Consider the following 57271-nt stretch of genomic DNA (forward strand, 5'->3'; position numbering starts at 1 on the left):
CGGCGGGAATTTTGGGGCGGTTGCGTTCAACCGCGTCCTGAAAGCTCTCGTAATAGATCTTGCTGTTTGCATTGTCCTTAGGCACTGGGCTTCCTCCTGTCAGCGCGCCGCTGTACTCTGACATCAGAGCCGGGCGGTCTAATGTTTGAACGGCATTTTTGCCGTCAGCGGCCTGCAGCGGACCATCAGCCAGCTACAAAATCATCCGGATCAACACCGGCGACCTTCCTGCTGGAAGCCGACTGTTTTCGATTTCAAAGCACGCGCCGTATTGCACGCTGTTACTGTCTTGCAGGTTGACCTTTTTGAAATGTCCGCACCGCGTTTCGTGATTCCACGCAGAAGAGTGAACTGCGAATTATTGATATTGTCCACAACTATTTTACGCATTCATTAATATTGACGAAATGTATCCACATTTCAATTGCTGTATTCTTACTGTGCTACGATTTTCGCAACTTTGCTTGCAAGGAGTCAAGATTGGAGAATCTACTGCAAACTCATGACCATCGACGCTCGCGCCACCTGCGGGTGAACGACGGTCAGCAGGCACTATCAGGTTGTTCACCTTTTGTCTCGAAGCGTGACCTGAGCAAAAAATCATGCGGTCACTTCAAGTGTAAACGCTTCCCCAGTTCTGAAATCACCGGCGCGGAAATGGCAATAGGATCCGGTGGCGAGGCGGTGGCGCTTTGGGCGGAACAGAGAAGCTACTTGGCCACCAACGGAAAGGATTAGTTGCGCTTGGCTGTATTCTTATTCCGGAGGGTCTGCCTTTAGTTGTCGCTATTCTCTTTTCCCGGCGTTTTTCTGGTTGGGCTGGGGACACATATCAAATCAAGAGTGTCAGCGAGTATTTTACCGGGCTATTGCACTATCTCCGCAAACCGGCTGCGTGTTTTGTTTGCAAAAGCCACTAACGACAGCATCACTGGGACCTCGACCAGCACTCCGACAACGGTTGCCAAAGCAGCGCCGGAGTTCAAGCCGAACAGGCTGATTGCAACAGCGACGGCCAGCTCGAAAAAGTTGGATGTCCCGATCATGGCGCAGGGGGCGGCGATCCGATGTGGAACTTTCAGAACAAATGCAGCGCCATAGGCCAGCGCAAAGATGCCATAGCTCTGAACCAATATGGGTACTGCGATCAGCACAATAACCAACGGCTTGGCCAGAATTGTCTGTCCCTGCAGACCGAACAAGATGACAACCGTGGTGATCAGGCCAATCACGGACCAGGGTTTGACCCGAGCCGAGAACGCCTCGATCGCCGCTTGCGATCCCAGCCTCTTGCGCGTGATCAGGCCAGCAATCAAAGGCAGGACAACGTACAGAACGGTTGCAAGAACAAGCGTCTGCCACGGGACTGAGATGTTTGTGACGCCCAGCAAAAGCGCCACGATTGGTGCAAAAGCTACGACCATGATCAGATCGTTGACCGAGACCTGAACCAGAGTGTATGTCGCATCCCCTTTTGTCAGTTGCGACCAGACGAACACCATTGCGGTACAAGGTGCAGCCCCAAGCAATATCAAGCCAGCAGTGTATTGCGCCGCATCTTCGGGCTGAATCCAGGGCGCAAAAACATAATCAAAGAACAGTACCGCCAGAAACGCCATGGTGAATGGCTTTATCAGCCAATTGACGACAAGGGTTATGATCAAGCCGCGGGGTTGGCGGGCAACTCCCGCGACCGCGCCAAAATCGACACCAACCATCATTGGGTAAACCATCGCCCAGATCAGCAGTGCGACCACCAGATTGACACTGGCGACTTCGGCCGACGCGATCAATTGAACCAGCCCCGGTGCCGCCTGGCCTATCAACACGCCCCCAATCATTGCTAGCGCGATCCATACCGTCAGGTAGCGTTCGAAGATGCTCATGAGATTGCCTCGTTAGTCTGCTCGGCAAGCTTGCCGGATGTCAGCGCGGCCAAAGCGACCATGATTGCCGCAGTTCCCAGAACCAAGGGCAGCCCTCCGATCTGGTAGGTCAGGCCCGACAGGACGGTGCCGACCAATCGGCCCGTTGCATTGGCCATGTAATAGAACCCTACATCCATCGTGACCCTTTCAGACTTGGTGAATGCCAGGATCAGGTAGGAATGCAGTGAAGAGTTGACCGCGAAAATCGCCCCAAAGACCAAAAGGCCAAAGACCAAAGTGATGGTCAGCCATGTCTGCGGCCCCGAGGACAGCAGGACAGCAATGGTCAGAGCGGCGGGTACGCAAAACAAGGCAGCGGCCCAGTTGCGCGCGGCGCGGATCAGATCGCCCTCGGTGCGCTCGAACGCGCGCAGGATTTTGGGTGCGCTGGCTTGAACCGCGCCGTACAGGATTATCCAGACGGCCATGAATGTGCCGATCATGAAGAAGGCGGCGCGGTTTCCTTCTTCTGTGCCGTCCGAAAGGACGGCGTAGAAATAGATCGGGATGCCAACCACGAACCAAACGTCTCGTGCCCCGAACAGAAAAACGCGCGCAGCCGATAGCCAGTTCACATTGGCCAATTTCGAAAAGACCTCAGAGAATTTCGCTCCCTTGCGCCCTTTGGGCAGGCCGGGTGGCATGAAGGTCACGACAGCCGCCAGGATCGCCGCCAGTACGATCGCCATGAAAAGAACGGCCCAATGGAAACCCAGCGTAACCAGCAATGCGGCCCCCAGCAGGAATCCCAGACCCTTCACCGCATTCTTTGATCCGGTCAGGATGGCGACCCACCGAAACAAACCACCACCATCGGTGGGCGCCAACAGTTTGACCGCCGATTTCGAGGACATCTTGGCCAAGTCCTTAGCGACCCCGCTTGCCCCCTGAACAAACATGACAAAGGCGACCGAGACCCCGATGGTCCAGTTCGGATCAAGCTGGGTCAGCGCCAGCAAAGCCACGACCTGAAGGCCCAACCCCGCATAGAGAGTCGACGTCAACCCGAACCGTGCTGCAATCCAACCGGCTGCAAGGTTGGTCACCATGCCAGCGATTTCGTACAGGACAAACAGATAGGCCAACTGCACCGGCGAGAAGCCCAGTGTATGAAAGTGCAACAGCACCAACATTCTGAGCGCCCCATCGGTTAACATAAATGCCCAATAGGCTGCCGTTACCGCGATATAGGCTGACAGACCTTCAGGTTTTTGGGTCACAGAGAAGCCCCAACCATCAGGGCAACATCGACCAGTCGATGTGCATAACCCATTTCATTGTCGTACCAGGCATAGATCTTCACCTGTGTGCCGTTCACAACCATGGTTGAAGGCGCATCAATGATCGAAGAGCGTTCGTCATTCGTGTAGTCGGTGGACACCAATGGACGTGTCTCATAGCCCAGAATGCCGTCCAGCTCTCCTTCGGCGGCAGCTTTGAAGAAACCGTTGACTTCTTCGACGGTGGTCTCACGCTCGACCTCGAAAACGCAATCCGTCAACGATGCGTTCAGCAATGGAACCCGCACAGCATGGCCGTTTAGCCGCCCTTTGAGTTCCGGGTAAATCAGAGTGATAGCTGTAGCCGAGCCGGTCGTGGTCGGGATCAACGAATTCAAAGCCGAGCGAGCGCGGCGCAAATCCTTGGCCGGTTTGTCCACGATCGTTTGCGTGTTCGTCACATCATGGATCGTGGTCATCGACCCGTGGCGGATACCGAGGTTTTCGTGAATGACCTTGACGACAGGAGCGAGGCAATTGGTCGTGCAGGATGCCGCCGTAACAATGCGATGTGCGGCGGGATCATAAGTATCTTCGTTAACGCCGCAGACGATGTTGGCCGTGGGGCCATCCTTGACCGGCGCGGACACTACGACCTTTTTCACGCCGGCTTCAAAATACGGAGCCAATTTGGCCTCGGTCTTGAAAGCCCCGGTGCACTCGATAACCACATCTACGCCGTCCAGTGGCAGTTCGGCCAAATCATCGGTTCCGATAAACGGAATACGCACGCCGTCAATCGTGACACTATCCTCATCATGTTCAAAGGATGCATCCCAACGACCGTGCACGGTATCAAACTCCAACAGGTGCGCCTGCATGGCGGCATCACCCACGGCGTCGTTGATCCAGGCAATTTTTGCGCCCTTCTCCAGCAACGGTTTCAGGGCAAGCTTTCCCATCCGGCCCAAGCCGTTCACAGCGTATGTTGTCATGTTGTACTTTCAGCAGGAGTTTTGCCGATCTCATCAACGGCGGATTGCAGTGCGATCCGGTCAAGGCTTTCGACCGGTAGTGAAGAAAAGGCTTCGATACGGCGCTTGAGCGCGCCGTAAGCGTTTTGGAAGGCGAGGCTTTTCTCGGCATCGTTGCCCTCGGCCTTGACCGGATCAACCATGCCCCAGTGGCCGCTGATCGGTTGGCCCTCCCAGGCCGGGCATTCTTCATTCGCCGCCTGGTTGCAGACGGTAAATACGAAATCCAGTTCCGGCGCATCCGGCCCCGTGAACTCAGCTACGTTCTTGGAGCGCAGGACCGACGTGTCGTGCCCTTTGTCTTTCAACACCTGAAGGGCAAACGGATTCAGCTCGGAAAACGGTCTTGTCCCGGCCGAAAATACATTAAACCGATCCCCGGCGATTTCGCGCAGCAAGGATTCGGCAAAGATCGAGCGGGCGGAATTGCCCACGCAGATGAACAGCACGTTGAACTTCCGGTCAGTCATGGCGTCATTTCCTTGGTTAAAAGGCATGCAGAGATCAGGTCGTCCGAGGCAGCAATCCACGATCAGAAAGTCGAGCATCTGCTGCACGTTCTTCATTTCAATCGAGTAGAGCAGAGAAGTTCCCGACCTTTGCTGTCTGATCAACCCGGCACTCTGCAACGCATTCAGGTAGTTCGACATTGTGCTGGGTTTGAATCCCAACGCGGAAACCAGCTCCCCCGCTGGCACGTGGTCAGGATATCGCCGCATGAGCATCCGAAACACGGCAAGACGGTGAGAGTGGCCCAGGATGCTCAGTTGGTTCGAGACTTCTATTTCCATATTTCGGGAATTACTAAATTATGATTTTAGGCACAACTCGTTTCTGAGATGTAAGATGAATTCGCCTCGATGGGATGTGCCGCAAACTCTGGGCTTGGATTGGCGGGAGCGCCCTTGTTTGTACCTCCCGCCTACACAGTTTGAGGTGTTCGCAATTTCTGGAAAACCGCCGCAATTCAGTTCCGTCCTGTATCGCCCGAAGTGCACGAAACACCGGCTGCAAAGAAACTCAGTGACTTCTACCATGTGCCCTCTAAACTCCTGTCTCATGTATTTTAGTGGTTTGCGTGGGAGTTTGAGCGCAAGTGGGTGGAAAGAAGGCTTCAGAAAAGACGGAAATTTCAACGTCATCAACCGCGCAAAATTCGTGGCTCAGCGCTGCTGATCAGCAGGCGCGGTTCGACGCCACCGCGCGGGTCATGCAAGCCATCTCGGAAGCCAAGGATGATGTTCAGCCGGTCTGCGACCTGATTGTAACGCTTGCAAAAGACCTTTGTGATGCCGTTTTTGCCGGGTTGGTCCTCGGGCAAGAAGGGGACAATCTTCAGCAACTGGTTGCAAGCGTTAATCTGCACCCGGAAATTCAACAACTCTGGACCGACGGCAAGTACACGATGGAACCGGGCAATTCCATCGTGACGGACACCATTCTCAGTGGCGAGACCAAGCGCGTTGTCGACATGGGGGATACCCATTTCCACAAATCAGGCGATGAGCGCTTTAAGCTCATTGTCGACAAGCATGGGTGCCGCAGCAACTTGTTTGTTCCGTTAAAGGTGGATAGTGGCGCAATCGGGTGCCTGATGCTGGCACGGGACGAAGTGCGCCCCTACACCGACGATCAGGTCAAGCTCGTCGAGACTTTCGCCGCTCAGGCGGTGATTGCCATTGAAAATGTGCGCCGATTCCGCGAGCTGCAGATCCGTCTGGCACGTGAGGGTGCCACGCGCGAAGTCTTGGAGACGATCAGTCGGTCTCGGGAAGATGAAGCGCCGGTGTTCCAGGCAATCCTGGAAAACACTGCCAGACTTTGCGAAACGGATGTCGCCACATTGAGCCTTTTGAACGAGGCGGGAACGCATCTCGAATATGCAGCCCATTTCGGCGATCAATTGGCTACCTACAAGGTCGGCGTAGATCGCTGGTCACTGGACTCAAACCTTCAGATCGCCGAGTCCGTGCGAGAAGCGCGTGTCATCCACAATGCAGATTTGCGGCTGACGGACCACTACATCAACGGGGATCCCTGGCGCCGCCAGCTGGTTGACGAAGAAGGCGTTCGATCCTTTCTGACGGTTCCACTGATGTCAGCGGATGGCGATCCGGTCGGGGTCATTGGCATCTACCGGCGTGAAGTGCGCGCCTTTACGGCTGATGAGATTTCTCTGGTTGAAGGTTTTGCTGCGCAGGCTGTGATTGCCTTGGATAATACGCGCCAGTTGACAGAGCTGCACACGCAGCTGGAACGTCAGACGGCAACACAGGAAATTCTGACCGTAATCAGCAAAAACCGTGATGATGATGCGCGCGTTTTCAATTCGGTTCTTCAGCAGGCCACCAGGGTATGTGACGCAGATCAGGCGGCTCTTGTTTTGGTTAATGCCGCAGGAACCCATGTGCGACTGGCAGCAAATTGGGGACATCAGAACATCGAATACGGTATCGGAAAGGAATGGCCGCTTGAAGGATCGGGAACCGTGAGCGCCGCGATCCGAACATGCAAGGTCGTTCATATGGACGATTTGGTCGAGACTGATTTCTACCGCTCGGGTGACGAAGTCGCGGTCAAGATGGTCGAGGTCGAGGGCATTCGGTCGCGCGTTGCAGTCCCCTTGATGCAAGGAAATCGGGCGGTGGGTGCCATCGCGGTCAGTCGCCGCGAGGTGCGCCCGTTTGCAGAGCAGGACGTGCAGCTTATTGAAGAATTCGCCAAACACGCAGTCATTGCCGTCGAGAACACGCGCCAGTTTCGTGAAGTTCAGGAACGGCTCGAGCGCGAGAAAGCGTCGCGAGAGATCCTCGAAGTCATCAGCCGTAGCCGTGACGATGACAAGCCTGTCTTCCAAAGCATTCTCGAAAATGCCAGCCGCTTGTGCAAAGCACCGCTCGCCTTCTTGTGTGTCGCTGATCACGATCGAGGGCTTGCAACGATCCCAGCCAACATTGGTGCGAGAACTGATTTTAATGAAGCGCTCAAAGGTTTCTCGGAGCCGTTGACGCGCACTGAATTGATCGCGATCAAGCCAATGATCGATGGGCAGGTTATCCGCCAGGACGATATTGCCGATGATCCACTTTATTACAGGGACCGTGACCCAAGACGCGTTCAGATGGTCGAGATCGAAGGGGCCCGTTCGGTTCTTGCGGTTCCGTTGATGAAGAATGGCTTAGGCCTGGGGGTGATTGTGCTCTATCGCCGCGAAGTTGCATCCTTTTCAGATGACGACGTGGCTCTGGTCCATACCTTCGCGGCTCAAGCCGTGATCGCAATGGAAAACGTCCGTCAGTTCCGCGAAGTGCAGGACCGCACAGCGGAAGTAACGCAAGCTTTGGAATACCAAACTTCTACATCTGAAGTGCTGCGGGTTATTTCGGCGTCACCAGATGAGTTATCGCCCGTCCTCGACGCTATCCTCAAAGAAGCGTCGCGTATCTGCGAATTGCAGGATGCTTATGTTGCAATGCTGAACCCCGACGATCAGCTCTTTCATGTTCATTCGATACTTACACAGGACACGGCCTTTGCGGAGTATGTCAAAGCTCATCCTATTTCTCCCGATGAAAGCGGTGTAACCGGGCGTGCCATTCTGTCGAAACGCACAATCTATATCGAAGATGTTGAAACGGATTCTTCTTATACTTGGATTGAAGAAAGCGGTGTCGGTGAGTATCGATCCGTGCTCGGGGTGCCCCTGGTCAAGAACGGAGATGTTGTTGGTGTAATTTCGATCGGGTCAACGGAGGTTTCGGGATTTTCCACCAAACAGATTCAGTTACTGGAAACTTTCGCAGACCAAGCCATCATTGCCATTACCAATGCCAACCTCTTCCGAGAAGTGGAAGAACGCACCGCAGAAGTCGTGCAATCGCTTGAATACCAGACTGCTACTTCAGAAGTTCTGGATGTCATCTCGCGCTCGCCCAACGATCTTCCGCCTGTGCTGGACGCCATCTTAGAGGTCTCCTCGCGCATCTGTTCCCCGGAATACGCATTCTTTGCCATGCGCGATGCTGACGACGGGCTCTACCGCGTGGTCATGTCCCACAATGTCAGCGATGCGTTCCTGAACTTCTTGTCAGACAATCCGATTGCTCCTGAGGAAGGCTCGTGCATCGGACGTGCGGCCTTGCACGGAAAAACTGTCCATATCGAGGATACGCGCAACGACCCGACATACACGTGGAAAGAAGCGGCCGAGATGGGAGATTACCTGACGACTCTGGGGGTTCCGCTTGTGAAAGATGGCCTGACGCTGGGGGTCATCGTTATGGCGCACCGGCAGGCCTCGGCTTTTAGTGACAAACAGATCAGCCTTCTTGAAACCTTCGCGTCTCAGGCTCTGATCGCAATCAACAACACGCAACTATTCGAAGAATTACAAACGCGTACTGCAGAAGTCGAAGAGGCGTTGAAGTACCAGACAGCTACGTCCGAGGTACTCGAAGTTATTTCCCGATCTCCTGACGCGCTGGAGCCTGTATTGGAGGCGTTGCTGGCCGTTTCATCCCGTATCTGCCGTCTACAGGATGCATTTGTGGCTCTTAAGAAGCCCGAAGACGGGAAATACCATTTCTTTGCCGGGCACAACGTGCCCGACAGTTTTGCAGAGTTTTTGAAGGCGCATCCTTTTGAACCTGGGGAATCAACGGCAACTGCAAGGGCTCTTCTTCACGGACGGGCCGACTACGTCGAGGATACGCAGGCAGATCCAAATTATGATCCGGTTCTAAGGTCTCACAATGAGGGTTACAGATCTGTTCTTTCCGTACCATTGATACGTGACGGTGATACAATCGGCGCAATCAGCATGGGTAGCCGAAATGCCGCGGCTTTTGACCAGAAGCAGATCAAGCAATTGGAGACCTTCGCGTCCCAAGCGATAATCGCAATTCAGAATTCGCAACTTTTTAATGACACGCAGACCGCGCTTGCACGCCAAACGGCGAGTGCGGACGTGCTGCGCGTGATTTCAGAGTCCCCGACCGACACCAAACCGATTTTTGAAAAGATTGTTGAACTCGCAACGATGCTCATCGATTGCGACCTATCAATCGCCATCCAAGCTAACAAAACTGAAATTTGGCAGGTCGCCGTTGCAACGCCTGATGGTATCCAAGAAATCACGTGGACAGAGCGGATACCAATTGATCCGGAAGACAATTTGCCGTCTTGGGCAATCCAAAGCGGCAAGACTTTGCATATACCTGAGTGGAACTACGACGAGCTACCTCGGCGCGATCAAAAAATTATGCGCGAGAAAAAGTTCAAATCCTCCCTGATGGTGCCACTGATGCGCGGGAAGGATTGTTTCGGTGCCCTGACATTCATTCGAAAGACGACTAAGGCTTTCAGTGATGATGACGTCGCTATTGCCGAGTCCTTCGCTGATCAGGCTATCATCGCCCTCGAAAACGTCCGGTTGTTCAATGAAACCGAAGCATCCTTGGCGCGGCAAACGGCCAGCGCAGACATTCTGCGCGTCATCAGCCAATCCCCTGACGACATCAAACCTGTCTTCGAGGCAATTGCAGAAGCGGGTGTTCGGTTGGTCTCATGCGATACGGTTGCAACGATGACCGCGCAGGATAACAGCTTTGAGGTGCTCGCCCGGGTCGATGCACAAGGTGCGGCGACCCTTGAGGGGAACCAGAGTTTCCCGATCGACCCCGATCCGATGTCCAGCTTTCCTGCGCAGGTACTGCATGAGAAGAAGATGCTCCACCTCCCGGATTGGGACAAACTCGACCTCTCACCGTTTGAGCAGATCACGTATGATCGGCATGGTATCCGTGCCGCACTGTTGCTGCCTCTGATGAAGGGGGCGGTGTGTCTGGGTGTATTGGTTTTTGCACGAAAAACAGCCGGTGCCTTCACCAAGGATGAAATCGACCTTGCTTATTCGTTTGCCGATCAGGCGGTGATTGCAATTGAAAATGTGCGATTGTTCCGCGAGGCGGAAGAGGCGCGCAAAGCTGCGGAAGAGGCAAACGAAGCCAAAAGCGCCTTTCTGGCCACGATGTCCCACGAAATTCGCACCCCGATGAATGCCGTAATCGGGATGAGCGGGCTGTTGATGGATACAGAGTTGGATGCGGAACAAAGCGACTATGCGAACACGATCCGCGATAGCGGCGATGCACTTTTGGGCATCATCAACGAGATTCTCGATTTCTCAAAAATTGAGGCGGGGCAGATGGATATCGAAATCCATCCGTTCGATTTGCGTGAATGTCTGGAAAGCGCGCTGGATTTGATCAGCGGCAAAGCAGCCGAGAAACAGCTCGATTTGGCGTATGAATTCGATGACTCCCTACCGCCCGCGATCAGTACGGACCTTACCCGTTTAAGGCAAATTCTGCTGAATCTCCTATCAAACGCTGTGAAATTCACCGAAAGCGGCGAAGTGGTTCTTTCGGTTGAACACACAGCCGGGGTGCAGGGGTCACTTGAACTTACATTCAAGGTCCGTGACACCGGAATTGGGCTGACCAAAAAAGGCATGAGCCGTCTGTTTCAATCTTTCAGTCAGGCAGATAGTTCAACCACACGCAAATATGGTGGCACCGGCCTTGGTCTTGCGATCTCTAAACGCCTCGCAGAGCTTATGGGTGGAACCATGTGGGCAGAAAGCGATGGCGAGGGATGCGGTTCCACCTTCATTTTCAAGATTCAGGCCAAACCTGCAAAATCGGTCAAATCATCATCTCGCGATCTGCTTGGCGTTCAGCCGGAACTTGAAGGTAAGCGCATACTGATGGTGGACGACAATGCCACCAATCGCAAAATTCTGTCGCTTCAAACCGAAAAATGGGGCACCCAAACCACAACTTGCGAAACTCCGTCTGAGGCGCTGCGCATGCTTGAGAATGCGGACCAGTTCGATCTGGCAATCTTCGACATGCATATGCCGGAAATGGATGGGGAAGAGCTTGCCAAAAAGGTACGCGCCAAGAAGCTTGGATTGCCACTTATTCTTTTCAGCTCGCTTGGTCCGCGCGATATGGATCTCGATGATGGGCTGTTTGATGCCAATCTCGCCAAACCTTTGCGCCAATCCCACCTGTTCGATACCCTGGTCACACTGTTCGCGACTGAAAAGGTGCGCGTAAAGCCGACAAAATCTCAGGACAAACCCCAGACCGATCCGGACATGGCAAAGCGGCATCCGCTGCGCATTTTGCTGGCCGAAGATAATTTGGTGAATCAGAAACTCGCTCTTCGCCTGCTCGAGCAGATGGGTTATCGCGCTGATCTGGCCAGCAACGGCGCCGAGGCCGTCCAAAGCGTTGACCGTCAAACCTACGACGTCGTTTTCATGGACGTACAGATGCCCGAAATGGACGGGCTGGAAGCGTCCCGCCGTATCAATAAAGCATTCCCCGATGGAAACCGCCCTCGCATCGTTGCGATGACTGCAAACGCCATGCAGGGCGACCGCGAGATGTGCCTGGAAGCAGGGATGGACGATTACATCACCAAACCCATCCGCGTACCTGTCCTAATCGAAGCCCTTTTGAATGTCCCCGGCAGAAGAAGGTGATCCATGACTGAAAGCCCAATTGATCATGAAATCTTCCTGGAGCTAAAAGACGCAACAGGTGAAGATTTTGCCGCCGAACTTGTAAGCACATTTCTTGACGAAGCCCCCGGCATGATTGCCGAATTGAAAGCGGCAGCAGGCGAGGCAGATGCCGACAGGTACCGCCGCGCCGCCCATTCCATTAAATCGAATGCCAATACATTTGGGGCGATGGCGCTTGCCGAACAGGCAAAAAAAGTCGAACTCGGTGAACCGCCCGTGACCGGAGATCTTACGGATGCGCTCGCACTGGAGGTCGCCCTCGATACTGCCGCCGCGGCCCTACGGAGTTTGATTGATGACTGATGCCCCCGGCCATTTACTCATTGTCGACGACAACAAGGTAAACCGCCTGCTTTTGTCTCGCAGTGTGGAGCTTTTGGGCCATCAGGCGTCGGTTGCGGAAAACGGTCTGGTCGCAATGGAAATGCTATCCAGCCAGCCATTTGACCTGCTTCTATTGGATATCGAGATGCCGGAAATGGACGGTTTTCAGGTTCTGGAAGCGATCAAGTCGGACACCGAGCTACGAGATCTGCCAGTAATTGTAACGTCGTCTGTCGAAGGGCTCGACAATGTTGTGCGTTGCATTGAACTGGGTGCCGAAGACTACTTGCCGAAACCGGTCAATAAGACGCTTCTTAGTGCCCGCGTCTCAAGTGGCCTTGAAAAGAAAAGACTTCGGGACGAACAAAAACGTCTGCTGGAACGCTTTGCGACAACCGAAGTTGCTCAGGACCTGCAAGAGTCGGGCTTTGCCATTGGCGGCAAGCGTGCCAACGCGTCGGTTCTCTTTTGTGACATTCGCGGCTTTACGACATTGTCGGAAAACCTCGCCCCCGAGGAAACGATTGATCTGCTCAATACCTTCTACACGTTGATGTTCGAGGCGGTCACCAGCAATGGAGGCATTGTCAGCCTGATGTTGGGAGACGGTCTTATGGCACTTTTCGGCGTTCCGCAGCCATTACCCAACTCTGCGCAAAGCGCAGTGGCCGCAGGGCAAGAAATGCACAACATGATTGAGATACTAAATCTCGAACGACGCGCAGAAGAGAAAAGTGACCTAAGGATCGGCATCGGAATCGCAACTGGCGAAGTCGTCGCTGGCTATGCAGGTACGGACAACCGGGCGACGTATACTTGTATCGGATCGACCGTAAACCTTGCTGCTCGCCTTGAAGCAGAAACGCAGAAAACTGGCAGCCGGACATTGATTGATCAAGCAACCTTCGATCTGCTGGAAGGGGCTAACATATTGGAGACTTTCGGTGACACCAGGATCAAAGGTTTTTCCGATCCGTTCGACATTCACGCGTTGTGACAAATCATGCAACGTTTTGGACAAGATCGTCGTTCCCACAAAATTTACGGTTCCCGCTTACATCCCATTGCTGAGAAAGGGCACGCCTTCGCCCCGGCTGAGAACAATCAAATCTAACTCTCTGTGTCACAGTTTATGGCGGTCCAAAGCCGCCATCCGAAAACCGGTTCGATGGCAGCAGGTTGGGTCCTTGCAATTCTCCAGCGACGTGCAGCACGCAGGAGACGCAGCGAAGGCTAAAATTCGGGAGAAAGGCAAAACACTATCCTGCCCTTCATTCTCAGCTGTCTAAAAGACGTCATCCTTGGCGATCGGACGATGCATTCAAGTGTTCGATGAACAGCCTAAGCGGCATCATGGATCTGTATTCTCGTGGAAAGTAGAGAAAAATGCCCGGAGTTGTGCCAAGGAACCTTTCGAGTACAGGGCTCAGAACGCCGGAGTCGATCTCATCGGCAACGTAGTCCCGAAAGGTGTAGACCAATCCTAACCCCTGTTTGGCCAGATCGACAGAGGCCGGAAGGGTGTTTGTGATCAGGTTGCCCTGCACATCAACGGAATACTCGCCATCCTGCGCCCGAAAGCTCCAGGGTGCAATCCGACCTGAAGACTGGAACCTGTAGCAAATGCAGCTGTGTTCGAGAAGATCGCGCGGGGTTTCAGGAGTTCCATGGGCCACCAGGTAGTCTGGGCAAGCCACCACGGCAAGCGGCAACGGTGACGTCAGTCGCACTGCTACCATGTCCTGCGCAATGCGGTCCCCCAAACGGAATCCCGCATGAAGTTCCTCACCCAGAATATCCGAGAGTGCATCGGTCAGAGAAAGTTCCAGTTCAATCTCCGGGTATTTGGCGCAGAAGCTTTTCAGGACCGGACTGACAAGCAGATGATAGGCAAATTCCGGCATCGCCAGCCTCAGCGTGCCTCTGGCAGCGTGCCCAGTGCTGCGTGCGCTTTCGACGGCCTCAGAGAGTTGATCGAAGGCCGGGCCTGCCCCACGGATCAACGCCCGTCCTGCCTCGGTCAGGCTGATTGATCGCGTTGTGCGAATGAACAGCGCGGTGCCAAGCTGATCCTCCAGTGTTTTCAACTGATGACTGACGGTTGAAGGCTTGATGCCAAGCGCCTCTGCCGCGGCGCGCAGCGAACCGTGGCGAGCAATTGCTACAAAAATTTCAAGCGTGGCGAGGGGCAAACGCATGGGGGCTCCGACTTAGGCTATTATTCGATATGATACATGAAAGAAGTGAAAAGCGAGGCAATTATGTCAGCAACGTATCACACCTAAATTCACCTCACCGCCGCGTAGCCTGACCCAAGAGGATGAACGCGCCATGACCATAGCTACCGCGTTTGCCGCCGCCCTCGTCGCAAGGGATATCGCCTTGGGGGTAACCCGATCAGTCGAAGACAGAGCCTATACGGCGAATTGCCCGGCCACCCTTGGTGAAAGCGGACCCACCGGCGGACTTTTTGGGACCGACAACCAATCGAATGGTGAAATGAATGAATGAATGACTACCCTGAAATCCGCGGTTTCATCGCTGACTGGTTTGCTCGATTTGACCGGCTGGACTCGATCGAAGTGTTCCTGCGCGATCTACATCCGGATGTGACATGGGAAATGCCGGACGCGGACACCAGCCTCACTGGCCACGACCGCGTGCGCGCCTGGTACGCCGAGGTGCTAAAGACACTTCAGAGACCCACCGAACACCATGTGAGCAAGATTGATGTCACACCCGACACGGCGCGGTTCGAAGTTCTGTTCCGCGCCAAAACCTTTTCGGGCGAACCCATCGAAGCCCGCGTTCAGGAAAACTGGCGCTTTGATACCCGGCCCGACGGTCGCCCGCTCATCACCTCCTATTCCGCAAAGTTCCTGTAAGAGGCAGACATATGAAAACTCTCGTTCTCACTGCGCATCCGGACCTGAACAGATCGCGCATCAATCGCGCATGGTTCGAAGCGTTGTCCGAAGCGACCAACGTGACAACCCGCGACTTGACCGACATCGGCGGTTCCGAGATGCGGTTTGACATTGCCAACGAGCAGGCCTTGCTGTTGGCACATGATAGGGTCGTGTTCCAGTTTCCCTTCTACTGGTATTCCGCCCCACCAGTGATGAAAGCCTGGATGGATCAGGTTTTGAGCTATGGCTTCGCTTATGGGCCGGGCGGCGACCAACTGAAAGGGCGTGAGTTTCTGATCCTTGTCTCCACAGGCGGGCCGGAACACAGCTATCACGCAGGAGGCTACAACAACTACACGATGGCTGAATTCCTGAAACCCTTTCAGCAGACGGCCAATTTGGCGGGCATGACCTATCTGCGCCCGTTTGTGGCGCACGGCATGGCTCTCGCTACACAAGAGCAGATCGAAGCAAATGTGCCCGAGATGCTGGCCCATCTGACTGATCCGGATCTGGACCCCAAGGTCAAACAAGCACGCCTGCTCAAGCAATTGGAAGACGATCCAACCAAGGCTGCCGCAGTCAGTTAAAACCTGCGTTATTATGCTATGCCAAAGAACCCACGCCGAACTGTCGGCTCGCAACCTCTTCAGCGTGGGTTCATTCTGATCAATCAATATATAGAATGTAGGCAAGCCCAATATTCTGCGAGATACCCGTGCCCGAGATCGATCAACTGAACCAATGGCTGATTTCCGAGGGAAGGCTGCTTGGCGATGAAGTCGAAATCGTCAGGGGCTATTGCGAAGGCTTGGTTCGACTGGGCGTGCCGCTGGCGCGCGCACGGATCGCGCAAAACTATTCCAACCCTCTTCTGAGTGCCTGGGGCATAATCTGGACCCCAGAAGAAACCCAACGCTACGTCGTTCCCACGACGGTTTTGTCAACAAGCGCATGGCATGGGAGCCCATTCGAGTTTGTAGTCACTCAACGTCGCCCGTTGCGCAAGCGGCTGATCAGCCTCGACCTAGAGGCTGAACATCCAGTCTATACAGAGCTTGCCGACACAGGAGCCACCGATTTTCTGGCTATTCCCCTGGAGCATGGCAACGGTTCAGTGCAAGGCACCAGCTTCACCACAGATGCAGACAGCGGATTTTCTGACGAGCACATTCGATACATCGAAGACACGCGCTATGCGCTTGCGGCGGCCCTGGAACCCATTGCCATGCGCAACTCGCAAAAGAGCCTTCTGCAGACCTATCTCGGTCACGGTCCTGCCGAAGAAATCGGGCAAGGTCATATTAAGCGCAGAGAGCACAGAACAGTCTCTGCCGCGATCCTGTTCGCAGACCTCCGGGGCTTTACCGAAAAAGCAGAGGCCTGGCCCGAGACCCAATTGCTGGACATGATGGGAGACTATTTCGAGATGGTTGTCTCTCCCATTCAGCAGATGGGGGGTGATGTCCTCAAATTTATGGGTGACGGCATTCTTGCCGTGTTCAATGTCGAGGACAGTGCCGAAAAATCCTGCAAGTCCGCTGTCGAGGCTGCGAAGATGTCATTGGCCAATCTACAAGATTACAACGAAGCCGGGATGCGCGAGGACCGGGAGCCTATTGAATTCGTAATCGGCATAGACTTTGGCCAGGTGACTTTCGGCAATATCGGCAGTCCCGACCGATTGGATTTCACAGTTGTTGGTCAAGCCGTAAACGTGGCCAGCCGCGTTCAGGGTCTTTGCAAAGAACTGGACGAAAAAATTCTAATGACAGCAAATGTCGCACGACATACGGGTGACGCGGCCCAATCTGTCGGCTTCCGCTCTATTCGAGGACTGCCACAGGATATAGAGGTTTTCACCACAGCGAACTAAGGTCCCACCTTGTAATGCGATAGAAACATCGCGACGCAGTCCTGCATGATACCGTCTGTTTTCTGCTTCTCGCCCAGCAAGAATTCCGGCCAGAAAAAGAAATTCTTCACCAGGGCGAGTAGCTGACCAGTGGCAAAGGCGGGATCGGCTTTTCGCAGAGCACCGGCCTCCATCGCGCCAGCTATGAGCTGCGTTATCGGGTAGTCGTGCGTGGCAGTTTCGGCAAAGAAGGCGCGTGAGCGGTCCAGGTCACGCAAGAACTCAGAAATCACCATACGGTTGAGCCCCATGACTTCGGGCTCGGTGATGACCATCACGTAGTGTTCCAAAGCTTCAAGCAGTTGTTCTTCCAAGCCGCGCGCTGGATCGTAGGCGACAGGTTTCATCGCCTCGTTGCGCGCAATCATGATCTGGGTGATCGCGTTGAACAGCGCCTCTTTCGTCGCGAAGTGATTGTAGAGCGTGCGACTCGAGACACCGGCCCGTTTGGCGATTTGCGTAGTCTTGGCGGCGAGAAATCCGTTCTCCCGGAATTCTTCAATTGCCGCCTCGATAATATTTTGTCGTTTCTTTTCAGTCAGCTTCACGCCACTTCACCTCGCTTGGCGAAAAAATGTAAAAAATTCTATTTACATTCTGTCCGCTTTTCCTAAATGTAAACTCACAAGTTTACAATACAACCCCAAAAGGATGTTCGGATGATCAAGCTCACAAGACGCCGTCTTATTCAATTCACTTCTTCCGCTTCCGTGCTGTCCTTCGCAGGCTGGGGCGCAAAGGCAGATCAGACATCTCGATCATCGATAGAGTTGAACTCGAACATGAACGCTATTGCAGCCGGAAAAAACGACATCACCTTCAAATCCATGGGCCTGAAGTTGGCTGCCAACCTCTATACACCCGAAGGCTTTGACCCCGAAGGCAGCTACCCAGCGGTTGTCATGTCTTCGGCCTTTAACCAAGTGAAAGAACAGACCATGGCCATCTATGGCCCGCGCCTGGCGGTGCTGGGATATGTGCTATAGGCTTTGACCATATCGGCTATGGCGAAAGCGAAGGCGAAATTCGCAATAACGAGAATTCGTGGATCAAGATTGAAAGCATCCGCGACGCAATAAGTTTCATGGGCACACTGCCCTTCGTGGATCGCAACAACCTGTTTGGCCTCGGCGTCTGCGCCTCTGGTGGTTACATGGCGCTGGTTGCAACCACCGACAAACGGCTCAAGGCCATCGCCTCCGTATCCGGCATGCTGGGCAATCAGATGAGCTATTTTGGTGCAATGGACCGCGAAACAGTGACCGGCCTGATCTCAGCACAAAATGCCGGTCGTCAGAAAGCCTATGAAACCGGAGTGATCGATTATGTGGATGCGCTGAACATGGCTGCGGCCAAGATCGCCCCCGAGGGCACGGCTATGCGCGAAGGCTATGACTACTACATGACCGAACGTGCGGGAGCGATGACCTATCCGACCTACAGCAACATGTCGCCATCCTTCATGCTGGAGGCACCGATGCTGGCGGATGCAATGAGCTATGCGCCTTATCTCTACACGCCCTTCATCGGCATCTATGGAGAGAAAGCGATGGTCGACACAGCCCCGCTGACGATTGCCTTTCACGAAAAGGCTTCCGAGCCCAAGGAACTGGTCGAGATCCCCGGCGCCTCGCACGTCTCGCTCTATGACATCCCCGAGGATGTCGACCGTGCCGTCGCGGCCATGGACGGGTTCTTCAGGAAACACGGCGGAGCCGACGCCTAAGACTGCCGACATCACCACTCGCTGTTCAGGATCGCCTCGGTTGAACGATCCAACTCGACATAATCAAGTAGGAGACCTCTCATGTCCTTCGATAGAAATTCCACCACCAGCGATGTTCTGCAGGGCATCGATCTGACCGGAAAAACCGCACTTGTGACCGGTGGCTCAACCGGGTTGGGGGCCGAAACGGCCCGTGCGTTGGCAAGCTGCGGCGCGTCAGTGACCATCGTAGCACGGTCTCCGGAAAAACTAGCCAAGGTCGCAGAGACCATTAAAGCGGAAACCGGTCAGGACGTGGAAACCGCGACGTTGGAACTGGACAAGCCCGACACCATCCGTGCCTTTGCCGAAAACTGGCTGGCAGCACATGACACGCTCGACATCCTGGTCAACAACGCAGGCATCATGGCAACCCCTCTGACGCGTACCGCCGAAGGCTGGGAAAGCCAGTTCGCCACTAACCACCTGGGGCATTTCCTGCTGACCAATCTGCTGGCCAAGCCAATCAAGGCCGCGGGCGCGGCACGAGTCGTCAACCTGTCTTCAGCGGGACATTGGTATTCGACCGTTGATCTGGACGATCCGAATTATCTGAACCGCGACTATGAACCGATGCAGGCTTATGGGCAGTCAAAGACTGCAAACATCTGGTTTACGCTCGAACTTGCCCGCCGTTGGGCTGACCATGGCATCACCAGCTTTGCCGTGCACCCCGGTGGCATCCAGACCGAACTGGGCCGCAATCTGGACCCCGCCCTGTTGGAACGGTTTGAGCAAATGATCAGGGACTACCCTGATCTTTGGAAAACCATCCCCCAAGGCGCCGCGACGTCTTGTTGGGCTGCGACATCCCCCGACCTGAACAGCAAAACCGGCCTCTATCTGGAAGACTGTCACGTCGCCGAACCGGGTGGCAAAGACCTTATGGAAGGCGGTCATGTCCCACACGCTTACGATGCGGACGGTGCACAAGAACTCTGGACTCTGTCGAACACATTGCTGCGAACCAATTTCTGACGGCTTAGGGAAATGCAATGCCGCTCGAAACCTCGGGCGGCATTACATTCCGTTCACCGCATCCCCACAAATATGCGTTCAGATTAGACAGTTGGACGATCGCAGCGGCACATAAAACAAACTTCTTAGGCTCGCTTGATCCCTCACAAAGAATGCCTCAATCGGCCACTCGAACTTCATTGCATAACAAAGCAAGAATTCGATCTGCTATTCGAGTTTGATTAGAAAACCATGCAGAGATCAGAGATTGGCAAAATGTTCGGTCAAGAAAGAGAAACCATTGCGATCACACTCATCGCACCCTCGTTTCATATTCACCGACATGAGACGCAATCACGTCGACTACACTGCTTACTCTCGATCGATCGGAAGCGCCGTGATGGGGAGCCGCAAACTTCCCCGTGTCATTATCAAAATATCGCCCTGACCCGTTGGCGAATTCCGAAGACAGCGCGGCCCTGATCAATATGTCCGCGCCGATATCAATGTCATTGCCCGCAACACCAAATCCTTCCTTCACCATATTTGTGGCCAGCAAAGAGCCGGGATTGACAGCGATCGAGACCGGGCCCAACGGAAGTTCTTGGGCGAAGGCCTGGCTCCACATAGTTATGGCCAGTTTGCTTTGTGCGTAAGCCTCCATCGCCTCAAGTGTTCGTTGACCGTTCATTGCAGCGAGATCTACCGTCGCCTGTGCGGCTGAGGACAGATGAATAACACGCCCATCTTTGGGTAGGATCGGCAGCAGCATCCGGGTTAGCAGAGCAGGCGCGAATGTGTTGACAACAAACCGGACGTCCAGCCCATCGGGCGTCATGGGAGTTGGCGTTCTGAGCACGCCGGCATTGTTGATGAGCACGTCCAGATGCTTATGCGCCGCAAGCACCGAATGCGCGAGGCGCTGAACGTCCTCCAGATTGGACAGATCCGCGAGAAAAGCATCCACCTCCGTGCCCTGCGCCTTCAGATCATCCGACACCGCGTTCAGTTTATCGGTGTTGCGGCCGTGGATCAGCAGGTGGTGACCCTGTTGGGCAAGCGCCTGCGCCGTGGCGCGACCTATTCCGTCGGTCGCTCCGGTGATGAGAATGGTTTTAGGCATCATGGTTTCCTCAACTGAACTGCGGCAGGTCACGACGCGAAAAGGGCCGTCTAGATGGCGACAGCCCGATTGCATCAGGCAAGGTCATCCTTACCTTCTATCAGATAATGATTGCTGACCGATCCGTTTGTCCGGGCAGCAAGGTGGGGGGCGTAGGCTTCATCCTGCATGAAGGCCAATGCTGCCTCTTTCGATGGCCACTCAATGATGATCCGAAGCGCCGCGGACTGGGAGTCGCCTTCGACCTGTTCATGATTGGCTGTGCGGGCAATGTAGCGCCCGCCATGTGCTGCGACCCGTTCATTGGCAGTCGGCAGGTAGCCGGGAATCCAGTCTTCGTTTGTCGGCGTCACGTCCAGAACCGAATAGTAAGTCATTGCATATATTCCTTGATTTCAGGGTTGTGCGAAAGAATTAGAAGCCAGGCAAAACCTGCTTGCCGATGACCCGGCCGCTTTCCTGCCGCAGATGAGCTTCGGTCAGTGTTTCGACCGTAAGTTCGCTGGCGCGCTCCGTGACGGTCGAGATCAGGTCTCCTGCATCCAGCATGGCAGAGACCCTGTTCAGCAATTCACGCTGAACCTCGATGTCCTTTGTGCCGAACATCGAGCGTGTGAACATGAACTCCCAAGAGATCGTCAGCGCCTTGGGCTTGGCAGGTGCAATGTCAAAATTCTCAGGATCGTCGATCAGGGCCACATGGCCGCGCGGCGCAATCAGTTCGATGATCGCGGGCCAGTGCTGATCGGTTGCAGTCAAGGCCGCCACATAGTCCGGCTCTAGCCCAAGCGCGCGCGTCTGGGCCACCAGATCTCCACGGTGATTGATCACGTGATCAGCCCCCATCTTGCGCACCCAGTCCTCGGTCTCGGGGCGGGAAGCAGTTGCAATCACGGTCAACTTGGTCAGCTTTTTCGCCAACTGGATCAGGATCGAACCGACCCCGCCTGCGCCGCCGATAACCAGCAAGCTTTTGCCCGCTCCGCCGCCTTCGGTCAGGCGGAAACTGTCGAACAGCATTTCCCAAGCGGTGATCGATGTCAGGGGCATCCCCGCCGCTTCTACAAAATCCAGAGAAGCGGGTTTGCGCCCGACGATGCGTTCATCCACCGCCTGCAATTCTGCGTTGGAACCGGGGCGGGTCACGTCCCCGGCATAGAATACTTCATCGCCGATTTTGTAGCCGGCGACTTCGGGCCCGACCTCTACCACCACGCCCGCCGCGTCAAAACCCAGAATGCCCGGGCCGTTTTCGGGGGCCCGGATGGCGCGCAGTTTCACATCTACCGGGTTCAGGGAAAGCCCCTTTACCTGCACCAACAGGTCGCGCGGTCCGGGCTGCGGATTGTCCGCATCAAAAAGGCGCAGCGCACCCGCACCGTCCACTGGCCCAGTCCGGTCGTATCCGATCGCTTTCATCTCTTGCCGTGCTCCTTGGTATTTCGCTTGGAAGGCAATTTATTCATTGCTATTTCCATAAAAACTGCCAATTTTTGATTTCAGAATTCGGGATTTCAGGACAATCGAATGGACACGCAGTCGATCCGCCTATTCGTCCGCGCGGCGGAGCAATTGAACATTTCAGGCGCCGGACGCAGCCTCGGCCTCGCCCCTGCAATTGCCAGCGCCCGTTTGGCCAAACTGGAGCATGAACTGGGTGTCGAACTGCTGCATCGCACAACCCGCAAGGTGTCGCTCAGCCAAGAAGGAGAGGCCTTCCTGCCCTACGCGCGTGAAATCCTTGCCCAGGCCGACGCCGGGTGCGCGGCACTTGGGCTGGGTGCAGCTGAGCCCACCGGAACCTTGCGCTTTGCCGCGCCCAGCAGTTTTGCACAGTTGCACATCATGCCGTTGCTGCCCGAGTTTCAAACGCTTCACCCCGGCATCATTTTGGATTTACGTCTTTCTGATACCCGCTTTGATCTGATCGAAGGCAGCTTTGACCTCGCCCTGCGTAGCGCCCCCTTGCAGGATAGCAGCCTGAAGGGGCGAAAACTGGCAGACGATACCCGTGTCCTTTGCGCGTCCCCCACCTATCTAGAGGCACGGGGCACACCCCAGAAACCTGAAGACCTGAGCCATCATGACTTTCTTGCCTGGTCGGATCTGGCCCCTCGGGATCTTATTGATAGGGATGGTACACTGTTTACCCTTGATCCCGAGGAAATGCATTGCCGAGCGATTTTTGATGACGGCGCCTCTCAGCGCGTCGCCACTATGGCCGGCGCAGGCATTTCCATTAATTCGCTCTGGAATATCGCGCATGAGATCGCCTCAGGGCGGCTGGTTCACATTCTGCCCGATTGGCAGCTGAACGACCGGTCCGTTCTATGGCTAATCTACCCACGTTCAAACGTTCTGACGCCAAAAGTGCGTTGCTTTATGGATTTCCTGATCAAGCGGCTTGGGTCCTGACAAGCTGCGGCCCGCAGCGTAGGGTATCGCGCATCATTTTGGCTGGACCGATGTGGACATAACGGCGATCGATCAATAGTGGACCTGAGTGGCCTCCATCTCTTGAAACGGTCTCTGCTGATCTTAGCAGCTTTCGTCATTTCAGCGCAGTAGCCGACACCCGGCAAAGAGACTATGCGCTCTGCCGGGTGGTTCTGTTTTGAATGCGGGTCACGCCGTCGGGTTCTGATAGGCCACCAGCAGGACCGCGATGATCACCAACTCGACGACCAATGGTGGAATGACTGCCTTGTCGAACCCGTCGATCAGAATGCCAACAACGCGCCCGAAGGCTACGACGCCCATCAGGATTGCAACGGCCACAAAGCCCAGCGTCTGTCCGGTGATCAGGCCGATCACCAACAGCGCGACAGAAGATAGGAACAATCCACCGATTACCGAGCGGATGGTGCTGAGCCCGGCTGTTCCCACCGGTTCGATGCCAAAGTTGGCGACCATGCGGCGTGGCGCGAACATCGACATGATTCCGAGGCCCGTCAGCATGAGGGTGACAAGGATGACGAGGGCGTTCAACGTGGTTTCCATTTCAAATCTCCTTTGACTCAAGCGAACTGGCGCAGGGCCTGGTTGGCATTTTCCTGAGTGGTGATGTCCGACAGGGCCTCATCAATGCTGGCCTGATCCACGACCGGCCCTGTGGGATATCCTGTTTGACTGGCATAGAAGTGGCCGGTCTTGAATTCGGGGTTGAGCAACCCGTCAAGATACCGCTTCGCACCGGTTTCAACGCTGTGCATCATGCCGAACATCGGCATCAGTACACCGCCAACATGCTTGAAGAAGATGCGCTTCATGAGCGGAAGATCGTCAAAACCCGCAGTGCCAGCGGTGCCGCCGGGGCTCATGGTGACAAAGCGAATATGCGGGTGTTGACGCGCCATCGCGCCCATCCAGAGGGTCGCGGTGAGCTTGGCATAGCCGTAGGTCTTCATCGGATCGCCCTCGGGGCCGAACTTGCTGCCATCGGCGATTGACCTGAACTCGTCCACGGTTCCTTCGGACAGGTCGGGGCGTTCCATACCCATCTTTGGAATTCCGCGAGCGGCCTCGGACCCGGCATATAGGACAGTGGATGTCACCAACTGGCGTTCCAACAGCTCATCCACAAGCACCACATGGCCCAATACATTGGTGGCGAAGATGTTGGTTACGCCGTCATCAGTGAGGCTGTTAGGTTGCCGCCCGCCGGTACCGCCCGCATTCAGAATGACAGCATCAATCGGGGTGGTGAGTTCTGCCACAGCCGCACGAACCGTGGCTGGGTCGGTGACATCCATCAAGACATTCTCAAATATCTTACGTCCGGTGTCGCTTTCCAGCGCCGCTCTGGCGGCCTCGGCTTTGGTTCGGTTGCGGCAGGCCAGATAGATTTTGTCGATGCCTTTCTGCAGCGCAAGCTGTCGCGCGGCCTCGCGGCCCAGTCCGGCATTGGCGCCGGTGATGAGCACAGATTGAATCGGTTTCATGTTGCGTTTCCTTTGCCATTTTCCCAGGGCCCGGATCGGGGTCCTTTCTGTCGTTCGGAAATAAGGTGTTTGGAAATCGCCGTGTATATGGGTAAAACTGGACACCGCGTGTCAAATATGAACCAGCTTACTGAGGTCTGCCGATGCTGCAGGAAAGCCATGCCTTCAACTGGGACGATCTGAAAGTCTTTCTGGCGGTGGCCCGCACCGGCACGATCCGGGGCGGCGCCGAGAGTATCCTGATCAACCACACCACGCTGACACGACGCCTGTCCCTGATGGAGGAACGACTGGGTAGCCGCTTGTTTGACCGCTCGAAACAGGGGCTCGCCTTGACCCAATTGGGCGAGGACTTGCTTCCTTATGCCGAACGGGTCGAAGAAGAAATGACTGCCGCCTCTCGTGTAATCATCGGACGCGACGCGCAGCCGTCCGGCACCGTCTATCTGACCTTGCCCCACGGGTTGGCAATGACATCGATCATGGATGATCTGGCGGCCTTTGCAGATCTCTACCCGGACATCATCCTCAACATGAACTTCACCAATGACGTGGCCGACCTGACGCGGCGCGAGGCGGATGTGTCCCTACGTGTGGCCCACGAGGTGAGCGACGACGTGGTCGGGCGAAAGCTGGTTCAGATGTCACAAGCCGCCTATTGCAGCAAGGATTATGCCGCACGTATCCGCGACAACGGGGGCGAAGGGCTTAACCTGATCGGCTGGCACGAGCCCGAAGGCGATGTGACCGCGAAATGGGTGAAGGACAGCTGCTATCCGAAAGCACAGTTAAAACATCGCGTCTCTGAGCTGGTGCCGTTGATCACCCTCGCGGCGTCCGGTCTCGGCATGGCCTATCTGGCCTGCAATATCGGCGACCGGCACCCCGATTTGATCCGTGCTCCCTTTCAGAAGCCGCTTCCCTATCGCTGCCTCTGGCTGCTTTTGCACCGTGATCTTCGCAATACAGCCCGGGTGCGCCTGTTCGTGGACTTTCTTGCGGACAGGGTTACCGCCCGCAAAAACGAGTTTTGGGTAAAGGGGACCGAGAGCTAACCCGGTAGGTCGACTCAAAGAGCTTATTGACACGATCATGTCGAGCTCCAGCAAGCCTCAATCAGGGATCATCCCACGGCCGTTCCGATAGACCTGTTTCCAGGGCAGAATGGAAAAGGACGCCCTGAGACCCGTCGGCCAAAAAGGATCGCGATGGATCAGTTTCACCACCTCGCTTTGATCCTCTGCATCGACAATCCAAAGACCGTCTCGCCCACCCTTCTCTGTATCCGTCAGCGGCCCAGCGGCTTCTACCGTCGCGGCGTTGGCTTCGAGAAAAGCGATATGCTCTTTCATGTGCGCCGCCCGAATGCCGGGATCGGCATCTGCGGCATCTTCAAACAAGACAATGAACTTCATTGAGGACGCTCACTTTGCTGTGCCGGGCCACTATGGCAGAGCAAAGTTGCTGTTTGGCAAAGCCATTTTGCCAGTCTACTCTGCAAAAATGCAGGATCATGATTGGGATGACTTCAAGTATCTGCTCGCGCTGCACAGAACAGGCACGCTGTCAGGCGCGGCACAGCGGTGCGGCGTGAATGAAACGACGGTCGCGCGGCGATTGAAACGGCTGCAACAGGCGCTGGGAACAACGCTGTTTGTCCGAAGTGAAACGGGTCGGCACCAATTGGCGGAAGCAGCTCATCAGATACTTGATCACGCTGAAGCCATGGAACGCAAAAACATGGCATTGCGTGAGCGACTGGACCAGAGTTCGGGTCGCATCGGAGGGACGGTCAGGATCAGCGCCGTTCCCGTAATCATCAATCATATTCTATTGCCTCACCTGCGAAAGCTGGGCGACAAGCATCCGCACCTGACCGTCGAACTGGTTCCTGAAGCACGAAACATAGACCTGACAAAACGAGAAGCCGATCTGGCCATCCGTTTCTCCCGCCCCGAACAGGGCGGTTTGGCGACAAAGGCCCAAAAACTCGGCGGACTTGAGTTTGATGTGTTTTGCGGATCACAGCTGGCACCGGAACAGCAGGATAGTGCTGACTGGATTTGCTACGATGATGCCTCAGCAATTCTTCCGCAGGCGAGATGGACAGAAGAGCTTCGAAAGCAGCACAAACTCCGCCCATGCGGTTTCCGGGTTTCAGATGTCAATACCGCTCTGGAGGCGGCGGCGAGGGGCTATGGGAAAGCTGTCCTGCCAAAACTCGTTTGCGAGGATGACAAACGGTTTCGTTGTATCGGTGCAGAGTCATCGAAGTCATCCATGGCGCGGGATGTATGGCTGCTATCGCATTCAGATGACGTGCGTTTGTCAGTAGCCACAGTCAAATCCTGGTTGGCCGAGTTGTCCTGGACCTGACCACCGCGCGATAGCGATGCCATGTCATACATCGACGGTAACCGTCAGATCTGCATAAGGGGCCTCCACAGGCGTGAACGGCGCTATACCGGCGCGGGTCATCAATTCATGAAATGGCGCTGAAATCTGTTCCGGAAAATCGAGTTCCGCCACCATGGTAAGGCTTCGTAGGTCCGACAGCGCAGCCAGTGTGTCGAAACTGAAATTGCCGGTCAGAAAGGGAGTGACTCTGGGAAGCGCAACTTCAACCTCAGCAACAAGCTGCGGAGTTTTCGCGAGTGCGTCCGCAAATGCCATTCCGATCCGCTCTGGCATTGCTCTTTCAAAGAACGCGCGGGCCTCGGACGATGCCAGTTCAGGAACATTCAAGTGCGGCATGCGCGGATAGCACAGGGCGTTTAGCGGTGTGGCAATCGCCTTGCGCCATTCCTCCAATTCAGGGCCGGTGCCATAAGAGGGCAATAACGGACTGCCGATTGCGCCGATATAACGAATGATCTCTGTGCTGCCCTGGATCAGAGTCTCGCCATCCACCAAAATCGGAACGGTCAACTTTTCGATCCGGCCGTCAATCTCGGGTGGAATCTGCCCCGGCTCCATATAGACGAGTTCGGGCGACAGATCTTTTAGGCCGGCCATTATCCGAGCTCGCACACAGAACGGGCAGGTTTCAAAGATATAGAGTTTCATTGTAGCCACACCATCGCCTTTACAGGTAGACAACGCCAAAACGGTCTTCGATCAGCTTGAGGTCCCGTTTTCCGGTTTCATTCTGGCGAGACGTTTCGGCCATGAAATCCTCGGCCCAATCGCCGGGGAAGATATAGCTGATGATCTTGGCCGTCGTACTGCCCACGTTTTTCATGTAGTGGGAGACGCCGCGCGGGCATTGTATGCTGGCGCCGGGCCCGACCCTGAAAACCTCATCACCAATTTTGACCTCAAGATCACCTTCGATGATGTGGAAGGTCTGGTCTTCCCATTTGTGGTAGTGATCCGGGATACAGCTGCCGGGCGCAATTTCACCCGCACCGAAAACATATTCTGACTGCGTGTCCTCTTTACCGGCAGTGACCGAGGTGTATTCGTTTTCGGCCATGAAATACTTGCGGCCTTCATGCCAGCCGCTGATGACCGTCTTCTTGCCAGTGGTTTCGGTTTTCTTGGACATGTCATCCTCCGTTTTCGGGTCATTTGAGAGCAAAAGCACCGGGCAGTGAGCCTGCCCGGTGCTGTTCAGGTCAGTGGCCGTGCCAGATCGAATAGGCCATGCGCTCTACATGGGCAGGCAGGTTCTGGTCATACATGAACCAGTGGCTGAACTCGGGCAGCTCGACCGTTTCCTTCAATTCCTCGACTGTCTTGCCTGCAGCAAGACCTTCCGACACGGCTTTGAACAGCGCCTCGTTGAAAGCCAAATCCTCGGCCAGTTGCTCCGGCGACGACATCGGCATGTGTCCTGACACCACCGTGTCAAAATCCAGTTCGGCCGTCACGCGACGCAGGGTGTTCAGCGAGCCTACGTAGTCATGCGTGTTCAGGCGGCCGGGAAGGTTCACGAAACCCTGAAGGTGCCAATCGACCGCCATAAGTACCTTGTCTTCTGGCATGTAGATGGCGCTGTTGCACTGACCATCGTTCGAGCCGTAGTAGCGCATTTCGACGATCTTGCCGCCAAGCTCGATCCGGTATTCGTCTCCTTCATAGGTTACATCAGGCTGCACAACCTGGTCTTCAAGATCACGGCCCAGCAACTCCGTGCACCCCTCGTGCGTGATAAATTTGGCGCCTTCGTCCTTGAAGATTTGTCCCCCGCGGGAATGGTCGAAATGGGGATGAGAGTAGAGCACCTTGACCACAGGTTGATCCGTCAGCTTTGCAATTTCGGCGCGCATTGTTGCGGCACGAAATTCCTGATTGGGGTCCACAACGATTACGCCGTCATCGGTGATCACGATCAGGCTTGAATAATGCGCCATGTGGAACTGATAGACACCGTCTTTCAGCTCGGTCATGACCGGCTTCATATCGTCTTCTGCGGCGACCGAGGCGTTCGCAAAGGCGGTTGCGGCCGCAAGGGCGGTGAGAATGCGTTTCATGGCAAGGGCCTCCTATTGTCTGGGAGGCAATATATATTTTACTTCAGCAGGCATAATTAGATCGTTATGCAACACAGAACTTACTAAAGGTATCGAATGGATAAGCTCAGGAAGATGGCTATTTTCGCCCGCGTGGTTGAACTGGGCAGCTTCGCATCCGCTGCCGCCGACCAAAACGTTACACCCGCCATTGTAGGTCGCCATGTGGCCGATCTTGAAGCAATGCTGGGTCTGCGGCTGATCAACCGCACCACCCGGTCGATGGAGGTAACAGATGCCGGTCAACGCTACTATCACGGGTGCAAAACCATGCTGGACCATATGGCGGAACTGGAACAGGAAGTCGCGGATAGAAATGGCGTCGGCCCTTCGGGCATTGTCCGCGTAGCAGCGCCCGAAGGCATGGGAACTCCACTGATGGATGCCGTAGAAAGCTTCCAGAAGCTCTATCCGGACGTGTTGTTCGATCTGGTGATCGAGAATGATCAGACTGACTTTGTTAGTACAAACGTCGATCTTGCGATCCGGCTGGCAATATCGCTTGAAGATAGTTCCCTGATTGTCACGAAGCTGGCCGGCACCCGGCTGAGTTTGTTTGCTGCCCCATCCTATCTTGAGAGTAACGGTGTGCCGACCACCGTTCAGGAGCTCGACAACCATGCCTGTCTTGTATTCGGCGGCTCACGCTTTGGAGACAGCTGGCCGCTGTTAACAAAGACTGGCCTGCGCAAATTGCGGCAACCCTGGCGCATGGTGATAAACCAGACCCACATCTACCGAGAAGCGCTGATCCGAGGAATGGGGATCGGGCTAATGCCGGAGATCATGGCTTTGGATCTGGTTGAGACCCAACAACTGTCTCCAATTTATCTTGATGACAGATTTCCAGACGTCGGCATTTTCGGCGTTTACCCAGATAAGGCGTTCCAACCAAACCGCGTCCGTTTGTTTCTCGAACATTTGCGAAAAACGCTTTCAGGAAAGGAAGCGTGAAGCGGTGGATTTCAACCAATCAGGCCTGAACGGCATGAACACAGCCCTGTCAGACGGGTTCATGCCTTGTGTCTCAGCCTGAATAACCCAGCCGATACGGGAATATCTGCGACGCCGGATGCATGTCTGCACCCACAACGTCAGGCTTGTGATGGCGATAGAGGCTACGCCAGTAGGGTTGGATCGTAACGCCTTCTTCCTGCATGATCTCTTGCAGGCGCTTGGACACTTCGCGACGCTTGTCGGCATCGGCGATGGCAAGCGCCTGATCCAGCAGGCTGTCGAATTCGGCGTTGTTGAAACCGGATTCGTTCCAGGACGCCCCACCGCGATAGGCGATATTGAGTACCTGCACACCCAGCGGGCGGTGGTTCCAGTTGGTTGTCGAGAACGGGTACTTGTTCCAGTCGTTCCAGAATGCCGCAGACGGCACCACGCTGCGATTGACCTTGATCCCCGCATCCCGGAGTTGCGCAGCCGTGGCGTCTGCCGTGTCTTTCATCCAGCCGGTATCGATCGAAACCAGCTCATGTTCAAAGTCGGCCATTCCGGCCTCGTCAAGAAGACGCAGGGCTTCCTCGGGGTTTCTCTCGACTTCCGGCAGCTTTGCATATTCCGGATGAACCGGTGACACGTGATGGTTTTCGCCGGTTGTACCCAAGCCGGAATACCCCAGTTCCAAAACGGTATTGTTGTCGACAGCCAGTGCCAGCGCCCGCCTGACGCGCATGTCGGAATATGGTTTGTTCCCTTCCACCTCGGCCAGTTGCTGAGGCCGCAGCACGACGGTCTGGCCAGTGACGACCTCGGATCTGGTCCAGCCGATATCATCAAGGACCGTGATGAAATCACCGGTGGATTCAAAAAGCATGTCCACTTCATCACTTTCAACGGCCGCCACGGATGTCACCATGTCGGTGCCGAAATCCAGAAACTCGACCCGGTCAAGGTAGGGACCACCGTAGATATCGGTACCCCACCAAGCAAAATCCGGTATCCGCTCGATCGCCAGCTTCGAGCCCACCGCGTGATCAACCAACCGGTACGGCCCAGTGCCGATCGCTGTTGACAGATCGCTGGGGTCAAAGGACGGGTGTGCAATTGCGGCGGCATAGTCGGCCATCGAAGGGATCAGGGTGATGTCCGAAATGCGTGGACGCAGAACAATTGTGCTGTCGTCCTTTACCGTGATCGCACCCTCGGCCGCTTTTTCCGTGTCAGGATCAATCAAAGACGTCACACGGTTCGGCATCCCGTTGCCTTCATCGGATTTGTCGCACCATCCTTCGATTGCGCCCGCAACCTGTTCGACTGTCAGGTCTTCGCCATTGGCCCATTTGACACCTTTGCGCAGGTGCAGCACGTACTCTGTTGCGTCTTCGTTCACCTCCCAGCTTTCCAGAAGCATGGGGCGGAACGTACCGTCCGCCTGATACTCGACAAGGCTTTCAAAACAACCGGTTGTAAGATTGCCCATTTCCACCGTGTCATACATGCGCGGCGCGCGCAGTTCACGCACCGGCATTGCAATGCGCAGTGTGCCACCCTGTTTGGCAGAGGTTTGGGCCTGCGCGGGCGATGGCATTCCGATCAACGCATAGGCAGCACCGGCGGAGGCGCCAAGCGCCGTGGCCCGGGAAAGGAATTCACGTCGGCTCATCTCGCCGTTTCTGCATTCTGAAGCCCATTGATCTGCAGCCGGATGGGCAGTTCTGTCGGTGTTCATCTTTTAGCTCCTGTTGGGAAAGTCGCTGTTTTGTTGTTGCCGTTGACTAGGCGAGCGCTTTGTCTGCAGTACGCTCCTGATCAATCAGCACTTCCAGTTGGCGGCGAAACCGCAGCTGTCCGCCGTCTATGGGCAGATCGATATGAGGGCTGGTTTTATTGGCCATGCCCTTCTGAACTTCGTTCAGGACTTCACGGTCCTCTTCGAAGGCGTGTTTGACGTCGTCGCTCATCATTTGCGACAGGCCCTCGTCATCAGGCCGGATGTTGCGCATCTGAAACCAATAGTACCGAGTGCGGCCTTCGGTTTCGGGGGTCATGAAATTGTAGCTGTTCATGACAAACGTCTTGTCATGCAGAGGCCCCTCCTCACCTCCGGTGCCAGCCGGGGTGAACACCGCACGGATCAGCGCGTGACAGGGATAGCGGACCTCGTAATGCTGCAGGCGATCGCAGTTGCCGTCGAATTCCACGATCTTTTTGTAGAACGGGGCGGGTTCCACATCCATCATCCAGCGCCAGACCGTGATACCGTCATCCCGCTTGGTAATGCGCAGCGGCGTATCCTCGGTCGCGGCCTGCCCGAACGAGGACTGGTGAACCCAGGCCACATGGGTCGGGTCCAGCAGATTATCTGTGACAAACAGATAGTTACAGTCTATCTCCAGCGCCTTGCCCCGGTTCATCCCCCAGTCAGGTTTGCCAAATTCCGGAATCTCAAAAATCTCGGACGCATCCGCCAGTGCCGGATTTCCCATCCAGATCCAGACAAGGCCATACCGCTCTTCCACCGGATAGGCGTGAACCTTGGCGTTTGACGGAATCCCCCCCTTGCCCGGAGCGCGCACGCATTGGCCGGTGCAGTTGAAGGTCAGCCCATGATAGCCGCATTCCACATTGTCGCCCTTTCGGCGCCCCTTGCTGAGCGGCAGCTTGCGGTGCGGACAGGCGTCTTCCAGCGCGGCTATGCGCCCCTGCCCGTCGCGATACATGCAGACTTTTTGGTTCAATAGAACGATCTGCTGAAGCTCATCAGTGATCTCATCGCTCCACGCGGCGACATACCATGCATTTTTCAGGAACATCTTTCAGTCTTGGTCCTTTTCAGAGTCACGCACACAAACATGACGGCCTATCCGGTCCAGTCCGCGTCTTGGGTGTGCAAAGATTCGGACTAGTCACAGCAACCAGTATTCTCTATCTGTGATCACAGTTTGATTCTTCTGTCAAAGGATTTTTGCGATGCTGGATGGGAAAGCAGATCAGGTGAACGCTCTTCGCGAGCGTCTGGGAGAACTCGGAAATCTCGCGCCGGAAGACGGTTATGCGATGCCCGCGGAATTCTATACGTCGCCGGATTTTCTTGAGCTGGAGACGAACGAAGTCCTGCGGCGTGAATGGATGTGCGTCGGTCACGTTGGAGAAATCCCAAACCCCGGCGACTATTTCACCACCGATTTCGCTGAGGAGTTGCTGATCGTTACCCGCGATATGGATGGACAGGTACGCGTTCTGTCCAATGTTTGCCGCCATCGGGGCAACCGTGTTGCCGAAGGCGCTGGTAACACGCGTAAATTCATCTGCCGTTATCATACCTGGAGCTATGACACGACCGGAGCCCTGGTCGCCGCCCCCTTGATGAAGGGGCAAACCAAATTCGACAAGAAAGGCTGCGGTCTGCCGGAATTTGCCAGCGAAATCTGGAAGGGTTGGATTTTTGTCAATCTCGACGGAAACGCGACACCTTTGGCGCCGCGCCTCGAGGGATTGGGCGAAATAGTCAGGAACTATCACCCCGAGGATCGCTTTCTGGTTTTCATGGAAGAAGACAGCTGGGCCTGTAACTGGAAGGCCCTGTTTGAAAACTTCATGGAAGGGTATCACCTAAGCGCGACGCACCTGCACACCTTGCATCCGATCACGCCGACCAAGTTGTGCAAAAAGATGAAAAGCGGTGACGGCTGGACGGGCTATCACGCCTATTACGATCCGGACTACCCACCGCGCGGGCCGTTCCACCCCGACATGACCGAGGAAGAGCGAACCAATTCTCCAATGTACGGTGTGTTTCCGAACCTGGTGGTTGGTATGGCGACCAACTTTACCTTGTTCATGTGCCTGCGCCCTGCGGGGCCGGATCGCGTTAAAATCCGCTGGGGTGTTACCGGGCTGGAGAATGATCCGAAATCGGACAAGGTTCGGGACTACGTATCGCTCTGCCGGTCATTCAACGCCGAAGACAAAGAAAAGCTGGAGGCATTGCAGCAGGCGTTGAAAACCCGCACCTATCAGGGCGGCCCCCTGGCCCCGGATGATTTTGAAGGCACGATCCGCGACTTCATCGGTTATATGTCGCGCCAGATCGGGGTGTAGAACTCGTCGCATTGCAAGGGCTGATTTGACAGGTAATCTTCCCGTCATGCTTTTGACGGTTCCAGATCAGCCCACGCAGGCCGAAGAGCTTTATGGTCAGCTCAAATACAAGCTGATGACTGGTGCCTATCTACCGGGCCAGAAACTGTCGATCCGCAAACTCGCCGAAGAAGTGGGCGCCGGCATGTCACCAGTGCGCGAGGCACTGAAGCGTCTGGCGTCCGAGCGTGTTCTGAGCAGCCTTGTAAAGCGGTCCTATATCGTCCCGGTGCTGGACCGGAAGCGTGCCGCCGATCTGTTCAACCTCCGCGCTCTGCTGGAGTCGGAAGCAGCCGTTCAAGCGCTTGAAAACATCACACCCAAGGATATTGCAGCGCTCAACGCCACGATTCCGCTGATGAAGGCCGCAATTGCGGATCGGGATCACACCCAATACATGGTCGAAAATCACCAGTTCCATTTTCTGATCTACAAACTGTGCGGCAACCCCGACATGATCGCGGTGATCGAGCAGCTTTGGATGCAAACAGGCCCGTCTTTACGCAATGGCCTTGAAGGTGAACACGCAACCGACTCCTGGAGCGATGAGCACGAAGCGCTGATTCAGGCCATGACGGATCAAAACAAAGCGGCCCTGAAATCTTGCTTGCTGAGAGATATTCGGTGGGAGTGGCTGGACCGCAGGAGTTGACCTGGAGAAAACTGGCTATTCGCGGGTCAATCAGTTGAATTCGTTTAGATTTGATCTGGCCGACCCCAGTTTTTCCAATGGGATTGGGGGATTTCTTTTCGAACTTGAGATGTGCGAGGCAAATCATCCTTTTTTAATGACTATGACCTCAGCAAATTGGTCTGCGAGTACAGCTGCGGTCATCAGACCGGCCATACCTGCTCCAATTACAATAACTCGTTGCCGTTTTCGGCCACCCATCACTGCGTCTTTCACTTTCGTTCGAAACGAAGACTAGCATATTCTGGATTTTCTTCAGGGGCCGCCGTTTTCCCTCAAAAGTCGAGCGCACGATGCAATCTTCTGATCTCGGTAAACAAAATACAATACTGCGGCACTACTCTGGTAGACCGGCCTTTAGCATAGCATCCGCCCAGAAATTGCGCAGGGCGTCAGTCTTGTAGACGGTGTTACCGGTATAGGTTTGCACTGAAAATTGCGGGTCGATTGAAAGAACTGCGTTTACTGCATTCTTAGCATTCTCAGTGTCATCAAAATCAGCGTGGATCACTGCCAAACGGACTTGGCACAACAAGGTTCCAGGCAGGCGGGTTTCCAAGTGCCTATAAACTGTTCTTGCCTGCTCCAGCTGACCTAAGCCGCGATTGGCATCCCCCAAATGGCTGAAATACCAGTCCGGGCTGTAGGGAGACAGCCGAATGGCCTTTCGCATGCTATTCAGGCTTTCTTCAAATTCACCACAACTATTGTACGCAATTGCCAGCATCGCGTGAGAAAGCGAGACACTGGGTTGCCGTTCGATAGCTTCTTTGCAGAAAGCTTTGGCTTCATCAAAACGAGATTGGTTTGTGAAAATATACCCTTGTAGCGCATAGACATCAGCTGAGACATCGTTTCTCTTTAACAACGTGTTGCAAATTGACTGGGCCTCATCAGTTGACGCCTTCGGGTCTTGATGAAACCCAAGGCGGGCACCGCTTTGCAATGCCCAGCCGAGGCCCGTTTTGAATGACGAGTTCTCAGGGTCAAGTTCGATTGCTTGCCGGTAAAGTTGAAGCGCGGCGAGGTTCCCTTCTTTTGTAAACTTGTACTGTTCACTGATGCCACGCATCATCAAGTCCCACGCCTCAAAGTTAGGCGCTTGTTCAGCCCAAAGCCTGAGCTCTTGTCCGTGTGTAAGGTTGACCGCCAATGAAACGGAAATTTCGCGTGTGATTTCATCTTGAACTGCAAAAATATCTTCAATCTGACGATCATACCGGTCGGCCCATAAATGCGAGCCGGTTTGACATTCGATAAGCTGCCCGGTGATGCGAACCTGCTGCCCCGCCTTTCGGACACTCCCCTCAAGAACGAAACGAACACCTAATTCTCGTCCGACCTGTCTTACATCGACAGACCTTCCTTTGTAGGCAAATGTCGAATTTCGCGCCATCACGATGAGGCCATTGATATGCGACAAGGCAGTGATGATGTCTTCGGTAATTCCGTCCGCGAAGTATTCCTGCTCTGGGTCGCCCGACATGTTTTGAAATGGCAAGACTGCGATTGACGGTTGGTCCGGCAACTCCAACGGCTCACCGGTTAGAACTTCGTAGAACTCAGGCGACAGGCGCGCCGGGTCGAGATCGATGCTGTAGGCGCCAATCCGATGTTCGATATTTTTTAGATCTTGCTCACCCAGATCCCTGAAACTACCGGAGACCTTTCCTTTGATCTGACGGTATACATCCTCGGAAATGCAAACGCCTCCGGGTTCTGCGATTGCTTCCAATCTTGCGGCCACGTTGACACCTTCCCCAAAAACATCTGAACCTTCGCAAATCACATCTCCCAGATGAATACCGATCCGCAATTGAATGCGTTGCTCGCGGGGAACGTCAGGCTCTCGGTCCGGCATAGCCCGTTGAATGGCAACAGCGCAGTCCGCCGCGTCGACAACACTGGCGAATTCGGCCAACAGACCATCGCCCATCAACTTGACAATTCGCCCTCCGGAATCGCGTATTTGGGGTTGAACCAATTCAGAAAGCAAACGGTTTAGACGCAGAATCGTGTTTTCTTCATCACGCCCCATGAGGCGTGAAAAGCCAACGACATCGGCTGCCAAGATCGCCGCAAGTTTCCGCTTCACTGTCAGCCCTCCGCGAAAGTTACGTTAGAGGCAATGACCCTCAAGGTCTACATTCGTGCCCCCTTGAACGTTTGTTGTTCCATCGCGAATTAAAAGCCACTTTGGGCAGACGGCCCGGCAGCGCGCGACGTACGACCGTGTCGCGGATAATGCGGACAAACGGGTTGCTATTCGAATGACTCTTGGTCTGGCCGCTTCAATCGACCTCACTAAATTACCTCTTAACGTTGCCGGTTCTAAACCACGTTCAGGACAGCTCTTTTTCCATCAAGAGCCACTTATTGGCATTCGTTTCCCATCCCTTCCGAACCACAGGTTCAGTTGCAGTTTTGATGTAGCCGCGTCTCTCGTAAAATTTAATAGCAGAATGATTGCTGTCTATGACGACCAGGCTGATCCCCGATTTTCCGGCGGCCCTTCCCAGCTCTTCAGCGATATTCATCAGGCTGGAACCAAACCCGCGACCTGAGTGCTCTGGATAGGTCGCGATACCGTGTAAATACCATGTCCCTTTGGCTTTCGAGAACAATCTCATAAGGGGTTGTATCATTTCATCTATGCCGGGAACGTGTGGGTTTGGCGTCTCCGCCATGGGATAGGAAATCAGCATCGCACCCAACTTATCTTCAATTTCCGCGACGATTGTGTTTCCCTCATGGATGAATGCGCATTGTGCCCGGCGCCCAAAGTCGTCTGCCGTTTCGTCTTCTTCTGCCAACCTTTGCCAAAGTCGTTCAACGAACCCCGGCACTGTGTATTTGGCGAGAAGTATAACTTGCTCCAGGTCGCGTTCCGTCGCTTTTCTGAAGGGCACTTCAAGTAGATTTTCCAGATCGACCATTAGTGAAACCTCAAGGGCTGGTACCGAATGACAGAGTACCAGATATGTATCGCGATGTCCGCTTTGAGCTCATTGCGGGTTTCAGTGGCAGCCCAGCGACTTTGGGAAAATTCTTCTCGCTCCGACCGGGTCACGCAACAAAGCAGTCATAAGCGCCGCGTGGTGCTTTTGTCTGCTTTCTGTGTACTCTTCGCGAAATGTTAAAACAAATTGGATATACAGTTTGCCGCGACCCAAAGCCCAATTCCGAAGCTGAAATGTGCAAAGACGCTCTTGAGCCGCGCAGCTCGAGGGTCGGGCGTCAACCGTGCCGCCAGCCCCGCTCCCATGCCCGGCTGAAGGATCAGAAAAGGCGCGAGCACTGTTAGTATTCCAAACACAATCGCAGGCAGCAGACTCGGCGCTTCAAGCCAGCCCCGACCAACCACGGCCAGAAAACCCAGCGCGAACACGACTCCCGTTAGGTAATGTGCGCTCCAGCCCAACAAACGCTCCGCCGGAACAGGGTCGCTGGCCGTGATGTGCCTGTGAACAATCTGCCCCTTCGCGGCATGGCCGATCCAACGGCCCACCATCGCGTAGTTGAGCGATTGCTGAGAGAAGATCAGCTTTTGGAAAAGGGCGACCATATCCATGAAGGCTGTCGCGCCGATGCCGATCAAAACCGCGCTGAAGAAGATTTCTGTTGTCATGGAGGTATCGACCTTAATTTCTGTTGATGTTTTACAGTGGAGAAGCAACATGCAACTTCAAGCCCACTTGAGGTCAAGACCATGCTCGACATTTCCGAACTCTCTCGCGAAAGCGGATTTTCACCGTCAAAACTCCGCTATTATGAAGAGGTTGGCCTGATCCGGTCGGTGGGTCGACGGGGATTGAAACGTTTGTATGAGGATGAGGTGAAGACGCGAATTTCCCTCATTTCTCTTGCGCAAACCGCCGGGTTTTCACTCGGCGAAATCAAAGAGACGATAGGTTCAGAAGGCAGGCCCGATCTGGATCGTAGGGTTCTGGCGGCAAGGGCCGATGCAATTGACGTGAGGATTAAGGAACTGACGGCCTTACGGGACGGCCTCCGCCATGTCGTGACCTGCACCGCCGAAAACCATCTGGATTGCCCTCGGTTTCAGCGCATCATCCGTGTTGCGCTGACGAAGAAGCAGGTCGATGAGAAACGTTCCAAAAAGAGACCCGAAAAGGGGTGAAGGAATTGTGCGTGGACCCCGATCCACAATTTTGGGGCTGTTGACGGTTCAAGATACTGGAACACTGCCGCCCGGACTTCACGCGTTTCTGGTGTTCAGCGCGGTAGTTCACTGAAAGGACAGACATCGTCCTCGAACGGAACATGCCGTCTCCGGAACGATGTTCCCTCGACGATCTCGGGCCGGCTGATCCGATCCATGCGAAAGTGCCGGAAATCCTCACGGCTGGAATCCCAAGCTACGAGATACCAGAGCGGCGGCAGGATGAGCATAGCTTGCGGTTCGACTTCGCGCCTCGTTTCCGCACCCTTGGCGTCCCGGTAGCCGAAGCGCAGGTTTTGCTGTTGCAGAAACGCGGTTTCGAAGGCTGGCAAAAGCGCAGGGTCAATAGTGCCCATGTCCGAGATGTCCTGTTTAGGCGAAAGTTGTCCGACATGCAGACAGTCAAGGAACCTGCGCAGATCTCGCACCTTGTCCGACGGTAGAGCCTTCTCAATCTTGGCAAGCCCCGCGTCGGCGAGACCAGAAAAGGGAAGGCTTCGCGCCGCACGCATGGCTGCGACACTGACGAGAAGAGCAAACACCTCTGAGACCGAGAGACGCGCGGTGGTTTGCACGGATTGCGGATCAAGTTGCACGCCACCACCGCGCCCACATTCGGAATGGATAACAAAGCCCTGGTCCCGCAACGCCTTAATATCGCGCAAAATCGTTCGCCTGGATGCACCAACCTGACTGGCAAGTTCCTCGACCGTTGCTGTTCCGTTACGGCGAAGTGCGCGCACGATGGCATCATGTCGGAGACGGATGTTCATTTACTCACCTTAGCACATTTGGTGACAAATTTTGTCACCGTTGAGTTCTAAGTCGATCCCGGACCACTCAACAAGGAGAATGAACATGACGTCCCGAGATCAGAATACATCCAGTGGTGCACTGCCGATCATCGTCAATCCGCCGCATCTGCATGATCCCACGCCAAACGGCTATAGCACGGCAGTCGTGTCTCCTGCTGCAGGACAGCTTGCCTTTGTCTCAGGACAGGGCGGACAGGATCAGCTCGGCAACCTATCGCCGGAGTTCGGAAAGCAGGTTGAGCGGGCCTATGCCAATCTGGCTGCAGTTCTCGACGCGCTCGGCGCTCTCCCTCGTCATGTGGTGAAGCTGACCGTGTTCGTGGTCGACCACGATATGTCGAAGCTGGGTGTGCTGGCCGAAAATGTGCTGCGGATGTTTGGCGACACATTGCCCGCGCAAACGTTGATCCCTGTTCCGAAGCTCGCCATTGACGCGATGCTTTTCGAGGTCGAAGCCATCGTGCTTTTGGATTGAGTGCTCGATTGCGGCGGCGACTTGCCGCCGCAATCACTAACGCTACCTGGCTCGTAAAGTGGAAGCTGACATTCGCAAACTGCGCAGCTTCGGTTACCATATGGCTCTTCCCAAGAAATACCGAACAGTTCCAGAAGAGGGCTCTTGTGGTTTAGTCAGAATGACGATGGAGTACATGCGCTAATGACTTTGCATGGTGTGTCTCCAGCGTTTCGAAACCTGTGTGGCAGTATGCTCGAGAAATAGTATGCGTCTCCGGGCCCCAACACCCTGGACTGCCCATCTACCGTCACTTCGAGACGGCCTTCTATCACCACCGCGCATTCCTCTCCTTCGTGCGACAGCTCAGCACGCCCCGAGTCAGCGCCGGCATCGTACTCTTCGATAAGCATCTGTAGTTTTCTGTTTCGACGCTCACCCGCGACAAGCAGATAGGAAACTCCGGGTGATCCAAGATCACGCATGCTGCTGTGGGGGAAATAGAAGCTCTCGTCGTTTTTGAGCTCGAAGCTGAAAAAGAACCCCAGATTGACATCGACGCCTGCAAGGATCTTTTTTAGCAACGCCACAGAAGGTTGGGTCGAACCGCTTTCGATTTGAGAAATCGTCCCGCTGCCCACTCCCGCGCGTTTGGCCATCTCACGCTGACTGAGACCTTTTGAGGTGCGAATCAATCGCAGCCGTCTTGCGGTTTCAAGATCGAATGTCGAAGAGTCACCCATTGTGATTTCCTGCTTTTGATCGAAAGCACTTTAGGCGGACCAAGTCTGTTTTTCAATAACTTACAGAAACCCATAAAGCCGGGTGTGCGGAACGCCTGAACTCTGCAAGGATCTGTCACCAAATGAAAATCTGCTTCACGAGGAATGGACGTGCTCGATCAACCCAACACAATGTCATCGTTTTGGATGCCGTTTTCAGCCAATCGTGATTTCCTTCGCGAGCCCCGTATGATCCAATCGGCCGACGGAATGTACTACACCAGTTCCGATGGCCGGAAGGTCATGGATGGCACCGCCGGGCTGTGGTGCGTCAACGCAGGTCATCGTGATCCGCTGATCGTTGAAGCGGTGCAGAAACAGGTGCACGAGTTGGATTATGCACCGAATTTCCAGTTCTCCCACCCTCAGGCGTTTGAGTTGTCGGCTAAGTTGACAGCGATGATGCCTGAGGGATTGAACCACGCCTTCTTCACCAACTCTGGCTCCGAGTCCGTCGACACGGCACTCAAAATCGCGCTGCATTATCACCGGATGCGCGGAGACGGCACGCGCACGCGTTTGATCGGGCGTGAGCGCGGTTACCACGGTACCGGCTTCGGCGGCATCTCGGTCGGCGGTATCGTGAAAAACCGGATGCATTTCGGGACACTCCTTACAGGAGTGGATCATCTGCGCCACACACATGATACAGAGAAGAATGCCTTTTCACGCGGCTGCCCGGAACACGGTGCGGCACTGGCGGATGATCTGGAACGATTGGTCGCGCTTCACGATGCATCGACCATTGCGGCAGTGATCGTTGAGCCGATGGCCGGATCCACCGGTGTGCTTCTGCCGCCGAAAGGATACCTGAAGCGGCTGCGTGAAATCTGCGACCGTCATGGCATTCTGCTGATTTTCGATGAGGTCATTACCGCCTTTGGTCGTTTGGGCGCAGCTACAGCATCGGAGTATTTCGATGTAAAGCCAGATATCATCACGACGGCAAAAGGCCTTACCAACGGTGTCATCCCGATGGGTGCGGTCATCGTTTCGGACAAGATTTATGACTCGGCGATGGAAAACGCCGATGCGCCGATTGAGCTGTTCCACGGCTATACCTACTCCGCCAACCCGGTGTCCTGTGCCGCTGCGTTGGCTACGCTGGAAAGCTACAAGCAGAACGATCTGTTCCGCCGCGCTGCGTTGCTGTCGGTGCCTTGGGAGGATCAGCTTCACAGCCTCAAAGGCCTGCCAAATGTCATCGATATTCGAAATCTGGGACTGGTGGGTGCAGTCGAGCTTGCACCACGAGAGGGCGCGCCAGGTGCAAGGGGCTATGATGCGATGAAACGGGCTTGGGACGCCGGAATAATGATCCGGGTCACAGGTGACATCATCGCGCTGTCGCCACCACTGATTATCTCGGAACCTGAAATAACGACGCTCTGTCAAACACTTGGAGAGGTATTGGCTGACTTGCCATAACCCCTGACTTCTAACCCCAAAAAGGACTGACATCATGAAAGATGTATCCCCGATCGCTTTGATCGGCCACTACATTAATGGCCAAATCACTGCTCCTACCGATAAAAATACCCAGCCGGTCTTCAATCCCGCAACCGGTGCGCAAACCGGAGAGGTGTCGCTGGCGAGCGTTCAGACTGTGAATGATGCAGTGGCCGCTGCCAAAGCTGCGTTCCCTAAATGGTCGAACACGCCCCCGATCCGCCGCGCCCGCCTTATGAACAACTTTCTGGCCCTGGTGCGCGAGCATAAGGACGAATTGGCGCGCGCCATCACGGTCGAGCATGGCAAGGTTTTCACCGATGCGCAGGGCGAAGTTGAGCGCGGTATTGACATCATCGAGTTTGCCTGCGGCATTCCGCAACTCCTCAAGGGCGACTACACCGAGCAGGTCTCCACCGGCATGGACAATTGGACCACGCGTCAGGCGTTGGGTGTTGTCGCCGGGATCACTCCGTTCAACTTCCCAGTCATGGTGCCGATGTGGATGTTCCCGATCGCCATCGCCGCAGGCAATACCTTTATCCTGAAGCCGTCGCCGACCGACCCGTCAGCCTCCTTGCTGTACGCGGATCTGATGCAGAGGGCCGGTTTCCCCGATGGCGTGTTCAACGTCGTTCAGGGTGACAAGGTCGCCGTGGATGCGTTGCTGGAAAATGACGACGTCAAGGCCGTGTCCTTCGTCGGTTCGACACCGATTGCCAACTACATCTACGAGGTCGGTGCGCGGCACGGCAAGCGCGTGCAGGCTCTGGGTGGTGCGAAGAACCACATGCTGGTGATGCCAGACGCTGATATGAACAAGGCAGCCGATGCACTGATCGGCGCGGCCTATGGCTCGGCCGGAGAGCGCTGCATGGCGATCTCGGTTGCCCTGCTGGTTGGTGATGCCGCCGACAAGTTGATGCCTATCCTGAAAGAACGCGCCGAAACCTTGAAGGTCAAAAACGGTCTTGAGCTGGACGCCGAAATGGGCCCGATCGTCACCGCCGCCGCGCGAGACAGGATCAAAGGGTACATCGACTCCGGTGTCGCAGAAGGGGCAGACCTTCTGGTTGATGGCCGAGACTATACCGTCGAAGGACATGAGGAAGGTTTCTTCCTGGGCGGTACCCTTTTCGACAACGTCACCCCAGACATGAAGATCTACAAGGAAGAGATCTTTGGCCCCGTGCTGTCCTGCGTCCGCGTCTCGAACTTTGCCGAAGGCCTGCAACTGATCAACGACCACGAATTTGGCAACGGTGTATCGCTGTTCACCCGTGACGGCAACGTTGCGCGCGAATTCGGTAAGCAGGTTCAGGTCGGCATGGTCGGCGTCAACGTTCCGATCCCGGTGCCGATGGCCTGGCATGGTTTTGGCGGCTGGAAGAAAAGCCTGTTCGGCGACATGCACGCCTATGGCGAAGAAGGCGTTCGTTTCTACACCAAGCAGAAATCCATCATGCAGCGCTGGCCCGAGAGCATCTCGGAAGGTGCCGAGTTCGTCATGCCAACGGCAAAATGATCATCCGATCCAAGGAGTGAAGAACATGTTCATTGGGGTTCCCAAGGAAATCAAGAACCATGAATACCGGGTCGGCCTGACCCCCGAAAGCGTCGCAGAGCTGGTTTCACATGGTCACAACGTCATAGTAGAGACCAATGCCGGGATCGGCATAGGGGCTGATGACGATGCCTATCGGGCTGCTGGTGCGGAAATTGCCGGAACTGCGGCCGATATCTTTGCCAATGCAGAGATGATCGTGAAGGTAAAGGAACCCCAGGCCGTGGAACGCACCATGCTGCGCGAAGGTCAGATACTATACACCTATCTGCATCTTGCCCCCGATCCGGAGCAAACCAAAGATCTGGTCGACTCGGGCGCGGTCTGCATCGCATATGAAACTGTCACCGACGACAATGGTGGTCTGCCTCTGCTGAAACCGATGAGCCAGGTTGCCGGTCGCATGTCGATCCAGGCCGGTGCCAGCGCGTTGGAGAAAGCAAAGGGTGGACTGGGCGTATTGCTGGGCGGTGTGCCCGGTGTGAAACCCGGCAAAGTTGTCGTCATCGGCGGTGGAGTTGTTGGGTTCAACGCTGCGCAAATGGCTGTCGGCTTGCATGCGGACGTGACCATTCTGGATCGCAACCCAGCAGTTCTGGAGAAATTGGAGAACCATTTCGAGGCGTCGGCCAAGGTTGTCTATTCGACCAAAGCCGCGCTGGAGGAAGAAGTCACAAATGCTGATCTGGTTGTCGGCGCGGTTCTGATCCCGGGTGCTGCGGCTCCCAAACTGGTAACACGCGAGCTGATTTCGAAAATGAAACCCGGTGCGGTCGTCGTGGACGTGGCGATTGACCAGGGCGGCTGCTTTGAAACGTCCAAAGCCACCACTCACGCAGAGCCCACGTACGTTGTCGACGATGTTGTACATTATTGCGTCGCCAACATGCCAGGCGCAGTCGCCCGCACATCGACCTATGCGCTCAACAACGTCACACTGCCGCACGCTCTGGCCATTGCCAACAATGGCTGGAAGCAGGCGCTGGCGGACAACCGTCACCTGATGAATGGCCTGAACGTGGCCCACGGGAAGGTGACGTACAAGGCTGTGGCCGATGACCTCGGATACGAGTTCGTCGCCCCGGAACTTTGCTGACCTGAAGCAAAGAAACGTCCCGCCGCCAGCAATGTGTCGGGACACCCACCACTGAGGAGGAAACCTTAATGATTACTAAGATTAACCGCCGCGCCCTCGGCGCGATGGGTGGCGCTGCTTTGCTTGCTGCAACCACACTCTCAACGGCAGCCGCAGCCGAAGACATGACTCTGCGTTTTGCCGGCGTATTCCCGATTGATCATCAGGGCACGAAGATGATGGAACAGGTCGCAGCGGATGTTGCAGCTGCGAATGTTGGCCTGAAAATCGAAGTTTTCCCGGCCAACCAGCTGGGTTCGGGCGAAGCGCTGTTCGAAGATGTCGCCCGCGGGAATATCGACCTGGCATCGGCGTTTATCTATGCCGATACCGATCCACGTCTCGAGTTCCTGTCAATGCCGTTCCTGCTTGGAGGATGGGATGACATGGAAAACACGCTTCTAAACATGGATTCCGAGTTCAACACCATCCTGCAAGAGATCACAGACGAATACGGTGTCCGCGTCATGGCGCAGAACCCTGAAGGCTTCATCGGCATTGTTGCGTCGCAAGAGCCCGAGAACTGGAACAGTTTTGACGATAAGGGCATGAATATTCGTGTCTGGTCGTCCAGCGTCGTGAAGTCGATGGTTGAAGAACTGGGTTACCAAGCGACAACAATGGCATGGGGCGACATCTTCCCAGCACTTCAGGCCGGTATCGTCGATGGGGCGATCTGCTGCACCAAGACTGCAACCTATTCGATCTTCGCCAAGTCGGATGTTGGCACCCACTTTGTCGAGTACAACTCGATCTCGGAACTGACAACCTTCTACGCGTCGCAGCGCACACTCGATAAGCTGAACGACGAACAGCGTGCGGCGCTGCAAGCCGCGATGACCAAAGCTTCGGAAGACTTCTTTGCCTACAACCGTGAGAACGACGAAGTCTTCGGCCAGAAACTGCTCGACAAGGGCTACACCATCCTGCGCCTGAGCGACGAAGAACAGGCCGCAATGGCCACTCATGTTCAGGAAACGGTCTGGCCCGCAATGGCGCAAAACGTCGGTCAGGACATCATTGACCGCCTGCTTTCAGCAAAAGAACAGCAATAAACACTGCGAAAAGGGCCAGCAAATCAGTTGGCCCTTTTTTGTCTCAAGCTCGACAAAGGGAGGGAGAAAGATGTCTAGCACTGAAGCTGAGCGTCCGTTGGTCGTCGAAAGTGCAGAACAGAAGAGTTCACAAAAAATCACTGACGAGTTGCCAGTTGTTATCGGGTATCCATTGAAAGTAGTGGCGTTTGTCATGAGGCAGATCGTTACATTTGCCGGTTTTCTGATGGCATTCACGTTCGGGGCTGTCGTTGTCATTCGGTATGGATTTGGCGGCGATCTATTTGCCTATGAAGAATGGCTTTTAGGCATCAGCATCATCGGCTTCTTCGCAGGCGCCGTTCTGGCCTCTGCCCGCAACCTGCATATCAACGCAGACATTCTTGGCATTGTGATCCAAAACCCAAGGCTGATCTGGTGGCGCGGCTTTGTCGTCCTGACGGTTGAAGTGCTCGTGATCCTGTTTCTCATGTACGCCTGTTACGTTTCGCTACTTGATGACTTCTCATTCCCTCGACTGCGCGCAACCCCGGTGCTGCGCATTCCATTCGTGACCTGGCGGATTGCAATCATGATTGCCTTTGGCCTCATGGCAACGTTCACGGCGGCATATTTGTACGTGCACATCCGCAAAGGGCTCGGACTTCCACTGAGATCAGACATGCAAAAAGGAGAAACCCAATGATCATCGGAGGGAGTCTCCTTATTGTCTGTTTTATGCTGCTATTAGGCGTCAGCGTTTATGTGGCATTCGGATCTGTACTGATTTTTATTGCCCTTGTTGGCGATCAATCCATCACCGGCTACCTGCCCACCGGCTCTACGGGCATCCGCTCACTGGTACTTCTGGCGATCCCGCTATTCATGATCGCTGGCGGCATCATGGAAAAAGGTAAAATCGCGGCTCCTCTTGTCTCTCTGGCTGAAATGTTCATTGGCCATATCAAAGGGGGTTTGAGCGCAGCCGGGGTACTGGCCTGTGGTGTGTTCGGCTCCATTTCCGGTAGCGCAAATGCAACGCTGACCTGTATCGGCGGTATCATGATGCCCCACCTGAAAAAGGCCAACTATCCAGGCGGGCAATCGGCGGCTCTGATCGTGGCAGCAAGTCCGCTAGGCCTGTTGATCCCACCAAGTTCGTCGCACATCCTGTATGGCTGGGTGGCGCAACAGCACGTCCTGAAGTGCTTCTTGTCCACGGTCATTCCCGCAATCATCCTGATTACGCTTCTGATTGTGGTTAATCAGTTCATGCTGCGGAAATATGACGACATCAACCTAACGGAACGCCCTAAACCGTTTCTGCCGACGTTCGGAGTTCAGGCGCGCTTGGCCGGGCCAGCGCTGATGATGCCACTCATCATTCTGGGTGGAATCTATGGTGGCATCATGACGCCAACCGAGGCTGCGGGTATTGCCGTGGTCTACTCAATCCCGATAGCGATTTACTTCTATCGTGGGCTGACCTGGAAAACCTTGGCACAGACCATCCAGAATTCAGGCGTTACGATTGGCGTGGTCATGGTAATGATCTTCATGGTTCTGATCGTGTCGGACAACCTGATCTCGCAAGGCGCCCCTCAGTTGGCCAAGGATCTGGTCTACTCAGTGTCGGACAACCCGATCGTGATCTTTCTGATGATCAACGTCGTGATGATCCTGATCGGAATGTTGATGGACGATATCTCGGGTCTGCTGCTGGCGACACCGATCTTGCTGCCCATCGCGCAGAGCACTGGAATGGATCCCATCCATTTTGCGGCTGTGATTGGCGTGAACCTGGGAATGGCGAACATCACTCCACCAACCGCGCCACTACTCTATCTTGGTGCTCAGGTTTGTGATGAGCCGGTTTCGCGCATGCTGTGGCCGACATTGATCTTCATTGTCTTTGCCTGGCTTCCCACTCTGATGCTGACAACATTCATACCAGAGCTGGCCCTCTTTCTGCCGGACCTCCTTCTCAGCAGGTAGCGGCGGGAAAGTGCAAACGCACAAGACAAAAAAAGCACGCACCCCGCTCTGACAACTGGGGTGCCTGAGCTCTCTCTCAATGATGAAGTTGGAGAGACTAGTTCGCAGCGGAAAATCGGAAACCTGAATCCAAAGGTCTGAAATGTACAAAAATATCCTAGTCGCGCTTTCGCTAGAACACGGCATCAGTGATCACGCACTTTCAGCGGCACACGCCCTTGTATCCAAAGGAGGAAAGATCACAGCAGCACATATTCACGAACCACCAAACAGGCAAATAATGTATTATATGGATGAAGGCATCGCACAAAAATCTCTCCAAAAAGCAAAGGCACGCTTAGCCGAACGACTGAAAGATGAAGCCGAGGTCTCTTCTGTCCTGATCGAAAGCCAGTCGGCAGGTCGGGCGATCACTGAATACGCCAATAAACGTAGCGTCGACTGTATCGTCCTCGCTTCACATAAACCCGGGATGAAGGAATTTTTTCTGGGATCGACAGCCGCTCTCGTCGTTCGCCACGCTCAGTGTTCTGTGCATGTACTCCGTCTATAGAGCATACCGGTGCACTAAAGAGCCCACAGACGACTTTGGAAACAGGAGCAGCATTCGTCGACAAGGGCGGAAATTGGTCATTCCTTTCATCCTTGGGGCGTCATACTGACAATGGCAAAACCGGGTGCGACACAACCTGATTAAACTGATATGTCACCGTGCTATTTTTTGTGGTCGCATCCTGATACACCTTGGCTAAGTTGGAAGCTATCGAGCCGAGGAAGAAATGCAGCCAACGACGCGATATGCGAAAAGTGGAGATGTGCATGTCGCCTATCAGCTTTTTGGCGGTGGGCCGAAGAATCTTGTTTTTGTTCCGGGGTTTATCTCTCATATCGAAAACTATTGGGACGAACCCAGATGTGCCCGGTGGTTAGATAGGTTGGCGACATTCGCGCGTGTCGTAATCTTCGATAAACGAGGGACCGGGCTGTCGGATCGAGCCGGCAACCTACCGAGCATGGATCAGCGCATGGACGATGTTCGGGCCGTTATGGACGCGGCAGGCATGGAAGAAGCCATCGTTTTGGGAATATCCGAAGGCGGTTCGTTGGCATCCTTGTTTGCGGCGCACCATCCCGAAAGGTGCCAAGGCCTTATTCTATATGGCGCATTCGCCAAGTTTACGTCTTGGTTCCCAACTGATGAAGCACTGGAACGGCTCTTTCAGTATATCGATAAAGCATGGGGAAGCGGGGAAAGCCTTCCGATGTTCGCTCCATCTATGGTGGGCGATGCCGCCTTCCAGAATTGGTGGGGCAAATTCGAAAGGCTCGGCGCAAATCCGGGAGCTGCCGCGGAGATTATGCGTATGAACAGTGAGATCGACATATCCGATGTGCTCCCAACCATCCAGGTTCCAACGCTCGTGCTTCATCGGACCGAAGATGTAAGTGTCGATGTGGCAGGAGGTCGTATGCTGGCAGACCTGATCCCAAACGCGCGCATTTTGGAGTATACGGGGTCTGACCACATTATCTTCGTGGGTGATAACACCGACGAGATCGCATCGGATATCGAGTCCTTTGTAACAGGGTCGGTCTCGACACCCAGACTTGACCGTGTGCTGGCCACTGTACTTTTTACCGATATCGTTGGTTCCACCGCAAAGGCCGAAGCGATGGGAGATCAGGCATGGAACGACTTGATTTCTGTGCACGACAAGACCGTTCGTCAGGAATTCGCTCGGTTTCGAGGCCGAGAGGTCAAGTCACTAGGTGACGGTTTTCTGGCAACTTTTGATGGTCCTGCACGTGCGATCCACTGCGCACAGGCCATTTGTCGCAGAGTTGCTCAGATCGGGTTGGATGTCCGAATTGGCGTTCATACAGGCGAAGTTGAAGTTACGGGCAATGATGTTCGTGGAATCGCAGTCAACATTGCGTCCCGGATTTCCGATCTAGGAAACGAAGCAGACGTTCTTGTATCGCGCACGGTCAAGGACTTGGTCGCAGGTTCTGGGATACGGTTTTCGAGCTTTGGCACCCACAAGCTGAAGGGTGTGCCAGACGAGTGGGCGGTATTCAAATCTGAGGTATGATTTCGCAAGGTAGAACCCTGCACAACTGCCCTTTAGTAAAATTGATCGTCTAAGGAGTGGTTAGCCGTCCAAAGCGCCAAGCTATTTACGCCAGATTGAGGAAAGCTGACCTTCGACGAACCAGAACCGAAGGACCCACTTGCGGACACAGCAAGTGTCAATTTCAGAGGTGATTGGTACTTTCTAAAGTTGCTATTGGCATTAAGATACTCAACGCTGTGCATCAGATGGGGCGCGCGTACATTGCCTGGAAGCTTGCTTGAGGGACCCGTTCCGCCGATCCTTGCGTTAGCGAGGATCAATGTTTGTACAATGAATGGATCGCACTCATGACCTTTTCTGTTGGCTTCCTTACAGCGTCCGTTGCATCAATCGTCCTTGCGGTGACGGCTGTACAGGCGCAAACCGCCAACACCATCTACACCAATGCGCAGGTCTATACGGTCAACCCTGATCAAGAATGGGCCGAGGCGTTTGCCATTGAGGATGGACGTTTCATTGCTGTCGGTTCAGCAGAAGAAGTCGCTGCGCTGGCTGGGAACGAAACTGAAACGATCGACCTCGCGGGTGCGATGGTGCTGCCCGGCCTTTATGACATCCATGTTCATTTCCGCAATTGGTATGTCGCCGCGGCATTGTCTGACGAGGTGATCCTACTCCCCGGCGATGCCGATCCGGAAGCAGCAGCGGAGCTAATTCGCGATTTTGTAGCCGCGAGACCAGAACTCGAGTTCCTTTTTGGATCTGGATTGGCCAACGAGCTGTTTGATGGAGAACCGACCACTGCCTGGCTTGACGAGGCGGTCTCTGACATTCCGGTCTACATTATTACCGCGACCGGGCATGAGGCCGTGCTGAATACACCGGCGATGATCGATAGCGGTATTGATGTTGATACGCCGGACCCACGGAACGGGATCATCGTGCGGGACCCTGAAACAGGAGAAGCAACAGGCTACATGAAAGAGGCTGCGATGGGTCTCTATGCGATGCCATTTCTACGTAGTCTGGAACTTGAAACCCACGTTGACGGCACAAGAGACGTGTTACACTTGCTTGCCTCAATGGGGGTGACATCGGCCAGGAACATGCACAGCGAATTGATTCAGGTGCAGGCGCTAAACCAACTTGCCACAACCGAGGGGCTGCCGATCAGGGTCAGCGTGGCGTGGACCTACGATTCTCCGACGCGGGCATATCAATCCGTGGAAGATCAACGTGCTGCAATCGATATGTTTCAAGACATGATCGCGCCGCGGCTCGATCCAACCTTTATAAAGGTCAATATCGATGGCATCCCGACTGAGACCGGTGCGATGCTGGAACCTTTCCTGACGAACGACCCGGAAGTGGAACAGTCCCAGTCTGACGCGGGTTCACAGTATGATCCTCTTGCTTCTGGTCAAGGGGACTACGGACTGATCTTCTTCACCGAAGAAGAACTTGTGGCCGACATCATACGGTTTGAAGAACAAGGTATGAAAGGCATGGTTTTCCACACTGTGGGTGACCGCGGTGCTCGGCTTGTTCTGGACGCAATGGAAATCGCACGGAACCAACTGGGTGAGTTGAAAGGCCGCTACCAGCTTGCCCACTCGTTTTTCATATCCGAAGAAGACATGCCTAGACTGGTGGAACTCGATCTGACACCGGAATTCTCGCCCGTACTATGGTTTTCGAACCCTCACAACGACGTCGTCAACCGCGTGGTTGGTCCGGAACGCGCGCAGAGGGTTTTCCCAATGCGCTCGGTCGCTGATGCCGGAGGACGGGTCGTTATCGCTTCTGATGGTCCGCTGTTCATGCAAACACCATTGGCATCGATAGAGGCGGCCGTAACTCGTATCGATCCTGTGGCCGACACGAGTCCACCCGATCCTGCGGTGGGTCAAGCGATCACGCTAAAGGAGGCCATTTCGGCCCGAACAATCAACTCTGCATACCTGGATTTTGCGGACGAGGAGCTTGGCTCAATCGAAACTGGCAAGCTTGCAGATTTCATCGTACTTGACCGCAACCTCTTTGAAATCCCGATCGCGGAAGTCAGTGAGGCGCAGATATTAAAGACGTTCGTCGAGGGCGAAGCGGTTTTCGAGGCTAAATAACGTTTTGAGCTGTTTTTAGGCAGCTCACTAGCACCAAGGCTTTCGAAAGAGACGCAAGGTTAGGGTTTTCTTGCAGGTTACATAGCCATGCGCCCGCAGACGCTCCGGACTCAATTCGGCGAGAACGTACGCCTGTACAAATGTCCGCTTCAGGACATGGCCATAAACTATGCAAAGTCCGCTATCCGCGCTCCCCTGTCATTGGTGCATCGTACAGCATTGGTCACGGTGGGCTCAGTATTGCCGCTCTCCGCAGCTTGCATGATTGACTGGTCGCAGCCCTTAGCGGACATACGTCTAACGTGAAAAGCAAAAGCTCTTGGCTTCCAATCTCAATTTTCGAGTTTTTGTGCGGGAACTCGAAGAATCTGAGCTGTTTCGATGGTCTCAGAACCGAATTTCAAACCCGACATTCCCGCCAAAGGCATAGTCGCTGGAATTGCTGCCCAATCCCGATTCTCCGCTAATCTCTCCAAATAGCGTTGTTCTGGCGGATAATGCCAAATGCCCCCCAACCGTCAGAGCAGCGGTGTTCTTGCCGCGCGCAGTCACGATGGTGTTTCGGGCAAAGGTCACAGCGGTTTCATTGTCGAAAGCATGGTAGTAATCCACTTGACCATACAGCACAGACTTGCCCACAAAATCGCGCTCGGCACGCAAACCAAGGCGCGCGGTCAGGGTGTCCCCGTCTTCCAGCGAACCGGTTTGACCACCGCCGGCCAGATTGATGACATCGTCAGTATTGATGTCGCTGTACATTAGTTGCGCTTGCGGGACTAACGTCAGTCCGTTCTGCAGATTGAAGGGTTTGCCAACCTCAACAGACAAGCCATAGCCGCGGCTATCGGTATCAACCCCAACTCCACCGCTTGGTCGGGTGGTGCTGTCAAAATAAGCGTAGCGAATTTGCCCGTCGATATAGAGCTGGCTGTTCGCGATCCACAGCGCGCTGAGCGTTGCGTCATAAGCATCAGTGTCGATGTCTGCACTGGTCAGCGTTGTGGTTACATTCGTCGACAGGCTATTGAAGCCGAACTCTAACCCGCCGATCAACTGACCACCTGCAACCCCGGCCAGCGGCAGACCCGCGCCAAAGCGCAATCCTCCGCTATTGGTTTCCACATCGCGATCATCGAAAGTGTAGCTATCGCGTTGGCCTTGAGCCTCCACCCAGACCAGAGGGCGTGTGGTTGAGGTTAGCTCGTTCAACGCGCGACTGACTGTGTTGGCCTCGGATGCGCCCTGTCGTGTGGCGCTCATGATTCGCCGTAGCGCTGAACCAAAGGTTAATTGGTCACTGACCTGTTGTATGCCTGCGGCCAAGAATTCACCGCCGGGGTTCTGATTGACCTCGCTGGGATCGCCACTATTCGAGCCAGGGTTGCCGAACGGTGTCAGGATAAACTCACCAGCGGCGGTATCATATTCCAGAACATACGCTATCTCTCCGTCACTGATCGCCTGATCGCCGTCAATGGTAACAAAATCGGCGTTGACCAGCTGGAAATCTCCTTCGGTGCTCGCGCCGGTAACCGTGGCCAACGTAAAATCATGCACGGTTCCATTGCCGCTGCCGGATTTGGTCACTTGCAAACCCTGACGGGCCCCTGCGCTGTCACCTTGCACGAAAACCTGATCATTCGCGCCAGTGCTTAGGTTCACATCCAATCCAATTAAGCCGTTGCCAGACAGGTCTGCACCAAAAGTCAGCCGGTCGCCGCTTTGCCCATCGGCCAGCGAGATCAGACCGTCATTGAGGACATTGCCGCTCAGCACAGCGTTGCCCAACCCAGCGGCCCCGGCCAGGAATTGGCCAGTCGCATTCACCTGCAAGTCACCGCCAAAGGCAAAGTCCGCATTTTGCGCTGTGATAGTCGCACCACTGTCAATCTGGATCGTTTGCAATGCCCCCGTATCTGCGCTGTTCAGCGTCAGATCGCTGCCGTTATTGGCGTTCAGCGTTTCCCAGTTGGTGAACAAGGCTCCGTCGAAGGTGCCAGTGAAGCCCGAGAGAGTGAGATCGTCTTCGGTACCGCCACCACCATCGAACAGAGTCGCGGAGCTGATATCGGCACCGCCCTCAATCGTCAGGGCATCTTTGCCATTACTTAAAAGCACCGCACCACTGACGGCTGATCCCGACCGCAACGTCACCTGGCTGTCGCTGTCCTTGACCGTTAATGCGTTACCGGAACTGGAAGAGAGCGATGCGCCATTCTGTAGATCAATCACTGTCAGTTGGCCCACACCATTCTGGGCTGATACAGCCGGAGCACGCCCCCCGCGCACATTGCCGGACACGGTTATGGTCAGTGTGCCAGAGCCATAGTTTGCCGCCTGAATACCTGTGTTTCTACCCGATACGTCGCCCGTCGTGGTAATTGAAAGATCGGTGCCATAATTTCGAACGTGTATGCCGCTGAATGAGCGGCCCGAGACATCCGCAGCTACAATTGTCATCGCACCTGTTCCATAATTGGTCGCGTTAATCCCGCTGTCGGAACCATAAACAGTTCCTGATGCAGTGATTGAAAGATCACCGGAATCATTCGCCGCAAAGATACCGTTTCCGCTAGTACCGGTTACGTCAGCGGCCGATATAGTCATTGGTCCATTGCCGTCATTGACGGCAATTATTCCTGCGAAATTGCCCTGAACAATTCCTGTAGAGGTAATGGACAGACTGCCTGAACCGCCATAATTCCTTGCATTTATACCGTAGTATGCGGTTCCGCGCGTATCGGCTGTATTGATGGTCAGGCTGCCGGAACCATTCTGCCTGCCGTAAATTCCGGTGACACCGCCATTGACCGAACCGTTTGTCGTAATCGTCAGATCGCCGCTGTAGGCCGCACCAATATGCGCGTTTATCCCTGTGGAACCGGCTGTAATCGTCGAGTTTCTGGCATCGCTGAAGGTGATCTCCTCGCCAATCAAGTTAAGTGCGCCGCCGCTTGAGACATCCAACCCAAAACCCGGTGTAGTAGAAACCGTGAGGGGACCATTGTTTGAAAAAGACTGAGTGGTATCCGCACCCGGAACAGCAGGGCCAACGCACACGACGTTTCCACCACCGGAATCCGTACAACTGCCCGCCTGCGCAGCGCCACCGCCAAATGCAACCGTCACACCAAGGGCAATGGCCGAAACACCACCCAGAAAACGCCCTGACGTGGGCGCATAGCTGGCGACCTGTCCCTTGTGCTTGGTCATCCGCCCACCCCTGAGCAGGGTAATCGGTCTGTCTGCCTGCGCGGTGTCACTGCTCGTGGTTTTCATAGCTACTATCCCTGATTTTTTAGCTTTATGAGGTTGTTGGCTGTGCATTTGAGCGGCTAACCCGGTTTCGGTATGGTCACCAACGATGTGGCTTCCGATGTTCCTGGTGCCACGGCCAGCGGGCACAGGTGGCCCGTCAAAAGCTCCAGATCATAAAGCTCGGACACCGCTCCGTCGATGCGCAGCCAGTCGATGCAGGACTTGGTTTCCAGATTGATGATTTGAACCCCGCACCAGGGGTCGCTATCGGCCTCGGCCAGACGGGCGTCCAATTCCAGCCCCTCGAACCGCTCGTAACGCGGCTTTGACAGACCGACAAAAGCGTACCGCCCATGAATGGCCAACCCGCGCGCGAAACCGGGGCAAAAGACATGCGGAACAAAACGCCCCATGCCATCGCTGCCAATCTCCACTTCTCCCAGTTCGCCACGGCCTGAATTGAGCACCCACAGTCTCCCGCCATGCAAACGTGGTGAATGCGGCATCGAGAGGCCTTTACAGATGATCTGGTTGGTATCGACATCGATTACGATGCCCCCATCAGCACGCCTGTCGCGCCAACCATCAATCGTGTCCGACCGGCTGATCGATGTTACGTAACGGGGTCGCCCGTCCTGCATCGCCAGACCGTTCAAGTGGCACTCTCACTACCTATTCCCCGATTCAGAACGACCATTTCAAACCGGCTTTGACAAAAGGTCCCTGTGCATCGGAGCCGACTTCCTGTTCTGCATTGACTTCCAATTTCAGGCCGGAGGCAAAGTCCTTTTCATAACCGACCAGAACGCTTCCCCCCGTGAAATCCGTGCTTGGGAAGACCAGAGAATTCGTGGTCGAGAAAACAGAGACATTGGTCGACGAGTCACCCAGATTGCGCCTCAGAACACCGCTGAGTTGGCCGATCAGCGCACTACCTTTCCCGATAGCTTTTTCAGCCTCGACCCCAAGCCGGGCCTCAACAACCTCGGTTGTTACATCGCCAACCGTTGCATTCGCGAGTGAGCCCGTTTCACTATATCTGTCATCATCCTGCCGGGTGTAGCGAACGTTTCCAAAGCCCAGCAGATCGAAATTGCCTTGCAAATCGAACGACCGTTCAACACCGACGCTCAATGTGTACAAGGTTGAGTCATAGTCACCCTTGGCATCCGGGCTGCCGATGATTTCCCGGGTCTTGTCGGTCGACAAAAAGCCCACGCCCAGATCCGCCTCGACCGTATAGGCACCAAACTGGCGGCCAGCCGCAACGTTCAGATAGAAAGCATTGGTATCGAACGATGATCCGTCACTATCCCCATCGGCGGTGAACACACCGATGCCAAATGCCAAAGCCGTTCCGTTGTCCAACTGACCCGAGAAGCCGAAGCTTCCGTTCAG

54 protein-coding genes (1 of these 54 cut by a window edge) are annotated in these 57271 nt (G+C 54.9%); 28 read left to right on the forward strand and 26 right to left on the reverse strand.

Features of this window, described 5'->3' with window-relative positions; all coding sequences use genetic code 11:
• The first annotated feature begins 480 nt into the window (after positions 1–480).
• Positions 481–738: a hypothetical protein gene (locus tag ACR0NW_RS20390; RefSeq protein WP_480452159.1), complete on the forward strand. Its 258-nt coding sequence runs from the start codon at positions 481–483 to the stop codon at positions 736–738.
• Between the two features lie 128 nt (positions 739–866).
• Here ACR0NW_RS20390 and arsB read toward each other — a convergent pair whose 3' ends face one another.
• The 4 genes from arsB to ACR0NW_RS20410 are packed head-to-tail and all read right to left on the reverse strand — an operon-like array spanning position 867 to position 4973.
• Positions 867–1886 (reverse strand): ACR3 family arsenite efflux transporter, encoded by a 1020-nt coding sequence (gene arsB / locus ACR0NW_RS20395; protein ID WP_480452158.1) that lies wholly within the window; start codon positions 1884–1886, stop codon positions 867–869.
• On the reverse strand, positions 1883–3148 hold the full coding sequence (gene arsJ, locus ACR0NW_RS20400; RefSeq protein WP_480452157.1) for an organoarsenical effux MFS transporter ArsJ: 1266 nt from the start codon (positions 3146–3148) through the stop codon (positions 1883–1885). Before arsJ ends, arsB begins: the two co-directional genes overlap by 4 nt.
• On the reverse strand, positions 3145–4143 hold the full coding sequence (locus ACR0NW_RS20405; protein WP_480452155.1) for an ArsJ-associated glyceraldehyde-3-phosphate dehydrogenase: 999 nt from the start codon (positions 4141–4143) through the stop codon (positions 3145–3147). Before ACR0NW_RS20405 ends, arsJ begins: the two co-directional genes overlap by 4 nt.
• The gene (locus ACR0NW_RS20410; protein ID WP_480452154.1) at positions 4140–4973 is read right to left on the reverse strand and encodes an arsenate reductase/protein-tyrosine-phosphatase family protein; all 834 of its coding nucleotides are present in this window, start codon (positions 4971–4973) and stop codon (positions 4140–4142) included. Before ACR0NW_RS20410 ends, ACR0NW_RS20405 begins: the two co-directional genes overlap by 4 nt.
• A 305-nt stretch (positions 4974–5278) precedes the next feature.
• Here ACR0NW_RS20410 and ACR0NW_RS20415 point away from each other — a divergent pair, with 305 nt between their 5' ends.
• Genes ACR0NW_RS20415 through ACR0NW_RS20425 form a run of 3 tightly spaced genes read left to right on the forward strand, consistent with a single transcriptional unit; the run spans position 5279 to position 13097 of the window.
• Positions 5279–11734, forward strand: coding sequence for a GAF domain-containing protein (locus ACR0NW_RS20415; RefSeq protein ID WP_480452153.1), 6456 nt, complete (start codon positions 5279–5281; stop codon positions 11732–11734).
• A gap of 3 nt (positions 11735–11737) precedes the next feature.
• Entirely contained in the window at positions 11738–12079 is a 342-nt protein-coding gene (locus ACR0NW_RS20420) for an Hpt domain-containing protein (RefSeq protein WP_480452152.1), read from the forward strand.
• Positions 12072–13097, forward strand: a complete 1026-nt coding sequence (locus ACR0NW_RS20425; protein ID WP_480452150.1) for an adenylate/guanylate cyclase domain-containing protein — start codon at positions 12072–12074, stop codon at positions 13095–13097. Before ACR0NW_RS20420 ends, ACR0NW_RS20425 begins: the two co-directional genes overlap by 8 nt.
• A gap of 298 nt (positions 13098–13395) precedes the next feature.
• On the opposite strand, the gene ACR0NW_RS20430 is transcribed toward ACR0NW_RS20425, so the two are convergent.
• Positions 13396–14298: a LysR family transcriptional regulator gene (locus tag ACR0NW_RS20430; protein WP_480452148.1), complete on the reverse strand. Its 903-nt coding sequence runs from the start codon at positions 14296–14298 to the stop codon at positions 13396–13398.
• Positions 14299–14431: 133 nt separating this feature from the next.
• Here ACR0NW_RS20430 and ACR0NW_RS20435 point away from each other — a divergent pair, with 133 nt between their 5' ends.
• The 4 genes from ACR0NW_RS20435 (at position 14432) to ACR0NW_RS20450 (ending at position 16885) form a co-directional block, all read left to right on the forward strand.
• Positions 14432–14611, forward strand: coding sequence for a hypothetical protein (locus ACR0NW_RS20435; RefSeq protein ID WP_480452146.1), 180 nt, complete (start codon positions 14432–14434; stop codon positions 14609–14611).
• Complete coding sequence (locus ACR0NW_RS20440; protein WP_480452145.1) at positions 14608–14985, forward strand: nuclear transport factor 2 family protein; 378 nt, start codon at positions 14608–14610, stop codon at positions 14983–14985. Before ACR0NW_RS20435 ends, ACR0NW_RS20440 begins: the two co-directional genes overlap by 4 nt.
• A gap of 11 nt (positions 14986–14996) precedes the next feature.
• Positions 14997–15599, forward strand: a complete 603-nt coding sequence (locus ACR0NW_RS20445) for an NAD(P)H-dependent oxidoreductase (protein ID WP_170653324.1) — start codon at positions 14997–14999, stop codon at positions 15597–15599.
• A gap of 128 nt (positions 15600–15727) precedes the next feature.
• Positions 15728–16885, forward strand: coding sequence for an adenylate/guanylate cyclase domain-containing protein (locus ACR0NW_RS20450; RefSeq protein ID WP_480452143.1), 1158 nt, complete (start codon positions 15728–15730; stop codon positions 16883–16885).
• On the opposite strand, the gene ACR0NW_RS20455 is transcribed toward ACR0NW_RS20450, so the two are convergent.
• Positions 16882–17472 carry a TetR/AcrR family transcriptional regulator gene (locus ACR0NW_RS20455; protein WP_480452142.1) on the reverse strand — a complete coding sequence of 197 codons (591 nt, stop codon included), beginning with the start codon at positions 17470–17472 and terminating at the stop codon, positions 16882–16884. The genes ACR0NW_RS20450 and ACR0NW_RS20455 overlap by 4 nt on opposite strands.
• A 111-nt stretch (positions 17473–17583) precedes the next feature.
• Here ACR0NW_RS20455 and ACR0NW_RS20460 point away from each other — a divergent pair, with 111 nt between their 5' ends.
• From ACR0NW_RS20460 to ACR0NW_RS20470, 3 genes are all read left to right on the forward strand, one after another.
• Entirely contained in the window at positions 17584–17910 is a 327-nt protein-coding gene (locus ACR0NW_RS20460; RefSeq protein WP_480452141.1) for a hypothetical protein, read from the forward strand.
• Between the two features lie 98 nt (positions 17911–18008).
• Positions 18009–18650, forward strand: a complete 642-nt coding sequence (locus tag ACR0NW_RS20465) for an alpha/beta hydrolase (RefSeq protein WP_480452140.1) — start codon at positions 18009–18011, stop codon at positions 18648–18650.
• A gap of 81 nt (positions 18651–18731) precedes the next feature.
• A complete protein-coding gene (locus tag ACR0NW_RS20470) occupies positions 18732–19667 on the forward strand; it encodes an SDR family NAD(P)-dependent oxidoreductase (RefSeq protein WP_480452138.1) in 936 nt (311 codons plus the stop codon).
• Between the two features lie 292 nt (positions 19668–19959).
• Here the strand turns inward: ACR0NW_RS20470 and ACR0NW_RS20475 are convergent, their stop codons facing one another.
• The 3 genes from ACR0NW_RS20475 to ACR0NW_RS20485 all read right to left on the reverse strand — a co-directional run bounded on the left by ACR0NW_RS20475 (position 19960) and on the right by ACR0NW_RS20485 (position 22188).
• Entirely contained in the window at positions 19960–20769 is an 810-nt protein-coding gene (locus ACR0NW_RS20475) for an SDR family NAD(P)-dependent oxidoreductase (RefSeq protein ID WP_480452137.1), read from the reverse strand.
• A gap of 74 nt (positions 20770–20843) precedes the next feature.
• Positions 20844–21146, reverse strand: coding sequence for a DUF1330 domain-containing protein (locus tag ACR0NW_RS20480; protein ID WP_480452135.1), 303 nt, complete (start codon positions 21144–21146; stop codon positions 20844–20846).
• Between the two features lie 37 nt (positions 21147–21183).
• Positions 21184–22188 (reverse strand): zinc-binding alcohol dehydrogenase family protein, encoded by a 1005-nt coding sequence (locus tag ACR0NW_RS20485; protein ID WP_480452133.1) that lies wholly within the window; start codon positions 22186–22188, stop codon positions 21184–21186.
• A 108-nt stretch (positions 22189–22296) separates the two neighbouring features.
• Here ACR0NW_RS20485 and ACR0NW_RS20490 point away from each other — a divergent pair, with 108 nt between their 5' ends.
• Positions 22297–23184 (forward strand): LysR family transcriptional regulator, encoded by an 888-nt coding sequence (locus ACR0NW_RS20490; protein ID WP_480452132.1) that lies wholly within the window; start codon positions 22297–22299, stop codon positions 23182–23184.
• Between the two features lie 210 nt (positions 23185–23394).
• Here the strand turns inward: ACR0NW_RS20490 and ACR0NW_RS20495 are convergent, their stop codons facing one another.
• Both ACR0NW_RS20495 and ACR0NW_RS20500 read right to left on the reverse strand, forming a co-directional pair.
• Positions 23395–23769, reverse strand: a complete 375-nt coding sequence (locus tag ACR0NW_RS20495) for a DUF4345 family protein (protein WP_480452130.1) — start codon at positions 23767–23769, stop codon at positions 23395–23397.
• A gap of 17 nt (positions 23770–23786) precedes the next feature.
• Complete coding sequence (locus ACR0NW_RS20500) at positions 23787–24710, reverse strand: SDR family NAD(P)-dependent oxidoreductase (protein WP_480452129.1); 924 nt, start codon at positions 24708–24710, stop codon at positions 23787–23789.
• A 143-nt stretch (positions 24711–24853) separates the two neighbouring features.
• Between ACR0NW_RS20500 and ACR0NW_RS20505 the strand changes: the two genes are divergently transcribed.
• Positions 24854–25765, forward strand: coding sequence for a LysR family transcriptional regulator (locus ACR0NW_RS20505; RefSeq protein WP_480452127.1), 912 nt, complete (start codon positions 24854–24856; stop codon positions 25763–25765).
• 57 nt (positions 25766–25822) lie between these two features.
• Here the strand turns inward: ACR0NW_RS20505 and ACR0NW_RS20510 are convergent, their stop codons facing one another.
• The gene (locus tag ACR0NW_RS20510) at positions 25823–26125 is read right to left on the reverse strand and encodes a YciI family protein (protein WP_480452125.1); all 303 of its coding nucleotides are present in this window, start codon (positions 26123–26125) and stop codon (positions 25823–25825) included.
• On the opposite strand from ACR0NW_RS20510, the gene ACR0NW_RS20515 reads away from it, so the two are divergent.
• A complete protein-coding gene (locus ACR0NW_RS20515) occupies positions 26115–27086 on the forward strand; it encodes a LysR family transcriptional regulator (RefSeq protein ID WP_480452124.1) in 972 nt (323 codons plus the stop codon). The genes ACR0NW_RS20510 and ACR0NW_RS20515 overlap by 11 nt on opposite strands.
• A gap of 24 nt (positions 27087–27110) precedes the next feature.
• On the opposite strand, the gene ACR0NW_RS20520 is transcribed toward ACR0NW_RS20515, so the two are convergent.
• The 3 genes from ACR0NW_RS20520 to ACR0NW_RS20530 all read right to left on the reverse strand — a co-directional run bounded on the left by ACR0NW_RS20520 (position 27111) and on the right by ACR0NW_RS20530 (position 29185).
• Positions 27111–27776: a glutathione S-transferase N-terminal domain-containing protein gene (locus ACR0NW_RS20520; protein WP_480452122.1), complete on the reverse strand. Its 666-nt coding sequence runs from the start codon at positions 27774–27776 to the stop codon at positions 27111–27113.
• Between the two features lie 19 nt (positions 27777–27795).
• Positions 27796–28257: a cupin domain-containing protein gene (locus ACR0NW_RS20525; RefSeq protein WP_480452121.1), complete on the reverse strand. Its 462-nt coding sequence runs from the start codon at positions 28255–28257 to the stop codon at positions 27796–27798.
• Between the two features lie 70 nt (positions 28258–28327).
• Positions 28328–29185, reverse strand: coding sequence for an MBL fold metallo-hydrolase (locus ACR0NW_RS20530; RefSeq protein ID WP_480452119.1), 858 nt, complete (start codon positions 29183–29185; stop codon positions 28328–28330).
• Positions 29186–29299: 114 nt separating this feature from the next.
• Here ACR0NW_RS20530 and ACR0NW_RS20535 point away from each other — a divergent pair, with 114 nt between their 5' ends.
• Complete coding sequence (locus ACR0NW_RS20535) at positions 29300–30178, forward strand: LysR substrate-binding domain-containing protein (RefSeq protein ID WP_480452118.1); 879 nt, start codon at positions 29300–29302, stop codon at positions 30176–30178.
• Positions 30179–30251: 73 nt separating this feature from the next.
• On the opposite strand, the gene ACR0NW_RS20540 is transcribed toward ACR0NW_RS20535, so the two are convergent.
• A complete protein-coding gene (locus ACR0NW_RS20540) occupies positions 30252–31904 on the reverse strand; it encodes an ABC transporter substrate-binding protein (protein WP_480452117.1) in 1653 nt (550 codons plus the stop codon).
• A gap of 46 nt (positions 31905–31950) precedes the next feature.
• Positions 31951–32988, reverse strand: a complete 1038-nt coding sequence (locus ACR0NW_RS20545; RefSeq protein ID WP_170653362.1) for an aromatic ring-hydroxylating oxygenase subunit alpha — start codon at positions 32986–32988, stop codon at positions 31951–31953.
• 157 nt (positions 32989–33145) lie between these two features.
• On the opposite strand from ACR0NW_RS20545, the gene ACR0NW_RS20550 reads away from it, so the two are divergent.
• Together ACR0NW_RS20550 and ACR0NW_RS20555 are read left to right on the forward strand one after the other, a co-directional pair.
• Positions 33146–34276 (forward strand): aromatic ring-hydroxylating oxygenase subunit alpha, encoded by a 1131-nt coding sequence (locus ACR0NW_RS20550; RefSeq protein WP_480452115.1) that lies wholly within the window; start codon positions 33146–33148, stop codon positions 34274–34276.
• A gap of 46 nt (positions 34277–34322) precedes the next feature.
• On the forward strand, positions 34323–34967 hold the full coding sequence (locus tag ACR0NW_RS20555) for a GntR family transcriptional regulator (RefSeq protein ID WP_480452114.1): 645 nt from the start codon (positions 34323–34325) through the stop codon (positions 34965–34967).
• A 123-nt stretch (positions 34968–35090) separates the two neighbouring features.
• On the opposite strand, the gene ACR0NW_RS20560 is transcribed toward ACR0NW_RS20555, so the two are convergent.
• From ACR0NW_RS20560 to ACR0NW_RS20575, 4 genes are all read right to left on the reverse strand, one after another.
• Positions 35091–35207 (reverse strand): FAD-binding protein, encoded by a 117-nt coding sequence (locus ACR0NW_RS20560; RefSeq protein ID WP_480452251.1) that lies wholly within the window; start codon positions 35205–35207, stop codon positions 35091–35093.
• A gap of 136 nt (positions 35208–35343) precedes the next feature.
• Entirely contained in the window at positions 35344–37101 is a 1758-nt protein-coding gene (locus tag ACR0NW_RS20565) for an adenylate/guanylate cyclase domain-containing protein (RefSeq protein WP_480452112.1), read from the reverse strand.
• 247 nt (positions 37102–37348) lie between these two features.
• The gene (locus tag ACR0NW_RS20570) at positions 37349–37942 is read right to left on the reverse strand and encodes a GNAT family N-acetyltransferase (RefSeq protein ID WP_480452110.1); all 594 of its coding nucleotides are present in this window, start codon (positions 37940–37942) and stop codon (positions 37349–37351) included.
• Positions 37943–38142: 200 nt separating this feature from the next.
• Positions 38143–38634: a DUF2938 domain-containing protein gene (locus tag ACR0NW_RS20575; RefSeq protein ID WP_480452108.1), complete on the reverse strand. Its 492-nt coding sequence runs from the start codon at positions 38632–38634 to the stop codon at positions 38143–38145.
• Positions 38635–38715: 81 nt separating this feature from the next.
• Between ACR0NW_RS20575 and ACR0NW_RS20580 the strand changes: the two genes are divergently transcribed.
• Entirely contained in the window at positions 38716–39147 is a 432-nt protein-coding gene (locus ACR0NW_RS20580; RefSeq protein ID WP_480452106.1) for a helix-turn-helix domain-containing protein, read from the forward strand.
• 95 nt (positions 39148–39242) lie between these two features.
• Here ACR0NW_RS20580 and ACR0NW_RS20585 read toward each other — a convergent pair whose 3' ends face one another.
• Positions 39243–39962, reverse strand: coding sequence for a helix-turn-helix transcriptional regulator (locus ACR0NW_RS20585; RefSeq protein WP_480452105.1), 720 nt, complete (start codon positions 39960–39962; stop codon positions 39243–39245).
• Positions 39963–40047: 85 nt separating this feature from the next.
• Between ACR0NW_RS20585 and ACR0NW_RS20590 the strand changes: the two genes are divergently transcribed.
• Entirely contained in the window at positions 40048–40479 is a 432-nt protein-coding gene (locus ACR0NW_RS20590) for a RidA family protein (RefSeq protein WP_480452104.1), read from the forward strand.
• Between the two features lie 155 nt (positions 40480–40634).
• Here the strand turns inward: ACR0NW_RS20590 and ACR0NW_RS20595 are convergent, their stop codons facing one another.
• Entirely contained in the window at positions 40635–41201 is a 567-nt protein-coding gene (locus ACR0NW_RS20595) for a cupin domain-containing protein (RefSeq protein WP_480452103.1), read from the reverse strand.
• Between the two features lie 144 nt (positions 41202–41345).
• On the opposite strand from ACR0NW_RS20595, the gene aptA reads away from it, so the two are divergent.
• The 9 genes from aptA (at position 41346) to ACR0NW_RS20640 (ending at position 52615) form a co-directional block, all read left to right on the forward strand.
• Positions 41346–42668, forward strand: a complete 1323-nt coding sequence (gene aptA, locus ACR0NW_RS20600; RefSeq protein ID WP_480452101.1) for an omega-aminotransferase AptA — start codon at positions 41346–41348, stop codon at positions 42666–42668.
• A 34-nt stretch (positions 42669–42702) separates the two neighbouring features.
• A complete protein-coding gene (locus ACR0NW_RS20605) occupies positions 42703–44214 on the forward strand; it encodes a CoA-acylating methylmalonate-semialdehyde dehydrogenase (protein WP_480452100.1) in 1512 nt (503 codons plus the stop codon).
• Positions 44215–44239: 25 nt separating this feature from the next.
• Positions 44240–45349, forward strand: a complete 1110-nt coding sequence (ald, locus tag ACR0NW_RS20610) for an alanine dehydrogenase (protein WP_480452098.1) — start codon at positions 44240–44242, stop codon at positions 45347–45349.
• Between the two features lie 104 nt (positions 45350–45453).
• Positions 45454–46443: a TRAP transporter substrate-binding protein DctP gene (gene dctP / locus ACR0NW_RS20615; RefSeq protein ID WP_480452249.1), complete on the forward strand. Its 990-nt coding sequence runs from the start codon at positions 45454–45456 to the stop codon at positions 46441–46443.
• Between the two features lie 97 nt (positions 46444–46540).
• Complete coding sequence (locus ACR0NW_RS20620; protein ID WP_480452097.1) at positions 46541–47128, forward strand: TRAP transporter small permease; 588 nt, start codon at positions 46541–46543, stop codon at positions 47126–47128.
• Positions 47125–48417: a TRAP transporter large permease gene (locus tag ACR0NW_RS20625; RefSeq protein WP_480452096.1), complete on the forward strand. Its 1293-nt coding sequence runs from the start codon at positions 47125–47127 to the stop codon at positions 48415–48417. The genes ACR0NW_RS20620 and ACR0NW_RS20625 overlap by 4 nt, the downstream gene beginning before the upstream one ends.
• Positions 48418–48559: 142 nt before the next feature.
• Positions 48560–48970, forward strand: coding sequence for a universal stress protein (locus ACR0NW_RS20630; protein ID WP_480452095.1), 411 nt, complete (start codon positions 48560–48562; stop codon positions 48968–48970).
• Positions 48971–49232: 262 nt separating this feature from the next.
• Positions 49233–50510: an adenylate/guanylate cyclase domain-containing protein gene (locus ACR0NW_RS20635; protein ID WP_480791899.1), complete on the forward strand. Its 1278-nt coding sequence runs from the start codon at positions 49233–49235 to the stop codon at positions 50508–50510.
• A gap of 329 nt (positions 50511–50839) precedes the next feature.
• Positions 50840–52615 carry an amidohydrolase gene (locus ACR0NW_RS20640; protein ID WP_480452092.1) on the forward strand — a complete coding sequence of 592 codons (1776 nt, stop codon included), beginning with the start codon at positions 50840–50842 and terminating at the stop codon, positions 52613–52615.
• A gap of 387 nt (positions 52616–53002) precedes the next feature.
• Here the strand turns inward: ACR0NW_RS20640 and ACR0NW_RS20645 are convergent, their stop codons facing one another.
• The 3 genes in view from ACR0NW_RS20645 to ACR0NW_RS20655 are tightly spaced (at most 56 nt apart) and all read right to left on the reverse strand, a layout consistent with a single transcriptional unit that may run on beyond the window.
• On the reverse strand, positions 53003–55894 hold the full coding sequence (locus ACR0NW_RS20645; protein ID WP_480452091.1) for an autotransporter outer membrane beta-barrel domain-containing protein: 2892 nt from the start codon (positions 55892–55894) through the stop codon (positions 53003–53005).
• A gap of 56 nt (positions 55895–55950) precedes the next feature.
• On the reverse strand, positions 55951–56529 hold the full coding sequence (locus ACR0NW_RS20650; protein WP_480452089.1) for a DUF4915 domain-containing protein: 579 nt from the start codon (positions 56527–56529) through the stop codon (positions 55951–55953).
• 28 nt (positions 56530–56557) lie between these two features.
• Positions 56558–57271: the 3' portion of a beta strand repeat-containing protein gene (locus tag ACR0NW_RS20655; protein WP_480452087.1), read on the reverse strand. Its footprint extends 4017 nt past the window's final position; the window shows 714 of its 4731 coding nt (coding positions 4018–4731); the start codon falls outside the window, past its right edge; its stop codon occupies positions 56558–56560.

This window comes from Ruegeria sp. CF5, from assembly GCF_056537325.1.

Bases quoted from the DNA above. Each gene is read 5' to 3' on its own strand.
- arsB (WP_480452158.1), bottom strand. From the start codon at position 1,886: ATGAGCATCTTCGAACGCTACCTGACGGTATGGATCGCGCTAGCAATG.
- ACR0NW_RS20405 (WP_480452155.1), bottom strand. From the start codon at position 4,143: ATGACAACATACGCTGTGAACGGCTTGGGCCGGATGGGAAAGCTTGCC.
- ACR0NW_RS20410 (WP_480452154.1), bottom strand. From the start codon at position 4,973: ATGGAAATAGAAGTCTCGAACCAACTGAGCATCCTGGGCCACTCTCAC.
- ACR0NW_RS20420 (WP_480452152.1), top strand. From the start codon at position 11,738: ATGACTGAAAGCCCAATTGATCATGAAATCTTCCTGGAGCTAAAAGAC.
- ACR0NW_RS20425 (WP_480452150.1), top strand. From the start codon at position 12,072: ATGACTGATGCCCCCGGCCATTTACTCATTGTCGACGACAACAAGGTA.
- ACR0NW_RS20430 (WP_480452148.1), bottom strand. From the start codon at position 14,298: ATGCGTTTGCCCCTCGCCACGCTTGAAATTTTTGTAGCAATTGCTCGC.
- ACR0NW_RS20435 (WP_480452146.1), top strand. From the start codon at position 14,432: ATGACCATAGCTACCGCGTTTGCCGCCGCCCTCGTCGCAAGGGATATC.
- ACR0NW_RS20440 (WP_480452145.1), top strand. From the start codon at position 14,608: ATGAATGACTACCCTGAAATCCGCGGTTTCATCGCTGACTGGTTTGCT.
- ACR0NW_RS20445 (WP_170653324.1), top strand. From the start codon at position 14,997: ATGAAAACTCTCGTTCTCACTGCGCATCCGGACCTGAACAGATCGCGC.
- ACR0NW_RS20460 (WP_480452141.1), top strand. From the start codon at position 17,584: ATGATCAAGCTCACAAGACGCCGTCTTATTCAATTCACTTCTTCCGCT.
- ACR0NW_RS20465 (WP_480452140.1), top strand. From the start codon at position 18,009: ATGGGCACACTGCCCTTCGTGGATCGCAACAACCTGTTTGGCCTCGGC.
- ACR0NW_RS20470 (WP_480452138.1), top strand. From the start codon at position 18,732: ATGTCCTTCGATAGAAATTCCACCACCAGCGATGTTCTGCAGGGCATC.
- ACR0NW_RS20475 (WP_480452137.1), bottom strand. From the start codon at position 20,769: ATGCCTAAAACCATTCTCATCACCGGAGCGACCGACGGAATAGGTCGC.
- ACR0NW_RS20480 (WP_480452135.1), bottom strand. From the start codon at position 21,146: ATGACTTACTATTCGGTTCTGGACGTGACGCCGACAAACGAAGACTGG.
- ACR0NW_RS20485 (WP_480452133.1), bottom strand. From the start codon at position 22,188: ATGAAAGCGATCGGATACGACCGGACTGGGCCAGTGGACGGTGCGGGT.
- ACR0NW_RS20490 (WP_480452132.1), top strand. From the start codon at position 22,297: ATGGACACGCAGTCGATCCGCCTATTCGTCCGCGCGGCGGAGCAATTG.
- ACR0NW_RS20495 (WP_480452130.1), bottom strand. From the start codon at position 23,769: ATGGAAACCACGTTGAACGCCCTCGTCATCCTTGTCACCCTCATGCTG.
- ACR0NW_RS20500 (WP_480452129.1), bottom strand. From the start codon at position 24,710: ATGAAACCGATTCAATCTGTGCTCATCACCGGCGCCAATGCCGGACTG.
- ACR0NW_RS20505 (WP_480452127.1), top strand. From the start codon at position 24,854: ATGCTGCAGGAAAGCCATGCCTTCAACTGGGACGATCTGAAAGTCTTT.
- ACR0NW_RS20515 (WP_480452124.1), top strand. From the start codon at position 26,115: ATGAACTTCATTGAGGACGCTCACTTTGCTGTGCCGGGCCACTATGGC.
- ACR0NW_RS20510 (WP_480452125.1), bottom strand. From the start codon at position 26,125: ATGAAGTTCATTGTCTTGTTTGAAGATGCCGCAGATGCCGATCCCGGC.
- ACR0NW_RS20520 (WP_480452122.1), bottom strand. From the start codon at position 27,776: ATGAAACTCTATATCTTTGAAACCTGCCCGTTCTGTGTGCGAGCTCGG.
- ACR0NW_RS20525 (WP_480452121.1), bottom strand. From the start codon at position 28,257: ATGTCCAAGAAAACCGAAACCACTGGCAAGAAGACGGTCATCAGCGGC.
- ACR0NW_RS20530 (WP_480452119.1), bottom strand. From the start codon at position 29,185: ATGAAACGCATTCTCACCGCCCTTGCGGCCGCAACCGCCTTTGCGAAC.
- ACR0NW_RS20535 (WP_480452118.1), top strand. From the start codon at position 29,300: ATGGCTATTTTCGCCCGCGTGGTTGAACTGGGCAGCTTCGCATCCGCT.
- ACR0NW_RS20540 (WP_480452117.1), bottom strand. From the start codon at position 31,904: ATGAACACCGACAGAACTGCCCATCCGGCTGCAGATCAATGGGCTTCA.
- ACR0NW_RS20545 (WP_170653362.1), bottom strand. From the start codon at position 32,988: ATGTTCCTGAAAAATGCATGGTATGTCGCCGCGTGGAGCGATGAGATC.
- ACR0NW_RS20550 (WP_480452115.1), top strand. From the start codon at position 33,146: ATGCTGGATGGGAAAGCAGATCAGGTGAACGCTCTTCGCGAGCGTCTG.
- ACR0NW_RS20555 (WP_480452114.1), top strand. From the start codon at position 34,323: ATGCTTTTGACGGTTCCAGATCAGCCCACGCAGGCCGAAGAGCTTTAT.
- ACR0NW_RS20560 (WP_480452251.1), bottom strand. From the start codon at position 35,207: ATGGGTGGCCGAAAACGGCAACGAGTTATTGTAATTGGAGCAGGTATG.
- ACR0NW_RS20570 (WP_480452110.1), bottom strand. From the start codon at position 37,942: ATGGTCGATCTGGAAAATCTACTTGAAGTGCCCTTCAGAAAAGCGACG.
- ACR0NW_RS20575 (WP_480452108.1), bottom strand. From the start codon at position 38,634: ATGACAACAGAAATCTTCTTCAGCGCGGTTTTGATCGGCATCGGCGCG.
- ACR0NW_RS20580 (WP_480452106.1), top strand. From the start codon at position 38,716: ATGCTCGACATTTCCGAACTCTCTCGCGAAAGCGGATTTTCACCGTCA.
- ACR0NW_RS20585 (WP_480452105.1), bottom strand. From the start codon at position 39,962: ATGAACATCCGTCTCCGACATGATGCCATCGTGCGCGCACTTCGCCGT.
- ACR0NW_RS20590 (WP_480452104.1), top strand. From the start codon at position 40,048: ATGACGTCCCGAGATCAGAATACATCCAGTGGTGCACTGCCGATCATC.
- ACR0NW_RS20595 (WP_480452103.1), bottom strand. From the start codon at position 41,201: ATGGGTGACTCTTCGACATTCGATCTTGAAACCGCAAGACGGCTGCGA.
- aptA (WP_480452101.1), top strand. From the start codon at position 41,346: ATGGACGTGCTCGATCAACCCAACACAATGTCATCGTTTTGGATGCCG.
- ACR0NW_RS20605 (WP_480452100.1), top strand. From the start codon at position 42,703: ATGAAAGATGTATCCCCGATCGCTTTGATCGGCCACTACATTAATGGC.
- ald (WP_480452098.1), top strand. From the start codon at position 44,240: ATGTTCATTGGGGTTCCCAAGGAAATCAAGAACCATGAATACCGGGTC.
- dctP (WP_480452249.1), top strand. From the start codon at position 45,454: ATGGGTGGCGCTGCTTTGCTTGCTGCAACCACACTCTCAACGGCAGCC.
- ACR0NW_RS20625 (WP_480452096.1), top strand. From the start codon at position 47,125: ATGATCATCGGAGGGAGTCTCCTTATTGTCTGTTTTATGCTGCTATTA.
- ACR0NW_RS20630 (WP_480452095.1), top strand. From the start codon at position 48,560: ATGTACAAAAATATCCTAGTCGCGCTTTCGCTAGAACACGGCATCAGT.
- ACR0NW_RS20640 (WP_480452092.1), top strand. From the start codon at position 50,840: ATGACCTTTTCTGTTGGCTTCCTTACAGCGTCCGTTGCATCAATCGTC.
- ACR0NW_RS20645 (WP_480452091.1), bottom strand. From the start codon at position 55,894: ATGAAAACCACGAGCAGTGACACCGCGCAGGCAGACAGACCGATTACC.